The 56,517-nt window shown below is 54.5% G+C and carries 62 protein-coding genes (2 of these 62 running past the window's edge); 38 read left to right on the top strand and 24 right to left on the bottom strand.

Features of this window, described 5'->3' with window-relative positions; genetic code table 11:
- From AU11_RS09325 to AU11_RS09300, 6 genes are all read left to right on the top strand, one after another.
- Positions 1–207: the 3' portion of a hypothetical protein gene (locus AU11_RS09325; RefSeq protein WP_043318922.1), read on the top strand. The gene continues 114 nt to the left of window position 1, outside the view; 207 of the gene's 321 nt are visible here — the last part of the coding sequence; its start codon lies beyond the left edge, outside the window; the stop codon is at positions 205–207.
- A 37-nt stretch (positions 208–244) separates the two neighbouring features.
- Positions 245–1,120, top strand: a complete 876-nt coding sequence (locus AU11_RS09320) for a DUF692 domain-containing protein (protein WP_369797808.1) — start codon at positions 245–247, stop codon at positions 1,118–1,120.
- A complete protein-coding gene (locus AU11_RS09315; RefSeq protein WP_081848041.1) occupies positions 1,110–1,943 on the top strand; it encodes a DUF2063 domain-containing protein in 834 nt (277 codons plus the stop codon). Before AU11_RS09320 ends, AU11_RS09315 begins: the two co-directional genes overlap by 11 nt.
- Before the next feature lie 161 nt (positions 1,944–2,104).
- Complete coding sequence (locus AU11_RS09310; protein ID WP_231491787.1) at positions 2,105–3,055, top strand: VacJ family lipoprotein; 951 nt, start codon at positions 2,105–2,107, stop codon at positions 3,053–3,055.
- Entirely contained in the window at positions 3,039–4,298 is a 1,260-nt protein-coding gene (locus tag AU11_RS09305; protein ID WP_051687131.1) for a PP2C family protein-serine/threonine phosphatase, read from the top strand. The genes AU11_RS09310 and AU11_RS09305 overlap by 17 nt, the downstream gene beginning before the upstream one ends.
- 287 nt (positions 4,299–4,585) lie before the next feature.
- Positions 4,586–5,239 (top strand): STAS domain-containing protein, encoded by a 654-nt coding sequence (locus tag AU11_RS09300; RefSeq protein ID WP_231491786.1) that lies wholly within the window; start codon positions 4,586–4,588, stop codon positions 5,237–5,239.
- On the opposite strand, the gene AU11_RS09295 is transcribed toward AU11_RS09300, so the two are convergent.
- From AU11_RS09295 to AU11_RS09275, 5 genes are all read right to left on the bottom strand, one after another.
- Positions 5,233–5,706 carry a TerB family tellurite resistance protein gene (locus tag AU11_RS09295; RefSeq protein WP_231491784.1) on the bottom strand — a complete coding sequence of 158 codons (474 nt, stop codon included), beginning with the start codon at positions 5,704–5,706 and terminating at the stop codon, positions 5,233–5,235. The genes AU11_RS09300 and AU11_RS09295 overlap by 7 nt on opposite strands.
- A 21-nt stretch (positions 5,707–5,727) precedes the next feature.
- Positions 5,728–6,672, bottom strand: coding sequence for a transaldolase (gene tal / locus AU11_RS09290; protein WP_043318919.1), 945 nt, complete (start codon positions 6,670–6,672; stop codon positions 5,728–5,730).
- Positions 6,673–6,800: 128 nt separating this feature from the next.
- Positions 6,801–7,859: a tRNA dihydrouridine(20/20a) synthase DusA gene (dusA, locus tag AU11_RS09285; RefSeq protein ID WP_081848039.1), complete on the bottom strand. Its 1,059-nt coding sequence runs from the start codon at positions 7,857–7,859 to the stop codon at positions 6,801–6,803.
- A gap of 87 nt (positions 7,860–7,946) precedes the next feature.
- Positions 7,947–9,155, bottom strand: a complete 1,209-nt coding sequence (locus tag AU11_RS09280) for a glycerol-3-phosphate dehydrogenase/oxidase (RefSeq protein ID WP_043318915.1) — start codon at positions 9,153–9,155, stop codon at positions 7,947–7,949.
- Entirely contained in the window at positions 9,139–9,831 is a 693-nt protein-coding gene (locus AU11_RS09275; RefSeq protein ID WP_043318914.1) for a glycerophosphodiester phosphodiesterase family protein, read from the bottom strand. The genes AU11_RS09280 and AU11_RS09275 overlap by 17 nt, the downstream gene beginning before the upstream one ends.
- A 251-nt stretch (positions 9,832–10,082) precedes the next feature.
- Between AU11_RS09275 and motA the strand changes: the two genes are divergently transcribed.
- The 13 genes from motA (at position 10,083) to AU11_RS09210 (ending at position 25,424) form a co-directional block, all read left to right on the top strand.
- Complete coding sequence (gene motA, locus AU11_RS09270) at positions 10,083–10,946, top strand: flagellar motor stator protein MotA (protein WP_043318911.1); 864 nt, start codon at positions 10,083–10,085, stop codon at positions 10,944–10,946.
- Entirely contained in the window at positions 10,943–11,815 is an 873-nt protein-coding gene (gene motB / locus AU11_RS09265) for a flagellar motor protein MotB (RefSeq protein WP_081848038.1), read from the top strand. Before motA ends, motB begins: the two co-directional genes overlap by 4 nt.
- The gene (gene cheA / locus AU11_RS09260; protein WP_081848037.1) at positions 11,815–13,968 is read left to right on the top strand and encodes a chemotaxis protein CheA; all 2,154 of its coding nucleotides are present in this window, start codon (positions 11,815–11,817) and stop codon (positions 13,966–13,968) included. The genes motB and cheA overlap by 1 nt, the downstream gene beginning before the upstream one ends.
- Complete coding sequence (locus AU11_RS09255; protein WP_043318909.1) at positions 13,965–14,462, top strand: chemotaxis protein CheW; 498 nt, start codon at positions 13,965–13,967, stop codon at positions 14,460–14,462. The genes cheA and AU11_RS09255 overlap by 4 nt, the downstream gene beginning before the upstream one ends.
- Before the next feature lie 6 nt (positions 14,463–14,468).
- Positions 14,469–16,136 carry a PAS domain-containing methyl-accepting chemotaxis protein gene (locus tag AU11_RS09250; protein WP_051687130.1) on the top strand — a complete coding sequence of 556 codons (1,668 nt, stop codon included), beginning with the start codon at positions 14,469–14,471 and terminating at the stop codon, positions 16,134–16,136.
- Positions 16,137–16,141: 5 nt separating this feature from the next.
- Complete coding sequence (locus tag AU11_RS09245) at positions 16,142–16,978, top strand: CheR family methyltransferase (RefSeq protein WP_043320314.1); 837 nt, start codon at positions 16,142–16,144, stop codon at positions 16,976–16,978.
- 197 nt (positions 16,979–17,175) lie between these two features.
- The gene (locus tag AU11_RS09240; protein ID WP_043318906.1) at positions 17,176–18,231 is read left to right on the top strand and encodes a chemotaxis response regulator protein-glutamate methylesterase; all 1,056 of its coding nucleotides are present in this window, start codon (positions 17,176–17,178) and stop codon (positions 18,229–18,231) included.
- Between the two features lie 54 nt (positions 18,232–18,285).
- Positions 18,286–20,049: a methyl-accepting chemotaxis protein gene (locus AU11_RS09235; RefSeq protein WP_043318904.1), complete on the top strand. Its 1,764-nt coding sequence runs from the start codon at positions 18,286–18,288 to the stop codon at positions 20,047–20,049.
- A gap of 48 nt (positions 20,050–20,097) precedes the next feature.
- Positions 20,098–20,484 carry a chemotaxis response regulator CheY gene (gene cheY, locus AU11_RS09230; protein ID WP_231758144.1) on the top strand — a complete coding sequence of 129 codons (387 nt, stop codon included), beginning with the start codon at positions 20,098–20,100 and terminating at the stop codon, positions 20,482–20,484.
- Positions 20,485–20,524: 40 nt separating this feature from the next.
- Positions 20,525–21,217 (top strand): protein phosphatase CheZ, encoded by a 693-nt coding sequence (gene cheZ / locus AU11_RS09225; RefSeq protein ID WP_043320312.1) that lies wholly within the window; start codon positions 20,525–20,527, stop codon positions 21,215–21,217.
- Positions 21,218–21,345: 128 nt separating this feature from the next.
- Positions 21,346–22,482: a flagellar biosynthesis protein FlhB gene (flhB, locus tag AU11_RS09220; RefSeq protein ID WP_043318900.1), complete on the top strand. Its 1,137-nt coding sequence runs from the start codon at positions 21,346–21,348 to the stop codon at positions 22,480–22,482.
- Positions 22,479–24,572: a flagellar biosynthesis protein FlhA gene (gene flhA, locus AU11_RS09215; RefSeq protein WP_051687128.1), complete on the top strand. Its 2,094-nt coding sequence runs from the start codon at positions 22,479–22,481 to the stop codon at positions 24,570–24,572. The genes flhB and flhA overlap by 4 nt, the downstream gene beginning before the upstream one ends.
- A 153-nt stretch (positions 24,573–24,725) precedes the next feature.
- Positions 24,726–25,424: an RNA polymerase sigma factor FliA gene (locus tag AU11_RS09210; protein ID WP_043318898.1), complete on the top strand. Its 699-nt coding sequence runs from the start codon at positions 24,726–24,728 to the stop codon at positions 25,422–25,424.
- A gap of 109 nt (positions 25,425–25,533) precedes the next feature.
- On the opposite strand, the gene AU11_RS09205 is transcribed toward AU11_RS09210, so the two are convergent.
- The 5 genes from AU11_RS09205 to flgA form a co-directional block, all read right to left on the bottom strand.
- Positions 25,534–25,920, bottom strand: a complete 387-nt coding sequence (locus AU11_RS09205; RefSeq protein WP_043318896.1) for an energy transducer TonB — start codon at positions 25,918–25,920, stop codon at positions 25,534–25,536.
- 205 nt (positions 25,921–26,125) lie between these two features.
- Positions 26,126–27,370 carry an EAL and HDOD domain-containing protein gene (locus tag AU11_RS09200; RefSeq protein ID WP_051687127.1) on the bottom strand — a complete coding sequence of 415 codons (1,245 nt, stop codon included), beginning with the start codon at positions 27,368–27,370 and terminating at the stop codon, positions 26,126–26,128.
- Between the two features lie 87 nt (positions 27,371–27,457).
- On the bottom strand, positions 27,458–27,907 hold the full coding sequence (locus AU11_RS09195) for a flagella synthesis protein FlgN (RefSeq protein WP_043318894.1): 450 nt from the start codon (positions 27,905–27,907) through the stop codon (positions 27,458–27,460).
- Positions 27,904–28,188 carry a flagellar biosynthesis anti-sigma factor FlgM gene (flgM, locus tag AU11_RS09190; RefSeq protein ID WP_043318892.1) on the bottom strand — a complete coding sequence of 95 codons (285 nt, stop codon included), beginning with the start codon at positions 28,186–28,188 and terminating at the stop codon, positions 27,904–27,906. The genes AU11_RS09195 and flgM overlap by 4 nt, the downstream gene beginning before the upstream one ends.
- 131 nt (positions 28,189–28,319) lie before the next feature.
- The gene (gene flgA, locus AU11_RS18675) at positions 28,320–28,997 is read right to left on the bottom strand and encodes a flagellar basal body P-ring formation chaperone FlgA (protein ID WP_369797830.1); all 678 of its coding nucleotides are present in this window, start codon (positions 28,995–28,997) and stop codon (positions 28,320–28,322) included.
- A 198-nt stretch (positions 28,998–29,195) separates the two neighbouring features.
- Between flgA and flgB the strand changes: the two genes are divergently transcribed.
- The 11 genes from flgB to flgL all read left to right on the top strand — a co-directional run bounded on the left by flgB (position 29,196) and on the right by flgL (position 38,722).
- On the top strand, positions 29,196–29,624 hold the full coding sequence (gene flgB, locus AU11_RS09180; protein ID WP_043318890.1) for a flagellar basal body rod protein FlgB: 429 nt from the start codon (positions 29,196–29,198) through the stop codon (positions 29,622–29,624).
- A 65-nt stretch (positions 29,625–29,689) separates the two neighbouring features.
- Positions 29,690–30,091 (top strand): flagellar basal body rod protein FlgC, encoded by a 402-nt coding sequence (flgC, locus tag AU11_RS09175; RefSeq protein ID WP_369797807.1) that lies wholly within the window; start codon positions 29,690–29,692, stop codon positions 30,089–30,091.
- A complete protein-coding gene (flgD, locus tag AU11_RS09170; RefSeq protein WP_043318887.1) occupies positions 30,091–30,765 on the top strand; it encodes a flagellar hook assembly protein FlgD in 675 nt (224 codons plus the stop codon). The genes flgC and flgD overlap by 1 nt, the downstream gene beginning before the upstream one ends.
- 43 nt (positions 30,766–30,808) lie before the next feature.
- On the top strand, positions 30,809–31,999 hold the full coding sequence (gene flgE, locus AU11_RS09165; protein ID WP_043318885.1) for a flagellar hook protein FlgE: 1,191 nt from the start codon (positions 30,809–30,811) through the stop codon (positions 31,997–31,999).
- 27 nt (positions 32,000–32,026) lie between these two features.
- Positions 32,027–32,782 carry a flagellar basal body rod protein FlgF gene (locus AU11_RS09160; protein ID WP_043318884.1) on the top strand — a complete coding sequence of 252 codons (756 nt, stop codon included), beginning with the start codon at positions 32,027–32,029 and terminating at the stop codon, positions 32,780–32,782.
- 25 nt (positions 32,783–32,807) lie between these two features.
- The gene (gene flgG, locus AU11_RS09155) at positions 32,808–33,590 is read left to right on the top strand and encodes a flagellar basal-body rod protein FlgG (RefSeq protein WP_043318882.1); all 783 of its coding nucleotides are present in this window, start codon (positions 32,808–32,810) and stop codon (positions 33,588–33,590) included.
- A 104-nt stretch (positions 33,591–33,694) separates the two neighbouring features.
- Positions 33,695–34,264, top strand: a complete 570-nt coding sequence (locus AU11_RS09150; RefSeq protein ID WP_231491782.1) for a flagellar basal body L-ring protein FlgH — start codon at positions 33,695–33,697, stop codon at positions 34,262–34,264.
- 31 nt (positions 34,265–34,295) lie between these two features.
- Positions 34,296–35,411 (top strand): flagellar basal body P-ring protein FlgI, encoded by a 1,116-nt coding sequence (locus tag AU11_RS09145; protein ID WP_043318879.1) that lies wholly within the window; start codon positions 34,296–34,298, stop codon positions 35,409–35,411.
- Positions 35,411–35,791, top strand: coding sequence for a rod-binding protein (locus tag AU11_RS09140; protein ID WP_051687125.1), 381 nt, complete (start codon positions 35,411–35,413; stop codon positions 35,789–35,791). The genes AU11_RS09145 and AU11_RS09140 overlap by 1 nt, the downstream gene beginning before the upstream one ends.
- A gap of 71 nt (positions 35,792–35,862) precedes the next feature.
- Entirely contained in the window at positions 35,863–37,482 is a 1,620-nt protein-coding gene (flgK, locus tag AU11_RS09135; protein WP_043318878.1) for a flagellar hook-associated protein FlgK, read from the top strand.
- 43 nt (positions 37,483–37,525) lie between these two features.
- Positions 37,526–38,722 carry a flagellar hook-associated protein FlgL gene (gene flgL / locus AU11_RS09130; RefSeq protein WP_043318877.1) on the top strand — a complete coding sequence of 399 codons (1,197 nt, stop codon included), beginning with the start codon at positions 37,526–37,528 and terminating at the stop codon, positions 38,720–38,722.
- 58 nt (positions 38,723–38,780) lie between these two features.
- Here flgL and fliR read toward each other — a convergent pair whose 3' ends face one another.
- From fliR to fliF, 13 genes are all read right to left on the bottom strand, one after another.
- Positions 38,781–39,563, bottom strand: a complete 783-nt coding sequence (gene fliR / locus AU11_RS09125) for a flagellar biosynthetic protein FliR (protein ID WP_043318876.1) — start codon at positions 39,561–39,563, stop codon at positions 38,781–38,783.
- A gap of 13 nt (positions 39,564–39,576) precedes the next feature.
- Positions 39,577–39,828 (bottom strand): flagellar biosynthesis protein FliQ, encoded by a 252-nt coding sequence (gene fliQ / locus AU11_RS09120; RefSeq protein WP_369797829.1) that lies wholly within the window; start codon positions 39,826–39,828, stop codon positions 39,577–39,579.
- A 14-nt stretch (positions 39,829–39,842) separates the two neighbouring features.
- Positions 39,843–40,619 (bottom strand): flagellar type III secretion system pore protein FliP, encoded by a 777-nt coding sequence (fliP, locus tag AU11_RS09115; RefSeq protein ID WP_369797806.1) that lies wholly within the window; start codon positions 40,617–40,619, stop codon positions 39,843–39,845.
- Entirely contained in the window at positions 40,616–41,005 is a 390-nt protein-coding gene (gene fliO, locus AU11_RS09110; RefSeq protein ID WP_051687124.1) for a flagellar biosynthetic protein FliO, read from the bottom strand. Before fliO ends, fliP begins: the two co-directional genes overlap by 4 nt.
- Positions 41,006–41,010: 5 nt before the next feature.
- The gene (gene fliN / locus AU11_RS09105; RefSeq protein ID WP_043318873.1) at positions 41,011–41,478 is read right to left on the bottom strand and encodes a flagellar motor switch protein FliN; all 468 of its coding nucleotides are present in this window, start codon (positions 41,476–41,478) and stop codon (positions 41,011–41,013) included.
- Complete coding sequence (gene fliM, locus AU11_RS09100) at positions 41,475–42,524, bottom strand: flagellar motor switch protein FliM (RefSeq protein ID WP_043318872.1); 1,050 nt, start codon at positions 42,522–42,524, stop codon at positions 41,475–41,477. Before fliM ends, fliN begins: the two co-directional genes overlap by 4 nt.
- Before the next feature lie 11 nt (positions 42,525–42,535).
- Positions 42,536–43,021, bottom strand: coding sequence for a flagellar basal body-associated protein FliL (gene fliL, locus AU11_RS09095; RefSeq protein WP_043318870.1), 486 nt, complete (start codon positions 43,019–43,021; stop codon positions 42,536–42,538).
- 227 nt (positions 43,022–43,248) lie between these two features.
- Positions 43,249–44,253 (bottom strand): flagellar hook-length control protein FliK, encoded by a 1,005-nt coding sequence (locus AU11_RS18080; RefSeq protein ID WP_197023812.1) that lies wholly within the window; start codon positions 44,251–44,253, stop codon positions 43,249–43,251.
- Between the two features lie 235 nt (positions 44,254–44,488).
- Positions 44,489–44,953: a flagellar export protein FliJ gene (fliJ, locus tag AU11_RS09085; protein WP_043318868.1), complete on the bottom strand. Its 465-nt coding sequence runs from the start codon at positions 44,951–44,953 to the stop codon at positions 44,489–44,491.
- Positions 44,950–46,344 carry a flagellar protein export ATPase FliI gene (gene fliI / locus AU11_RS09080; RefSeq protein ID WP_043318866.1) on the bottom strand — a complete coding sequence of 465 codons (1,395 nt, stop codon included), beginning with the start codon at positions 46,342–46,344 and terminating at the stop codon, positions 44,950–44,952. Before fliI ends, fliJ begins: the two co-directional genes overlap by 4 nt.
- On the bottom strand, positions 46,341–47,012 hold the full coding sequence (locus AU11_RS09075) for a flagellar assembly protein FliH (protein WP_043318863.1): 672 nt from the start codon (positions 47,010–47,012) through the stop codon (positions 46,341–46,343). The genes fliI and AU11_RS09075 overlap by 4 nt, the downstream gene beginning before the upstream one ends.
- Complete coding sequence (gene fliG / locus AU11_RS09070; RefSeq protein WP_051687122.1) at positions 47,005–48,039, bottom strand: flagellar motor switch protein FliG; 1,035 nt, start codon at positions 48,037–48,039, stop codon at positions 47,005–47,007. Before fliG ends, AU11_RS09075 begins: the two co-directional genes overlap by 8 nt.
- Positions 48,032–49,759 (bottom strand): flagellar basal-body MS-ring/collar protein FliF, encoded by a 1,728-nt coding sequence (gene fliF / locus AU11_RS09065; protein ID WP_043318861.1) that lies wholly within the window; start codon positions 49,757–49,759, stop codon positions 48,032–48,034. Before fliF ends, fliG begins: the two co-directional genes overlap by 8 nt.
- A gap of 236 nt (positions 49,760–49,995) precedes the next feature.
- Here fliF and fliE point away from each other — a divergent pair, with 236 nt between their 5' ends.
- Positions 49,996–50,346: a flagellar hook-basal body complex protein FliE gene (gene fliE, locus AU11_RS09060; RefSeq protein ID WP_043318859.1), complete on the top strand. Its 351-nt coding sequence runs from the start codon at positions 49,996–49,998 to the stop codon at positions 50,344–50,346.
- Positions 50,347–50,426: 80 nt separating this feature from the next.
- Here the strand turns inward: fliE and AU11_RS09055 are convergent, their stop codons facing one another.
- The gene (locus tag AU11_RS09055) at positions 50,427–51,557 is read right to left on the bottom strand and encodes a FliC/FljB family flagellin (RefSeq protein WP_043318858.1); all 1,131 of its coding nucleotides are present in this window, start codon (positions 51,555–51,557) and stop codon (positions 50,427–50,429) included.
- A gap of 258 nt (positions 51,558–51,815) precedes the next feature.
- Here AU11_RS09055 and fliD point away from each other — a divergent pair, with 258 nt between their 5' ends.
- From fliD to flhC, 7 genes are all read left to right on the top strand, one after another.
- Positions 51,816–53,171, top strand: a complete 1,356-nt coding sequence (gene fliD, locus AU11_RS09050; RefSeq protein WP_043318856.1) for a flagellar filament capping protein FliD — start codon at positions 51,816–51,818, stop codon at positions 53,169–53,171.
- A gap of 21 nt (positions 53,172–53,192) precedes the next feature.
- Complete coding sequence (gene fliS, locus AU11_RS09045) at positions 53,193–53,612, top strand: flagellar export chaperone FliS (RefSeq protein ID WP_043318855.1); 420 nt, start codon at positions 53,193–53,195, stop codon at positions 53,610–53,612.
- Complete coding sequence (locus tag AU11_RS09040; RefSeq protein ID WP_043318853.1) at positions 53,602–53,988, top strand: flagellar protein FliT; 387 nt, start codon at positions 53,602–53,604, stop codon at positions 53,986–53,988. Before fliS ends, AU11_RS09040 begins: the two co-directional genes overlap by 11 nt.
- The gene (locus AU11_RS09035; RefSeq protein WP_043318851.1) at positions 53,985–54,884 is read left to right on the top strand and encodes a flagellar hook-length control protein FliK; all 900 of its coding nucleotides are present in this window, start codon (positions 53,985–53,987) and stop codon (positions 54,882–54,884) included. The genes AU11_RS09040 and AU11_RS09035 overlap by 4 nt, the downstream gene beginning before the upstream one ends.
- Complete coding sequence (locus AU11_RS09030; protein WP_051687121.1) at positions 54,881–55,168, top strand: hypothetical protein; 288 nt, start codon at positions 54,881–54,883, stop codon at positions 55,166–55,168. Before AU11_RS09035 ends, AU11_RS09030 begins: the two co-directional genes overlap by 4 nt.
- A gap of 510 nt (positions 55,169–55,678) precedes the next feature.
- A complete protein-coding gene (gene flhD / locus AU11_RS09025) occupies positions 55,679–55,981 on the top strand; it encodes a flagellar transcriptional regulator FlhD (protein ID WP_043318849.1) in 303 nt (100 codons plus the stop codon).
- 10 nt (positions 55,982–55,991) lie between these two features.
- Positions 55,992–56,517, top strand: the 5' portion of a protein-coding gene (flhC, locus tag AU11_RS09020) for a flagellar transcriptional regulator FlhC (protein WP_043320298.1). The gene runs 41 nt beyond the window's last position; only the first 526 of its 567 coding nucleotides appear in the window; its start codon is at positions 55,992–55,994; the stop codon falls past the right edge of the window.

The following is a 56,517-nucleotide window of genomic DNA, read 5'->3' as shown; positions in this document are numbered from 1 at the left end:
GGTTACAACCTGAAGATGGCCCAGGACAAGCCACAGGAAGGTAAGTGTGGAGAAGGCAAATGTGGTGAAGGCAAAAAGAAAGAAGGTAAGTGCGGCGAAGGCAAGTGTGGGGAAGGCAAAAAGAAAGAAGGTAAATGTGGCGAAGGCAAGTGTGGTGAAGGTAAAAAGAAAGAGGGCAAATGTGGTGAAGGTAAATGCGGCGGCTGATTAGCCCCGCGCATTTCCCACTAAGATCATGAGTGACATGCAACGGCAATACCCGGTCCAGGGCGCAGGTCTTGGGCTGCGGCGCTCGATGATGGGTGAGACACTGGATCCGGCCGCGGTGGACTTTCTCGAAGTGGCACCGGAAAACTGGATCGGTGTCGGTGGCCGCTACGGCCGCTGGTTTCGGGAAGTCACCGAGCGGTTTCCGTTCGTTACCCATGGTCTTTCCTTATCCATCGGCGCACCCGCGCCGCTGGATGAGGCCCTGGTGCGTTCCATCAGGGAATTCATTCACACACACAATATTCGCTGTTACAGCGAACACCTGAGTTACTGTTCCGATCACGGACACCTGTATGATTTATTGCCGATTCCTTTTACCGAGGAGGCGGTCCACTACGTGGCGGAGCGTATTCGCCGTGTACAGGACATACTGGAACAGCGCATTGCCATGGAAAATGTTTCCTATTACGCGGCCCCAGGTCAGGAAATGAGTGAGCTGGCATTTATTAATGCTGTGCTGCAAGAGGCGGACTGCGACCTGTTGCTTGATGTAAACAATATCTATGTCAACGCCATCAACCACCACTACGATGCGGAAGCTTTTCTGTACGGGCTACCCGCAGAGCGGATTCGGTACGTGCATGTAGCGGGCCACTATGACGAGGCAGACGATCTCAAGGTGGATACCCATGGCGCTCCGGTGATTGACCCGGTGTGGGATCTGTTGCAGAAGGCCTATGCCGCCTTCGGCCCCATGCCTACACTGCTGGAGCGGGATTTCAATATTCCACCGTTGCCGGAGCTTTACCGGGAGGTGGACCGGGTGCGCCAGTATCAGGCTACCGCACCTGCAGCAATGAAAGGTCGCGGTGTGTCGGGGAATTCACCGGAGTTGCTCAATGCGCGATGATGCCGCTGACGAAAAACCGGAACAGGCGCGGACGGCCGGCTTTCAGCTGATGCAGAAGTATTTTGCCGCACACCTGCGTGCACCGGAGCAGGTGGCGGCGCCAGCGGAGATCGAAGATCGCCGCATGGCTATTTATCGCGACCTGATTTACAACAATATCGAATCGTTTATTGCCGGCGGCTTTCCCGTGCTGCGAAGCATCATCGCCGATGGCCACTGGCATGCCATGGTGCGGGATTTTGTTCAGCACCACTGCTCCCACAGCCCGTATTTTTTACAGATCAGTGAAGAGTTTCTGCATTATCTCCAGAATGAGCGCGCGCAGAATCCACGCAGTGCGCAGGATCCACCGTTCATGCTGGAGCTGGCCCATTACGAGTGGGTAGAGCTGGCGCTGGATGTGAGCCCGGAAGAGTTCCCAGACGGCTTGGGCGGTTTTGAATCGGTGGAGACTGCGCTGGAAAGGGCTCCAGTGGTCTCTCCCCTGGCGTGGAGCCTCAGCTATCAATACCCGGTACACGAGATTGGCCCGGCATATCAGCCTGCTGAACCTGCCGCGGAAATCACCTGTCTTGTGGTCTACCGCAATCGCCAAGACGATGTGTGCTTTATGGAAGCCAATCCAGCAACGCTGCACCTGTTGCAGCTGATGGAGCAGGCGCAAGAAACAAACCGGGTCTGCGCCCAGGATTTGATTCTGCAGCTGGCGCAGGATATGCAGCACCCTGAACCCCGGCAGTTACTGGGTTTTGGCGCAGAGCTTCTGCAGAAAATGTATCAGTTGGATATTATCGCCGGATTCCAGTCCATCGACCCCCATTGATTTTTCCGCGAGCGAACCCATAAAGAGTGTTTCCTCTCTCAATGCCATTGGCGAAAACTGCCAGCTGCTATGCTGGCAATACGGCCAGTGTTAATATCGTGCAAACGTACACAAAAGATTCTGGTTTGAAGAAACGTCACTTTTTTGCGAGGAGCAGGGACTTGCTTGAGCGCACCACACTCAATACCTTGGTATTGGCGACATTCCTTTCGGCTCCCCTGGCTCTGGCGCAGGATGCATCGGATCCATTCGCCGAAATCCCCAATGAGACGCCAGCGGCTTCCACTGCTCCACAAGCTCCGGCTCCGGTGGCTGACACAGATGCCGATCCTTTTGCTGAGTCTGGAGCAGACACCAGCGATAGCACCGGAGAAGGTGCCGCCGAAGATGGTGTTGGCTCGGCACTGGAAGATGAGTACGGCTTTGATCCGGCGGATGAATTCGCCAGTGCCGAAGAGCCGGAGCAGCGCGACCCCTGGGAGGGCTTCAACCGCGCCATGTTCCGCTTCAACGACACTGCGGATCGCTGGTTTCTCAAGCCTGCCGCCACCAGCTACCGCCAGATTACGCCGATCTTTATGCAGACCGGTATTTCCAACTTCTTTTCCAATGTACACGAATTGAACAATGTTCTGAATGATGTGTTGCAGTGGAAGTGGAAGCAGGCGGGCAATGACACCGGACGCTTCCTTATCAATACCACCGTGGGTATTGCCGGGCTGTTTGACGTAGCGCAGCACATGGGCCTCGAGCCCAACGATGGTGAAGATTTTGGCCAGACCCTGGCGGTGTGGGGCCTGCCTTCCGGACCCTATGTGGTGGTCCCTATGCTTGGGCCGTCCACCATTCGTGATTTCCCGGGCGAAGTGGTCATGTGGTACACCAACCCCTTGACCTACTATGTGGATCCCAACTCGCTGGAATACACCATTAAGATGGTGGACGTGATTCAGTCCCGCGCCAGCCTGCTTCAGGCTGAGTCACTGTTACAGGGAGACCGCGACCGCTACGTACTCATGCGCGATGCATACCTGCAGCGCCGGGAGTTCCTGATCAACGATGGCGAACAGGAAGACGACTTCGGCGGCGATCTGGATGAATACGATTTCTGACACGGAGAATGTCTCCAGCGCACACGACGATCCCGGCGCCAGCCAGGTCGTCGGTGGGCGTCACAGCCTGCTCCTGATTGAATCCGATCAACCCTGCCGGGAGCAGGTTCAAAAAGCTCTGATAAAGCTCGGCTACACCGTTACCTTGGTGGATAACGGTGTGGAGGCCATCGGCTGTTTTGACCCGGCCCGGCACGATCTGGTGGTAACCGACCTGCACCTGCCGGATATGGGGGGGTTGGAGGTGCTGCGCAAGGTGAAAGGGTTGTGCCCGGAAACGCCCGTGGTGGTGCTCGCTTCCAACAGTGAAGTCAGCGATGTGGTACAGGCCCTGCGCCTGGGTGCCAGTGACTACCTGCTCAAGCCCGTGGCTGATGAAGATGTGATTACTCACGCCATTACCCGGGTGACCGAAGCACAGGATCTGGCGCGGGAAAATCGTGCTTACCGGGAGCAACTGGAAGAGCGTAACCGGGAACTGCACGAGCACATTGAGCTGCTGCAGCGCGATCACGAGGCGGGGCGCCAGTTGCAACAACACCTGCTGCCGCGTAGCCCGTACTATTACCCGGCGGGTATTGAAGCGGCTTATCGCCTGCAACCATCTCTCTACCTGAGTGGCGACTTTATCGATTACGGCCTGTTTGGCGAACGCTTTGTGGGCTTTTATCTGGTGGATGTCTCCGGTCACGGTGTTTCCTCCGCATTGGTGACGGCGCTGATCAAGCACAGCATCATGCACTTGCTGCGGGAACGCCCGCTGTTCAGCCAGTTGAATACGATTGACCAGGATCTCATCGATATTCTGGAAATGATCAACGCGGAATTGATTGGTACCAGTCTCGATAAACACGCCAGTATGTTTGTGGGGGTGGTGGACAGTCGTGCACGCCAGCTGCACTACGCGGTGGCCGGTCAGGTGCCCATGCCAGCGCTGGTGACCAGCGATGGCGCCCACTGGCTGACGGGCAAGGGGCGGCCACTGGGGCTGTTTCATCGCGGCGGCTGGGAAGTGCGCCACTGCGCGCTTCCTTCCAGCTGGCGGCTGGTTACCTGCTCAGACGGCGTTCTCGAATTGCTGGATGGCGATCTGCTGCAAAAAGAAGAGCAGCTGCTGCAGATGATCGACCGCAGCCGTGGCGACCTGGATAGCCTGTGTGCCGCACTCAAGGTGGATACCGCCGAGTCCTTCCCCGACGACATTACCATTCTCACACTGCGGCAAGATCTGGCGGCAGACTGACACTCTCTCCTGGCGATAAAGTGGCCAGCCGGTCACCAGTAGGCCCGAAAATTGCTGCATACTGTCCGCAAGACCCACCGGTACCACAGTGGTCTTGTCAGCGCTGTCGGGCAGGAGTAAGCTCCGCCCACTTTAGGGCAATCGTTCCATCGGGTGCACCACTAAGGCACGCGATCAGGGCCGATATGCAAAGGTATGCACAAGGAAGCGTGCTGCGGTCACAAGCCGCAATTTAACCATCTCGCATCCGCGCTCGGGAACAGGGCAGGGTGTGACTGAGGTCAACTATGCAGTCCGGGCAGATAATGGTTGGTGACCACCAGGGCATCTATGTTGTCAAACTGGTGGGTGATGTACGCCTCAACCTGTGTACATCTTTCGATAGCTTTATCGACAAGATGTTTTCGCAGAGCGACTTTCGCAGTGTGGTGTTCGATATGCACGACACCGATGGTGTAGACAGCACGACCCTGGGTCTTATGGCCAAAATCGCCTTCCGCAGTGAAGAGAGTGATGGTGGCAAACCGCTGGTGCTGTGCGACGACCGCGGTCTTCTGCACCTGCTGGACTCCATGGGGTTCGATGATCTGATGGATTTCTCCAGCGAGTCCGATGCCTACCAGGCTGAGCCTACCCCCTTGAAATGCGATACCCCCGATGAGCAGAGTGCCCGTGAAATGGTGCTGGAAGCGCACCGGGTGCTTATGAGCATGAACAAAGAGAACGCAGATACTTTCCGCGACCTGGTTCATGCTCTTGAAAGTGAGCAGGGTGGTGGAACGACTGAAACCTCCAACCGTGTGTCAGAGAGTGAAACTGAAGCCGTTGATCGCGGTTGTAAAGCGCACGCCGGTAATCATCACTCACACGGCCGCACCTCTCATGGTCACACCTCGGGCGGCCACTCCCGTCACAGCCACAAATCCCTGGTCAATCACTGACCGCCATCGGGTCTATGCAAATCCCGCGCTTCCGCACGAGCGCGGGTGAACAGACCGTGAGGTAGATAAATCAGTTCGGCCACCCGCCGTATCAGATGCTCTTCAAACGCGTCGATTTCCCCATCCGCAAATGCCACCTGCCACATCTGCTTTACCAGCAGGTACTTGTCCCGCTCACTGAAATGGTCGTTCACCGTCTGAGTGAACTCGTACAGGGAGGTGGCCTCATTGCGCTCGCTGAGCGCGCGCTCCACCATCGCCTGTGCGGTGTCTTCGTCCAGCTGATAATGGCTTTTCAGCAGTTGCAGCAGAGTGCTGCGTTCGCGGTCGTCGACCTTCTGGTCTGCGGTGGCAATCTCCGCCATCAGCGCGGCACTGATCATACGTACGTCTTTTTCCGGGTGCACTTCCACGCTCTCACCGCGGCCGATCTGATCAAACAGTTTGCGAATGTGTTGCAGCATCATCTAGCTCTTTTCCGGTGGGTATCAGCGTGCTTCCTGTAGCAATTGTTCCAGCTTCAGCTGGTCCGCGACAAAGTTACGGATGCCTTCTGCGAGCTTTTCTGTGGCCATCGCATCGGCATTCAGCTGGTAGCGGAACTCGGATTCGGTCAGCGGTACAGCGGGCTTGGGCTGTGGGGTGACGTCGCTGCCGAGACCTTCAGCCAGCTCACCTTCGTCATCCTGCAGTTCCTGCAGCAGCTGCGGGCTGATGGTCAGCTTGTCGCAGCCCGCCAGCGCCTCAATCTCGCCGGTATTACGGAAACTGGCGCCCATTACGATGGTGGGGTAGCCACGGGATTTGTAGTATTCGTAAATGCTGGCGACGGAGAGTACGCCGGGGTCATCTGCGGCGGTGTAGTCATCGCGTCCGGTACTGGCCTTGTACCAGTCGAGAATACGGCCCACAAATGGCGAGATCAGGGTCACCCCGGCCTCGGCGCAGGCCACGGCCTGGCACTGGCTGAACAACAGGGTCAGGTTACAGTGGATACCCTCACGCTCGAGCACCGATGCGGCGGCGATGCCTTCCCAGGTGGATGCGAGCTTGATCAGCACCCGATCGCGGGCCACGCCATCCTGCTCATACAGAGCAATCAGCTTGCGTGCATATTCCACACTGGCGCGGGTATCGAACGACAGGCGCGCGTCCACTTCAGTGGAAACCACACCGGGTACGATCTGCAGAATCTCCTTGCCGATGGAAACCGCCAGTTTCATGGACGCCATGGCAATGACATCATTCCCGCTCTGTTCCGCCCAGGCGAGGGCGCCTTTCAGGTGCTGCTGATATTGTGGGAGCTGCGCGGCCTTAAAGAGTAGGGAGGGGTTGGTTGTCGCATCCTGTGGATGGTATCGGCGGATCGCTTCAATATCACCGGTATCCGCAACCACCAGGCTGCGTTGTTTGAGTTGTTCCAGTTTGTTCATTTCCCCACGTCCTTATCGTTCAAAATAATTATCTGGTGGATGTGCCTTCGGCTTATCCACCCTACAAAATACGAGCCACCCGTAGGGTGGATAAGCCGCAGGCGCATCCACCAATCCCTCGGGCCAGGCTACGCCGCGTCGGTCACCATGGCCAGCGCCTGTTCCAGTACTTCCGGCCCGGCCCCTGCGGTATGTGCGCGCTCACTCAGATGTCGGCGGAAGCGGCGCGCACCGGGAACACCCTGGAATAATCCCATCATGTGCCGGGTAATATGTTTGAGGCTCTGTCCCCTGGACATCTCGCGTTCAATATAGGGCAGCATCTGATGTACCACTTGCGCAGGTGTCGGCCCGGCTTCGCCGTCAAACAGCGCGGCGTCCACATCCGCCAGCACCGCTGGCGTCTGGTAGGCGGCGCGACCGAGCATAACACCATCGAGTTGCTGTAAATGTGTCTGACACTCCTCGATCGAGTTGATGCCGCCGTTCAGCACAATTTCCAGCTCCGGGTAGTCCCGCTTCAGCTGATACACCATCTCATACTTGAGCGGCGGTACTTCCCGGTTTTCTTTCGGGCTTAACCCATTCAGCCAGGCCTTGCGTGCATGCACGATAAACGTGGTGATGCCGGCCCTCGCCTGGGCCTCCACAAAACGTGTGAGCCCCGGGTAATCTTCCATATCGTCGATTCCGATGCGGTGTTTCACCGTCACCGGAATGGAAGCCGCACTGCGCATGGCCCCAAGACATTCTGCGACCAGGTCCGGTTCCGCCATCAGGCAGGCGCCAAAGCGGCCCTTTTTGACCCGATCGCTGGGGCAGCCGCAATTCAGGTTTACTTCACTGTACCCCCACTGTTCGGCAATTTCGGTGCAGCGTGCCAGATCCTCTGGATCGCTGCCGCCCAGCTGCAGCGCCACCGGCTGCTCTTCTACATTGAAATCCAGGTGACTGCGCTTGTCGCCAAATAGAATCGCGCCGGTGGTCACCATCTCGGTATAGAGCAGTGCCCGTTTGCTGAACAGGCGCCAGAAGTAGCGACAATGTCTGTCACTCCAGTCCATCAACGGTGCGGTACAAAAGCGGTGCGATACTGGTGTGGCACTACCGGAGGTGGGGCGGGTGCTAGGATCGGGCTTCCCGGCAGGCGTGGAAACCGGAGTGTTGGCAGGTGCGGCGTCGGACATAAACAGCAGATCAGGCGGAAAAACTGCCCGCAGTATAACAGGGGCGGACCCAACCCTGCGCGTCGAGCGCAAGGTTAAGCCGATGACTTACAGATTGCGCTCTTTCGCACCTTCCTGATTGCTCTCTGTCGAGGTTGCGGTTTCCTGTGGCCAGGGGCGGCGGGCTTCCAGTTGTGGCCTGAGCTTTTTTACCACACTGCGCGCGGTGGCCCGGTAGCTGGTGAGTTTGCCACCGGCGACCGCCACGATACGTGGTAACTTATCGTTGTCGCAGCAGATCATGGTCTCGCGGCTGCGCGAGAACGGATTGTTGTTGGCGTGGGGCAACACCCGCAACCCGGCAAAGCTGTCACTCAGTTCGCTCAATTGCAGGGGGCGCGTCTCCGGGAAGTACTGCTTAAGAGTGCGCAGCAGATAGGCTTTTTCTTCCAGGGTGGGCGCCACTTCGGAGGGGTCGCCGTGGTAGCTGCGCTCGGTGGTTCCCACCAGAGTCTCTCCCTGCCAGGGCATGACAAATACCGCCCGTCCATCTTCCGCTTCCACATAGAAGATCTTGTTGGCCAGTTTTAACGGCACCTGGATATGAGTACCGGCAACCAGTTCTAGCGGTGGCAGCTTCGCGCCGGGGGAGCATTTGCTGTTGGTGTCGTCGATCCAGGGGCCGGTACAGTTCACCAGTGCCCGGCAGTGGAGGGTATTCAATTGCCCCTGATGAAAATAGTCTGCGCGCACAAAGCGTTCGGTTACCTCTGCGCCTACCAGGCTACCCGGGCAGATCAGTTCTGCTCCACCGCGCACCGCGGTGCGGATGACTTCCTGGGTAAGGGCGGCGTCGTCGGTTTGTGCGTCAAAGTAGCGGTAGACGGCAATCAGGTCATCATTGTTCAGGCCGCACAGGGCTTCATAATCGTGAATATCGATTTTGCGAAAGCGAGACTGTGAGGAAAACAGCCCCGCCAGCAGTGCGTACAGGCTGAGTCCCAGACGAATTTTCCAGGGGGCGCGGCGGCTGTGGCGGTACACCGGAATCAGGAATGGCACCATATGGACCAGATCCGGTTTGTGGGAGAGCAGCCAGCGCCGCTCTTTGAGGCATTCCCGCACCAGAGAAAGCTGTCCGCTTTCCAGATAGCGCAATCCGCCATGAATCAGCTTAGAGGAGCGCGACGAGGTGCCGTAAGCAACCGCCTCCTGTTCCAGAATCGCAACCCGGTAGCCCGCTGCAGTCAGTGCCTCGGCTACCCCGGCGCCCTGGATACCCGCGCCAACAACAAGAACATCATATTCCGTAGACATTGCTTGCCTCTCGCGAGCGCATTAACAGTGGCAGATTGCCGGTAAGTATGTGGTGGGCACCCCTATGACGCCAGTGCACGGCGCCCTGAGTGGTGTTGATCTCGTGAACCACCCACTGCCAGGGCCCGGGCGGCAGCTCCTGGCAGTCTACGGTTGCCTGATCAATCAACAGGTAGTCCGGGGCCAGCGTTACTACATCTGCAGAAAGGCAGCGCGCCACATTCGGTACCCGCAGCGCTACCAGATCGAACCCCATATTCCGGGCCAGGCGCAGGCTGCGCAGGTCGGAAGTAAGCAGCACAAAGTTGTCCGTGGAGCCCGGGATTTCCTCCAGCAGGCGTTGAATGGCGACTTCCGCCGGGGTCAGCGCCAGGGTTTCCGGGCTCAACTCCACAAACCATTCAAGATGGCGATGACGACCGGCCCAGTCCACCAGCTGCTGGAAATTACTCAGTGGCAGTGTCCGCAGGTCCTTGTCTTTCAGTCTGCGTAGTGGCGCAGAAATCGCCGCCTGCGGAATCTCAAGGCCATCCCCCGCACAGCACCATGGTGTCTGATCTTTACTGAACTGTACTTCCGTGGCAATTGCGCAGGCGCCAAGACCATGCGCCGCCTCAAAGGCCGCCAGGGTGTTTTCCGGGTGGTGAATTTTGTCGCCTAAATGCGCGATCAGCATGATTGGGTGCTTCCGGGGGTAGGGTTATTTGAATGATTCCTTTCGAGCATCCTGTAGGGGCGGCAACAGCGTCTGTGTGCCGAGAAAAGGATTCTTACCTAATGAAAATAGTTCGTGCACAGCGCCTTGCAACATGCGGGCGGCAACTATGGCGTCCGTAACCTGAGAAGAGATTTTCCTCCCGGTCACTCAAGGATGGCGGACAAATGCCGATAGGCTTCTCATAAGGTTTGAGAGGCAGGGGAATTGAGGTGCTGATATTCATAGGATTCATCGTCGTTATTGTCTCGGTATTCGGCGGTTTTGCGATGTCTGGTGGGCACCTGGGTCCTTTGTTCCAGCCGATGGAGTTTTTGATTATCGGTGGTGCGGCACTGGGCTCTTTCATCGCTTCAAATAATGGGAAGGCGATTCGTAGCACGGTGCGTAGCCTTTCGCGCCTGAAACGCTCGGCCAAATATGACAAGTCGATTTATATGGACCTGATGGCATTGCAGTACAGGCTGCTGTGGAAGATGCGGCGAGACGGCGCTATAGGCATCGAGAAGGACATTGAAGCGCCAGAAGACAGCGAAATATTCAGTGAGTTTCCCCGCGTTACCAGGGATCCCATGATCATGAGTTTCACAACGGACTACTTACGGTTGATGGTGAGTGGGAGCATGGATCCACTGGAACTGGATGAGCTCATGACCCACGAAATCGAGGCGTTCGAACATGAGGCCCGAGTGCCGGCTGATGCTCTTCTCAAGGTGGGGGATGCACTACCGGCCTTCGGTATCGTGGCGGCCGTTCTGGGAGTGGTTAAAGCGCTGGCGTCAGCCGATGCCGCAGCAGGTGAGATTGGCCTCATGGTTGCGCATGCGTTGGTTGGAACCTTTGTGGGCATCCTTCTGGCCTACGGATTCGTCAATCCCCTGGCCAGTCGTATTGAGCGGCAGGTCCAGGAGGCGGTGAAAGTACTCCAGTGTGTGCGGGTAACTCTGCTCGCAAATCTGAACGGATATGCCCCGCAGCTGGCTGTGGAATTTGGCCGAAAAACACTGGATACCAGTGATCGCCCAACATTTGGTGAGCTGGAAGACCATGTTCGTCCATCGCTCTCTACCGCATGAGTAGTCTGGCAAAAGGTGAGCGCCGCATTGTTGTCCGGCGGCCACGCAAGGCTCATCACAGTCATCACGGTGGCGCCTGGAAAATCGCTCTGGCCGATCTGATGACTGCACTGATGGCGCTATTTCTGGTGATGTGGATTGTGTCCAACGCATCGCCGCAAGAGCTACAGGGGCTGGCTGAGTATTTCCGCACGCCACTTGCGGTGGCTCTGAGCAACGGCGATCGAAAAAGCGCGAGCACAAGCGTTATCCCTGGTGGCGGTACAGATCCCGCGCACGTAAACGGTGAGCGCGCGCGGGTGGACCTGCGCAGTCAACGCTTGCCGGAAGACGTGCGCCGTACATTGATGGATCTGCGTTTCCGCATTGAAAGCGTTATTCAACGGGATTCAGAGCTGTGGGAGCTGCGCGATCAGGTGCGATTCGAAATGACACCGGAGGGGCTTCGTATCCAGATGATTGATACGGAGCAGCGCTCCATGTTCCAGATTGGCAGCGATCAGCTGGAGCCGCATATGCGCAAGTTGATTCGAGCAATTGCTCCATTGCTGAATGAATTACCAAATGCCGTGAGTATCAGTGGGCATACCGATAGCCTCAGTTATGCCGCAGGTGATACTGGGTACAGCAATTGGGAGCTATCCGCGGACCGAGCCAACGCCAGTCGCCGTGAACTGGTTGCCGGAGGACTGAATAGTAACAAGATGTTGCGGGTTATCGGCATGGGGGACAGAAATCCCATTCCTGGTAGTCATCCGGGGGACGCCGTCAATCGACGGATCAGCCTGCTCGTTTTGAGCGCGGAAGCAGCATTGCGCATTCGCGCGGGTGGAAGGGCCGAACCGCTGCACGCCCTGCAGGAGCGATGATGGATATTACTGATTTTTACGATACGTTTTTTGAAGAAGCGGGCGAACTGCTCGCAGAGATGGAGCAGCATTTACTTGATCTGGATCTGGGCTCTCCAGACCCAGAGCAGCTGAACGCGATATTTCGAGCGGCACACTCCATCAAGGGCGGGGCCGGCACTTTCGGCTTTGAAGCCCTGCAGCGCACTACTCATCTGCTCGAAAATCTTCTTGACCATGCGCGCTGTGGGCAGCTCACCTTGCGCCGCGATCTCATCGACGTATTTCTGGAAACCAAAGATATGTTAAATGACCAGCTGGATGCCTATCGGCAGAATGTCGAACCAGACCCCGAGGCTCTGGAATACATCTGTCAGGTGTTGCGGCAGCTTGCGTTGGAAGAAATTGGTGAAGATGTTGACGGTAATGGAAGTACTTCGAACACAAATACAATCTCTGAAGTGCATGCCAAAGAGCCACCCAGAGTGGATGATAAAGTCGAACCACAAGAGGCGACGGCTTCCAGGCGGTATCAGATTACTCTGCTAAAGGTCGCGGAGAAAGATCGACGTTTACTGATCGAAGAGCTTGCGCACCTGGGGCGGGTGGAGAGCGAGTCTGGAGATGAATACCGCTATGAAGTAGCACTTGCGTCTTCGCTCAGCAGTGACGATATCGAAGCGGTGCTGTGTTTTATAACCGAGCCAGATCAACTTGAAATAACCTCCTTGACTGCGACTGCACCTGAAATAAAGAGCCAACCGTCTGCATTGGACTCGCGTGGTCAGGCGTTGGCAAAGACAGACGAGAAAAAATCAGAGGGCTCTGTATCACCGTCGGTAGTAACCCGCAAGTCGGAACCCAAGACGAAGAGCAGCGGCGAGAGTGCATCAATACGGGTGCCAGTGGCGAAAGTGGATCAGATTATCAATCTGGTCGGTGAGCTGGTTATTACCCAGTCGATGCTCGATCAAGTGGTAGACGACTCCGGAAGTGCACGCGATGGAAAACTGAGCAGTGGACTCAGTCTGTTGTCCCGCACCGCACGGGATCTGCAGGAAGCGGTGATGTCGGTACGAATGGTACCGATGGACTATGTGTTCAGCCGCTTTCCACGTCTGGTACGCGATCTGGCGGGAAAATTGGGTAAAGACATTGAGTTGATCACCGAGGGAAAATCCACCGAACTGGATAAAGGGCTGACCGAGCGTATTATCGATCCACTCACGCATCTGGTGCGAAACAGTCTGGACCATGGCATTGAGTTGCCCGAGGTGCGACAAGCCGCTGGTAAATCACGCACCGGAAATCTTCTGCTCTCAGCGCAACATCAGGGCGGCAATATTCTGATTGAAGTCAGTGACGATGGTGCCGGCCTGAATCGCGAAAAGATTCTTGCCAAAGCGGCTGCCAATGGAATTGCCGTTACTGAAAATATGAGCGATGAAGACGTCTGGCAGCTGATTTTTGCTCCGGGATTTTCCACAGCTGCAGAAGTGAGTGATGTTTCCGGGCGCGGGGTCGGTATGGATGTGGTAAAGCGCAATATCGAGGCTATGGGCGGCCATGTGGAGATCGAGTCGCGACCCGGCAACGGTACCACCACCCGTATCGTATTACCGCTGACACTGGCGATCCTTGACGGAATGTCTGTACGTGTAGCCCGTGAGACATTCGTTCTACCAGTGAGCGGTGTGGTCGAGTCATTGCAACCACGTAGCGAAGATCTGTATCCCATGGCAGGCGAAGACCTTCTACTGAAAGTGCGCGATGACTATTTGCCGCTACTTTCTGTGCATGCGGCACTGGATGTTGTCGGTGCTGAAACCGATCCTACAAAGGCAATTGCTGTGATAGTGCACGGCCAGGGACGCCGCTATGCACTACTGGTGGACGAGTTGATTGGACAGCAGCAAGTGGTTGTAAAGAATCTGGAAACCAACTATCGCAAGGTGCCTGGTGTATCTGCGGCGACCATTCTGGGAGATGGCAGTGTTTCGCTCATCCTGGACATCGCAGACCTGCATCGCCTACATCAGAGTAAAAAATCCGAGGGGGCGTTCCAGCCTGCAGGCCGGTGCTCTAGCGAGTCCCGGAAAACGACTTCCAACCGATCCGCCACCGTTAAGCCGGCCCGGCGGACAGTATCTAGTGTAGAGGGAGAAAACGCATGAGTTTTGTTGGCGCAGCCGAGAAGGCATCCGCAGCACTGGCCAGAGATCGGGAATTTCTGGTGTTTTCCTTGGGTGAGGAGGAATACGCTATCGATATCCTGAAAGTGCAGGAGATTCGCGGTTATGACAATGTTACCCGTATTGCCAATGCGCCGGACTTCATCAAAGGTGTTTCGAATTTGCGCGGCGTTATCGTACCGATTGTTGACCTGCGCATAAAATTCCGTCTTTCAGATGCAGTATACGACGATCAGACCGTAGTGATTGTGGTGAATATCGCCGGTCGTGTAGTGGGAATTGTGGTAGACCGGGTATCCGATGTCATGACTTTGAGTGATGAACAGATCAAACCTGCTCCAGAATTTGGCGTAAGTCTACCACTGGACTACATCAGTGGGCTGGGTAACCTGGAGAATCGAATGTTGGTTTTGGTAGATATCGAAAAGCTGCTGACCAGTCGCGAAATGGCGCTGGTCGCCGAAGCCGGAGAGTAACCATCCATGAAAACCAATCAACCGGTAACCAACCGGGAATACCTCCTGCGCGACCAAGACTTCCTCATCTCTCGAACCGACCTCAGTGGCCGCATAGTATACGCCAACTCCGCGTTTGTGGAGGTGAGCGGTTATGCGCAGCATGAATTACTGGGGGCCAATCACAATATTGTCCGCCATCCGGATATGCCGCCGCAGGCTTTCGCCAACCTTTGGCAGACCATCCGCAAAGGCGAAGTCTGGATTGGGCTAGTGAAAAACCGCCGAAAAGATGGAGGTTTTTACTGGGTGCGTGCCCATGTTGTACCGGTTTCGGATGCGGGCCGGATCAATGGATATGTCTCTATACGCCTGAAAGCCGGGCGGCGGGATATTGAGCGGACGGAACAACTGTATCGATGTCTACGGGAGGGCCGCAGCGGGAATGTAACGTTACAGCGTGGTGAAATGATACACCGCGGCCCCAAAGGCTGGTGGCAACGCGCTGCTCGCGCCTCGCTCAAGCTTCGCCTGGGTACCCTGGCAGCGCTGTCTGGCTTGTCACTTATGCTTGGATCGGCGTCCGTCTACTCTTCTCACGGAATGATCCCTGCGGTTGTTATTACTCTCGGCGGTTGTGCGTTACTTGCCGGGCTCACTGTTTCCGTCGCACGCAGCATTTTGCGTCCGTTACGGGATATGCAGAAATTCCTACTTCAGATTGCCGCGGGAAACCTGGGGATACCAGCGCCTACTGAAGCGGAAGGCGAAATGGCACCTCTCGCCAATGCCCTTACAATCATGCATCGCAGTCTTCACGATATTGTAAGTGAAGTAAGCGCGAGCGTTGCAGTGTCAGTACCGAGTACACGTAAGATTGCGGATGGTAACGACGACTTGGCATCGCGTACTGATCAGCAGGCCGCATCGCTGCAGCAGACCGCTTCCAGCATGGAGGAGATCACCATAACCGTCGGTCAGAATGCCGACAATGCGCAGCAAGCATTCGGCCTTGCGGAAGATGCGTCCCGCGACGTGAAAGTGAGTGGTGAAACCATGGGCCAGATTGTTAAAACCATGGAGGGAATCACTCAGAGCTCTAAGCAGATGGCAGCGATCATCGAGACGATTGATGGCATTGCTTTCCAGACTAATATCCTCGCGCTCAACGCTTCCGTGGAAGCTGCGCGAGCAGGTGAACACGGTCGAGGTTTCGCCGTGGTAGCACAGGAAGTACGAAATCTCGCGGGGCGTTCGGCCGACGCAGCGAAACAAATTCGCGTTTTGATTGACGGTTCAAATCGCGAGGTTAATGCCGGCGCCGAGTTGGTGCGTCAGGCAGGTACCTCTATTGCCGGGGTGGTCGAATCGGTTACTCGTGTGAGTAATATCATGCGAGAAATCTCCACAGCGTCCGCCGAGCAGAGTACCGGTATCGGCCACATTAACCTCGCTGTTGCACAGATGGATGAAGTCACCAAGCAGAATGCAGACAGAGTACGAGCGATCGCCGAATCATCGGCCGCGTTGCAGGGGCGTATGGCGCGTCTCTCACAGGCAGTGGGCGTTTTTTCTTTGGAAAAGACCGTACCGGAGAATTCTGCTAAGGGGATAGCATCGCCAAAATCCATTAACAATCCTTCTGATGAGGCTGCCGTAGATGCATCTACAGAAATCCGCCTGAGCGCAGGTTGATTGCAGTGAAGCAGCGAGTGGTAGCGCCTATCAATCAGCGTGAACTTGAGTTCACCGATCGAGATTTCGAGCGAATTCGTGTACTGATCGCGGAGCGGGCCGGTATTGTCCTGGCTGAACATAAGCGGGATATGGTGTATAGCCGACTTGGCCGTTGTGTACGAAATCGTGGCCATCGATGTTTCAGTGCGTATTTAGATTGGCTGAATGGTAGGTCGGGAGCGGAGGCCTGGCAGGAATTTGTCAACGCATTGACCACTAATCTCACTGCTTTTTTTCGTGAACCCCACCATTTCGATTTGCTGGCGTCGCATATCAGAGATCGGAGGGATCCAGTTCGAGTCTGGAGTGCCGGGGCTTCCACAGGAGAGGAGCCGTATTCTATCGCAATTGCACTTGAAGAGGCTCTGCCTACCCTGACGAGGCGCGAAATCTTCGCGTCGGATATCGACAGCGAAGCATTGACCAGGGCGCGCAATGGAATTTATCCACTGGATCAGGTGCGCCGCCAGGTGCCTGAGAATCAGCTACGGCGCGGTTTTCTCAAAGGCTGTGGTCGGCGCAGCGGATACGTTCGCGTACGACCGGAGTTGGCGCGTCAGGTTCACTTCGAGCCTGTGAACCTTGTTGGTCAACATTGGCCTGTCCAGGGTCGGTTTGACGCGATCTTCTGCCGCAACGTAATGATCTACTTTGACCGAGAGACCCACGCACGACTGCTTGAGCGTTTCGCTCGACTGTTGAAGAGTGATGGTTTGCTATTTGTTGGTCATTCGGAGAACTTCACCAACATTACCCAGAGGTTCCGCCTGCGCGGCCAGACTGTCTATACACTGGCCTGATCATTCCGGGGGCTTCCTATCGCCCGTCCAGCGGCGTGAGAAAAACCTCGTTGCCCTCCCTAAAGCCCGGCGATTAGCGGCCGATGAATACTTCAGGTTCAGCGAATACCCGATTCTAACACTTGGGGGCCCTGTCAGTTTGCAAGGTCAGATTGAAAGACAGCGCCGTAGCGTGAGCGAGAGAGCAGACGTTATCCATGGAAAAAATCAAAGTGCTCTGTGTCGATGACTCGGCACTTATTCGCGGACTTATGCGCGAAATTATCGATGGCCAGTCAGATATGGAAGTAGTAGCGGTCGCTCCTGACCCTCTGGTTGCACGTGATCTGATCAAGCGACTGAATCCCGATGTTCTGACTCTGGATGTGGAAATGCCGCGAATGGACGGACTGGACTTCCTGGAGCGGTTGATGCGCCTGCGTCCAATGCCCGTCGTTATGGTTTCGTCGCTCACCCGGTCTGGGTCGGAAATCACCCTACGTGCTCTGGAGCTCGGTGCGGTCGACTTTGTCGCCAAGCCGCAACTGGGTATACGAACGGGTTTACTGGAGTACGGCCATCGGATAGCAGAAAAGATCCGTGCGGCTGCCCGAGCGCGACCAGCACGCCATATGGTACGAAATAAAGAACCCCCTTCCGCGTTGGAGCCGGTAATGGTTTCGAGCGAAAAGCTGATGATTATCGGCGCTTCCACTGGTGGGCCCGAAGCGATTCGGCGCGTGCTCGAGCCTCTTCCTGCTAACTGCCCGGCAATCCTCGTTGCCCAGCATATGCCCAGTGGATTTACCCGTTCGTTTGCGGAGCGATTGAATCGGCTCTGCAGGATACAGGTGAAAGAGGCCGAGCACGGCGAGCGTATTCTACCTGGCCATGCGTATATCGCTCCAGGCGACCAGCATCTGAAGCTGGCGCGTAGTGGAGCCAACTATCTGGTCGAGTTGGATACCGGGCCAGCGGTTAACCGGCATCGTCCATCGGTCGATGTTCTGTTTCAGTCTGTTGCTGAACTGGCTGGTCGCAATGCCATCGGAGCACTGCTTACCGGTATGGGGCGAGATGGTGCCGCCGGTTTGCTGGCCATGCGGCAGTCTGGTGCGGCGACGCTTGCTCAGGATGAAACCTCGTCTCTGGTATTTGGCATGCCGAGAGAGGCAATTGCCATTGGGGCTGCAAAGGACATAGTGACTTTGGATCGCGTCGCCGAGCACATGCTCACATTGGCAGCCGCGTCTGGACGCGCCCAGCGCGTATAACAAATGCAAATAGAAATTTAGTTCCAGGATTACCGACGAGGAGAAACGCCGGCCATGATGAAACTGATCAGAAACCTCAATATCAACACGGTAGTGGCCGGAGTGCTGTTGTGTTGCACGCTGTTGATGGGCGCCCTGGTTGCCCTGCGTATGGCGACGAATCAGGTGGGTGACGATTCTATTCGTACGCTGCACCGGGTCAATGTGCAGGTAATGCACGATGTATTTCGAGCATATTCCACCCTCAATAAAAGCATGATTGAAATGAATCTTGCTGCCGGAGAGCTGGAGAACGGGCGCAACCTCAGCGCAAAAACGTATCTTAAAAGTGTCAATGAGACATTACAGCAGACACACAGGGAGTTTGATCGGCTATCCGAAATAGAGATGACGGAACAAGAAGCCGCGGAGTTTGAAGAACTATCGCTGGTATTTACCGATATGCTGGGAGAGCTGGATGCGGAATATCAGCTTCTAGTACAGGATAAGCCAGACCTTGAAAGTTACAACGAACGCAAAGAGGAAATCAGTGTTTTCAGTGATGACCTCAATGTGGCTTTGCTGTCACTTCTTGATCAGGCAGGGGTTCAGAGCGAAGGCATCATGGAGGGGTATAGAGATACCACTAGTCACTACGGAACCATCGGTATCATTGTCATAGCGTTTATCGCCATCATTCTCGCCCTGATCTATCTACTGCTGCGTAATATCGTAGTGCGCCCTCTGGGTGAAGCAATGGAAAATCTGCAGAGTATTGCGCAAGCAGATCTTTCGCGCCCGATCAGCGACCATGGTGGAAATGAGATTGGTCAGCTGTTCAGTGCCATGCGCGATGTGCAGCTGAGCCTCAGCCGAATTGTCACTCAGGTGCGCAACGGAAGTACGTCTATCTATAGCGGTTCGTCAGAAATTGCACGAGGCAATATCGATCTGTCTGCGCGCACGGAACAGCAGGCTGCATCACTGGAAGAAACCGCGACCAGCATGGAAGAGTTGACCGCTACCGTGAAGCAGAATGCAGACAATGCCCGTCAGGCCAGTGGACTTGCCAATGATGCTTCTGGAACGGCCATTCGTGGTGGGGAGGTTATGCAGCAGGTTTCCAGCAAAATGCAGGGGATTACCGAGAGTTCCCGTAAAGTTGCGGAAATTACCGGAATGATCGATTCAATCGCTTTCCAGACGAATATTCTGGCATTGAATGCCTCAGTCGAAGCTGCGCGTGCCGGTGAACAGGGCCGCGGATTTGCGGTGGTTGCCGGAGAGGTACGGAACCTTGCGGGCAATAGCGCCGACGCCGCACGTCAGATCAAGTCCCTGATTGAAAATTCGGTGCAGGAAGTAGAGCAGGGCGCGTCTCTGGTAACCCAGGCCGGTGACACCATGAAAGAAGTGGTGGATGCGGTGAAGCGCGTGACCGACATTATGGATGAAATTTCTGCCGCATCTCAGGAGCAGAGCAGCGGAATCGAACAGGTCAGTCGCGCTGTGAGTCAAATGGATGAATCTACCCAGCAGAATGCAACATTGGTGGAGAAGGCGTCTGCTGCCGCGGCCTCTCTGGAGGCGCAAGCACAGCGCTTGGAGGAAGCCGTCGCCATTTTCCGTCTCACCAGTGAATCTGAGGACGAGGGTGGTTACTCCTCCAGCAGCATTGATCCCGAAACACCCTTGGCGAAGAACAACGCTGGAAATCGTACAGCGCAAGTAGAAAAGGCCGATAGCCAGGAGTCCGCGGACGCGAAGAAGGTTTCGGCACCGGAAAAGGATGCTCGTGAACTGATCAAATCTACCGATGAGGAGTGGGAAGAGTTTTGACCCTAAACCTGCGAGTGTGGAGAAGCGTTAACACAGAGAGTACAGATCATGGATAAAAATATGAAGATACTGGTGGTGGACGATTTCCCCACCATGCGACGGATAATTCGGAGCCTGCTCAAGGAGCTTGGCTTTAATAACGTGGATGAAGCAGAAGACGGCCAGGAAGGGCTGGCCAAAGTGAATGGTGGTGGCTTTGAATTCGTAGTCTCCGACTGGAATATGCCGAATCTAAACGGTCTGGATATGCTCAAGGATATTCGAGCGAACGAGGCGACCAAATCCTTGCCCGTCCTGATGGTTACCGCCGAGGCAAAAAAGGAGAATATTGTGGCCGCGGCACAGGCTGGCGCCAACGGATATATTGTTAAACCTTTCACGGCGGCGACATTGGAAGAGAAGTTAACTAAAATCTTTGAGAAGCTGGGAAAATGAGCGCGCTGATGCCCGCTTCTTCCGGAAAGGAGAAGTGACCGTGAGTAGTGAGTTAAAAGCTGTCAGCTTCGATAATACCCAAAGTGACGAACTGGTGGTGCGAATTGGCCAGTTGACGAGAATGCTGCGCGACAGCATGCGGGAACTGGGCCTTGATAAAGAGGTAGAGAAAGCAGCCAAAGCCATTCCAGATGCCCGTGCCCGGCTCGATTACGTGGCTTCCATGACTGAGCAAGCCGCAGAGCGCGCGCTGAATTGTGTTGATCGCGCACAACCTCTGCAGATTGAGATTGAGTCCCGCGCCCAGGCATTGGATAAGCAGTGGCAGTCCTGGTTTGAGAATCCAAAGGAGCTTGATGAGGCGCGTGAGTTGGTAAAGGAAACCCGTGGCTACCTCTCTGCCGTACCCACCATGGCCCGCGAGACCAACAAGGAATTGTTGGAAATCATGATGGCGCAGGACTTTCAGGATCTGACTGGTCAGGTTATCAAGAAGATGATGGAAGTCATCCAGGAGGTCGAGCGCCAGCTATTGCAGGTCCTCCTGGAAAGTGTACCGGAGGGTGAGGAGCGGGAGGCGTTTCGGCGCCGGCTGGAAGATGGATCAGCAGCGGACAATCAGCGCCGCGAGGAGTCCTCTCTGGTCAACGGGCCTCAGATCAACGTTGAGGCTGAAGACGTGGTCAGCAGCCAGGACCAGGTGGATGATCTGCTGGAAGAGCTGGGATTCTGATCACTTGTGCGAATGGCGAGTAACGGGTGCTCTGCTGAAATAGCACCCTGTTACCCCGCTTTTTCGCCCTTTAGCGATACCCGCTTTGGTCGACAATGGCCGGCACCCGATAACCACCGGATGCCCAAATGGCTGACGATAGCCAGGACCAGGACAAAACAGAAGCCGCCACACCCCGGCGCCTTGAAAAGGCCCGTGAGGACGGCCAGGTAGCACGCTCCCGAGAACTCGCCACGGTCATGCTCTTATGCACTGGTCTCGGAGGTCTGTGGGCGTTGGGTCCGACCCTGTTCGCACAGCTCGGGCTTATGATGGAGCAGTCTTTTCTGTTTGATCGGCAGCGGGCCTTTGACCCCGCTGTCATGGTAACCACCAGCGCCAATCTTACTGCTCACAGTCTACTGGCACTGATCCCACTGTTCATACTCGTCGCTGTGGTTGCATTGCTTGCACCTAACTTGCTGGGCGGCTTTCTTATTTCCGCCAAATCCCTCAAACCCCAGTTCTCTAAACTCAATCCGATCAAGGGGCTCAAGCGGCAATTCTCCTCCCAAGCTCTGGCTGAACTGGGTAAGGCTATTGCCAAATCTGTACTTGTAGGTACGGTGCTCGCGCTGTTTTTATATAGCCGGCGCGGCGAGTTTCTGGCCCTGATGGATCTCGGAACCGAACGAGCCATGGCATCTGCGCTGCGACTCGCAGCGGAGGCCTGTGGATTGATGGCATTTTCCCTCATTCTCGTGGTGGCAATCGACGCTCCGTATCAGTTGTGGAGTCATGCCAAGAAATTACGGATGAGCAAAGAGGAAGTGCGCCGCGAATTCAAGGAAAGTGAGGGCGACCCTCAACTCAAGGCACGGATACGTCAACAACAGCAATCGATGTCGCGTAACCGAATGATGGCCCAGGTTCCTGATGCAGACGTAATCATTACCAATCCTACACGATACGCAGTTGCCCTGCGCTATGACGAGAGCCGCATGAGTGCACCGCGAGTAATTGCGAAAGGCGTGGAGGCGGTTGCCGCGCGTATTCGGACATTGGCGGACGAACACGATATTCCTCGTCTTGAAGCCCCACCGCTGGCTCGATCCCTGTACCGTCATGTCGATCTGGATCAGGAAATTCCTGCACCTCTGTATACCGCCGTAGCCGAAGTGCTCGCCTGGGCTATGCAGCTGCGTCGCGCAAATGAGCAGGGGGAAACCCCACCTGTAACACCGGAACAGCTCCCGTTACCTGAAGAGTTGGAGGTAGACCCGTGAAACCCTTGAATTCCTATTTCAGCAGTACTGGATTCTCGCTGCCCGCCGGGCGGGTGCTCGCTGGTCCGGTGCTGATTCTGCTAATCATGTCCATGCTGATCCTGCCGTTGCCGCCGTTTGCGCTGGATATGTTTTTTACCTTCAATATTGCCCTTTCTCTGATGGTGCTACTGGTGAGCATGTTTACCTTGCGCGCACTGGATTTTGCCGCTTTCCCGGCGGTACTGCTTTTCACCACCTTATTGCGCCTGGCACTCAATGTCGCCTCCACCCGAGTTGTATTGATGGAGGGGCACACCGGGGGGGCTGCCGCGGGCAAGGTGATTGAGGCTTTCGGCCAGTTTTTGGTTGGAGGTAACTTTGCAGTGGGGCTGGTGGTGTTTCTGATCCTGGTGGTGATCAATTTTATGGTGATCACCAAAGGCGCTGGGCGCATTGCTGAAGTAGGGGCGCGTTTTATGCTTGACGCCATGCCCGGAAAACAGATGGCTATTGATGCAGATCTTAACGCGGGGCTGATCGGTGAAGAGGAAGCCCGTACCCGTCGTACAGAAGTCGCTCAGGAAGCAGATTTTTACGGCTCCATGGACGGCGCGAGCAAATTTGTGCGTGGAGATGCTGTCGCGGGGCTGGTAATCATGGCAGTGAATGTCATCGGCGGTCTGATGATTGGCACCATGCAGCATGATCTGTCTTTCGGCGATGCTGCGCGTACTTACACGTTGCTAACGATCGGTGACGGTCTTGTAGCTCAGATCCCTGCGCTGGTGATCTCCACAGCGGCTGGTGTAACTGTTTCCCGGGTCAATACCGACCAGGACGTTGGTCAGCAGATGATCGAGCAGCTGCTTACCAACCCGCGTGTGCTGTATCTCGCCGCAGGCGTTATGGGGCTGCTGGGTTTGGTTCCCGGTATGCCGAATTTTGTATTCTTGCTTTTTACTGCTGCCTTGGCTGGGATCGCCTGGTGGATGGGGCGGCGACGGGAAGAGCAGTTGGTGCAGGAGCAGATTGATGCGGAACCCGCCGTTGCAGCGGAAACACCTGAGGCCAGTTGGGATGATGTGGAGCTTATCGATACCCTGGGTCTGGAGGTGGGACATCGCCTGATTTCCCTTGTAGATCAACGTCAGCAAGGAGAGCTACTTGGGCGCATTAAAAGTGTGCGTAAGAAATTTGCTAAAGAAGTCGGGTTTTTACCACCTGTTGTCCATATACGGGATGACCTTGAGTTATCACCAAACACCTATGTGATTAACCTTAAAGGCGCGGAAGTTGGCAGAGGTGAAGCACATCCAGGGAAGTGGCTTGCAATCAATCCCGGGCAGGTAAGCGGCGAGCTTCAGGGCATCGCAACAGAGGAGCCCGCGTTTGGTTTGCCTGCGGTGTGGATAGATCAGGGGCAGCGTGAACAGGCTCAGGTGTATGGGTATACGGTGGTGGATGCGAGTACTGTTGTGGCTACACATTTCAACCATTTACTACATCGTCACTGCGCGGAAATGCTCGGCCGTCAGGAAGTTCAGCAGCTTCTGGATAAACTTTCCGGTGATTGTAAAAGTTTGGTTGAGGAAGTCGTTCCTAAAACGGTCACCCTGACAACCTTACAGCGAATTCTGCAAAATCTGCTGGATGAGGATGTTCCCATCCGTGATATGCGCAGTATTCTTGATGTTCTGGCCGGCCAGGGGGAGCAGAGTTTTGATGTGCCCGAGCTGACCGCGCGGGTGCGCCTTGCTTTGGGAAGAGTGCTTGCACATCAGTGGTTCCCCGGCAGTGCTGAACTCCGGGTGATGGGCCTGGAAAGTCAGTTGGAGCAGGTGATTTCTCAGGCGCTGGAAAGTGGTGGCGCACTGGAGCCAGGACTTGCGGATACCCTGATGTCTCAAGCTGCGGCTGCCATGGAGCGACAAGAAACCGCCGGTGATCCACCCGTGCTGGTTGTGCGTCACAACCTGCGCCCACTACTCGCGCATTTTCTCAGGCGTCGCCTGCGTCAGTTGGCGGTGCTTTCCCAGGCTGAGATTCCCGATGACCGTATGGTTAAAATCACGAATATGATCGGTGATCGCAGCGGGGCTAATGTCTAACGCTTAAGGTTTGAAAAGGCGTCTTCAACGGGGTTTATTCTGCGCATACAAATTTCCTCGTCAGCCAATAATGGAATTGGCTCCGGCAGATCCACCCACACAAAGCTGCAGAGCCATGTTTACTAAACCTGGAAAGATGGCTGGGGAACTGCAATGTATACAGCACAGGGTACGATTAACCGGGATGCGCTGCTGGAAGAACATCTTCCAGCAGTACGGCGCCAGGCATTATCACTCCAAGTAAAACTGCCTGCAGGCATAGACCTTGATGATTTGATACAGGCCGGTATGGTTGGACTGCTTGATGCGTTACAGAGGTTTGATCCGAACGCTGGCGCCAGTTTTTCCACCTTTGCCAACCAACGCGTCCGTGGTGCTATGATCGATGAATTACGTACCCGCGACTGGTTGCCACGCAGCGTACGCCGCAATGCGCGAATGTTGGATCAGCAGCTTCAGAAGCTCGAGCAGCGTCTCGGGCGCGCAGCTGACGAGCGGGAAATTTCGGCAGCAATGGGTATGTCCGTTGACGAGTATCACCAATTGCTGCAGGACACCAATTGTGGGCACCTTTTGCCATTTGAAGAGGTGGTAGCCGAGCGCGGTGAGCCTGAGGCTGGCGCGGGTTCGCCAGCGACGCCCTTTGCGGCCTTACTGGAAGGCGAACGTAAACGCGACCTCCTCAATGCGATTGAGCAACTTCCTGAGCGCGAAAAGTTATTGATGGCGTTGTATTACCAGGAAGATCTGAACCTTAAAGAAATTGGTGCGGTTCTTGGGGTAACGGAATCCCGGGTATGTCAGTTGCACAGTCAGGCAATCAAACGCCTACGTGCACGGCTGGTGGAGTGAGAAGTTGGACTTGATCGGAGGTTCCCTAGGGAGAGTTTACTTGGGAAAGCTCGCCTAAATATAAAAAAGACGGCGGGCGTGCCGCCGTCACAACAAGCGCAATTGTTCATCAACTGCCAAGAGAGAAACGAATAGGCACTGTAAAACTGAACGAATCTACACCAAGATGGGAGGGGATTTGAGGGTAGGGATTGGCGCGCTCCACACTGCGCAGAGCCTCACGGTTCAGGCTGGAGTAACTGGACTCTTCGACTACCTGAATATCCTGCACTTCACCGCTTTTATTCACAACGATTTTCAGAACAACTTCCCCTTCCCACCCGCGCTGCTGAGCACGCGATGGATAACGAAGATTCTTCATTGTGTGGCGGTTGAGTGCGTCTGAGTAGCTCTCGACATCACCTTGTTGTTTGGCACCGATCAGGCGAGGTGCAGCATCGACAGACAGACTGGCTGCCAGTAGTGGTAGAGCCAGTGCAAAATGTAAAGCTTTCATGACTGTATCCCGGTAAGTTGCGTTTCAATACTGACTGTGGATTTCCGATACAGGCGGACGCATGCCCCCCGTTATTAGTTGTATCGGCCGTCCTCAAAAAAGCTTTAGGAAATAGAAAAGCCCGGCAAAGGCGCAGCTTCGCCGGGCTGTTCGTCACACACCTGTGAGAGTGTACTCGATAAGTTTGGTGATCTTGCCGAGAAGACTAGGTGTCTCCATTCAACGCCTGCTGGGCCTGTCTGGCCCAGGATACGCTGTGTCGATATGCAGTTTCGTAAATCGGCGTAGTTCCGATCAGCGATAGCTCTGCGAATCGACCCTGCTCATAGAGTTCAACTTCATTCAGGACTGCCCCCAAATGTCCATTGCGATAGAGTAGTGCGTCCTTCACTCCTTGGCTTAGGGGTACCTGTTGCATAAGCTCTTCCATGGAAATATCCATCACTGCGTCTAGAAGTGATAGCAGACCCACAATAAAATTGTCGCTGGCGTTTCCACTTCCACTGACTTCGGCAAGGACTTCGCACATGCGCCCGCGAATAAGCATTTTACGGGTCAGTTCTTCGGGTTTTCCCTGTTCTCCTTCAATCAGGAATAGGCTTGCCCAGCGCTGGATCTCTTTCATACCCAGTAGCCCGATAGCATGGGAAATGGAAGTTACTTCCCTGTGTAGGCTGACTGCTGCGGAGTTGACCAGTTTTAGAATTCGATAGGTAAGCTTGGGGTCTTGAAGTGCGATTTCTTCGAGCCGTAAAGGGGATGCTGCAGGGTTTTGCAGCTCGTTCAGGAGTTCCAGTAATAGTGCTTTATTGCCGCTGATTTTCTTGCCTTTTACCGGCGACGGCTCACTGAGGAAATCACCCTGATAGTAGGTAAATCCTAGCTTTACACAGGTAGTGAAGTGTTCCCTGGTTTGCAGGTTGTCTGCGAGTGTTTCCACACCGTGCATGCGAAGCTTGGTTATTGCAGCACGCAGTTGCATATCGGTCATCTGGCTTGGATCCAGTTTCACGATATGTACAACGTCCAGCAACGCGTCCAGCTCGCTATCTTCAGGATCGTAGCTGGACAGGGCAATCCGGTAGCCACGCTTGGCCATTTCTCTCAGTCGCTCTACGCGTTCGGATGTCAGAAGCACGTCTTCGGCTACTTCCAGGATGTAATGTTGCTGGGAGAGCGTTGGCAAGCCGGGTGCAAAGATGACGTCGTCCGTCACTTTAAGAAAGCCGGGGACACTTTTGGTTTGACCCCGCTGATACACCTGATTGTAATTGCCCATGATAATTGGATTACTGGCCTCAATTTGCCTGAGCGTGGCACCTGAGCGTGCCGTTTCGCCCTGCAACAGTAGTTCAAAAGCGGCGACATCATGGTTACGGGTAAATATTGGCCGGCAGGCCAATAAGACATCCAGAGTGTCGTCACTGATTGCTTGTGCAAGTGATGTCACGTTGTGGACTCCTGAGTATTGTTGTGGGGGGCAGAGGCAGGTAGAGCACCAAATAGAGCACTAGCGTGTGAGTTGGCTGTGATTCCGTCACGCGCGGGAGTCTATTTTGCCATTCGGTACGCGGGCGCGGCCGTCAGGACCGTAGAGGCCTTTTCCTTTGGCTTCCTGCAATGCGTTCAATAATCGTTGGTTACTCTCGGCGCGGATGTTGATCACCGTGCCATTGGCCCGGTTAAGTCGTTCCGCTTCACCAGCGAGAGCGATAAGGTCCTGCCAGAGTGGGAGACAACCGGCTTCACGCGCGGCCTGTTCATCCCCTTGGCGGTCATTTGTGTACCCCAGGCGTTGAAGAGCCGTACGTCGCTGTTGCTCGAGATCGTTAAGCTGGTGCAGGCTTTCCTGCTTGCGTCTGGCAATATCTGTCAGTCGCCCGCCATCTACTGTACCCGCGCTGAGCTCTGTTCGCTCGTCATACAGGAGCTGGGTTAGATGTTCGACTCTCTGCCGGTGCTGCTGGAGAAACTGATGCAGACTCATGGTTCATCCAACCCTTCGTCTTCCCGAAGGCTGGCTATAAGGCCCTCGGCAATGCGGTCGGCGCGGATTTCAAATTTGCCAGATGCAATAGCTTCTCGGAGCTCATCGACCTGTAGCGAGTCCAGGTCGTGGCTGCTGTCTACAGCAGGCTGGTGTAACTGGCTAACGTTATTCTGTGTGCCAGGTGTGCTACTTGGCGTTGCAGGCTCCGCCACTGAGTTGCCCGATTTCTCGCGAAGCGTGCTGGCGGGCGTCAGGTGGGTAATATTCTGGATTTTCACGCGGCGGTCTCCGTTGTTCTTCCTACGCTATATCGGCGCTTTCTCGCCCATCTTGAATCTATTTGTGTGACATTTGTCACACTTCTGTCCGGTGCTCGCAGGGGTGCTTTATCGTATATGCCGTGGGGAGGCTACTGCATCGTAGTCTGGTGAATACTGACCAGACCGGGACCAGTCACGAACCCCGAGACGACCTTTCGGCTGGATAGGCGGACTCGCACTTTGTCGCCCTCGGCGCCATCATCCATTGCATGCCCTTCTCGTGCGATATGAAAACCTCGACCTGAGGCGATTAGGGTGACCGGTTGCCGACGGTTGACTAGCGGGCGTGTTTTCAATTGGTGTCGCTGGATAGCGTAGCCAGAGGGCAGAAACCGACTGGCGATCTGGCCCACGATCTCGGAGCGCTTGCGCAGTGTTCCCTTCGGGAGAGCGCTGAGCTCTCCTTCTACGCGCTTAAGTAGCGGCGCGCTCAATTCGGTGCCCGCTGGAACATTTTCGCTAGGTACCCAGTAGTGCCCAAATGCCCGAATGGACGCTTGCAGGTAGCGTGTGTGAGGTGCGTTTGCGCACCGTATACCTACCGTTACCCGTCCCCATCGAACCTCGTGATTTGCCGGTAGGAACGCGCTCGGAGTCTGGCAATGATTCCAGCGAGCCGCGCTTTGCTGCACTTGTATTTCTACACGCTCACCCAGGTGTTTACTTTGTCTGCTAAGAAAATTCTGGGCGATCCGTTGTAGTTTTTGCTCCTTGTATGCTCCTTCTACTTGATCGGTAGCGGAGAGCAGTACAAGCAGCGGTAGCATAAATTTGAAAAAGCGATACATGACAGAGGCTGCCTTGCGTGGCGTTTCGAGGCGGACTGTGAATTGATGGATATCATAATAAGGATCAACGGTTTCGAAGAGGAGAAATAAGGGGAAAAGCAGTGCCTATTTCCTGCATTGTGTTTGTGTGGCTGTCTGTAGTCTTCACCGTGAAAAAATAAAACCGGGAGAACCTGCATGATTGATCGGCTTTCCGCAGCACTCAACTTTGACAGTGAAGCACTGGGTCTGCGCAATCGACGTCAACAGGTATTGGCAAACAATATTGCCAATGCGGATACTCCGAACTTCAAGGCACGGGATTTCGATTTTTCCCGCGCATTGGCAATGGCGACTTCAGGATCCGCGAGGACAGGGGGTAGCGGCTCAACCAGTGGTCTGAAACTTTCAACGACGTCATCGCAACATATTACTGCGCGCAGTGGAATCAGCAGCGGGCCGAGCCTGTTGTACCGGGTCCCGGATCAGCCCAGCCTTGATGGAAATACCGTCAGTATGGACCAGGAGCGTAGTCGGTTTACCGATAATGCCGTGCGTTTCCAGGCCGCACTCACCCTGTTAAATAGTCGTATCCGTGGACTCAAGTCGGCAATGCAGCCGGAGTAATAAAGGCGAGATGATTAGGTCAGTCGCGCCCACAAAAAATGAAAACCGAGGAGTGCAGAGTGTCAATGTTTTCCATATTTGAAATTTCCGGTTCCGCCATGGCGGCTCAAGGGCAGCGAATGAATGTCACTGCCAGTAACCTCGCCAACGCCGATAGTGTGGCTGGGCCAAATGGGGAGGCCTACCGTGCAAAGCACCTGATCTTTGCTGCGCGCCAGCAGGAAGGCGGTGGTGTTGGCGGAGTACGTGTGCGCGGATTGGTAGAGGATTCGGCACCTTTACGCCAGGAGTATCGGCCGGACCACCCGCTCGCCGATGATGCGGGCTATGTCAGTGTCCCGAATGTAGAGCCTGTCAATGAAATGGTAGACATGATCGCCGCCTCTCGTTCTTATCAGGCCAATGTCGAAGTGATGAATACCAGTAAGCAGTTGATGCTGAAAACCCTCACTCTGGGAGAAAGCTGATGTCTGTAGCCAATGTTATCGATAGCAGCGTGCGTAGTGCGTTGAACACAACTGCGGGTTCCAGTAGCGGAAGCGCCGATCTCCAGGATAGCTTCATGACACTGCTGGTAGCGCAGCTGCAGAACCAGGATCCGATGAATCCTATGGAAAACGCAGAGATGACTTCGCAACTGGCACAAATCAATACGGTAAGTGGAATCGAAAGCCTCAATGAAACCCTGGCGGGAATTAACGGCCAGCTAGATACGAGCCAGATGCTGCAGGCTGCCGAAATGATCGGTAAAGGTGTGCTGGTGGAAGGGGACCGGGTATTAGTGGGTGAGGAGGGCGCGACCACGCCCTTCGGTATTGAGTTGCCGCGGGCGGCGGACGAAGTACTTATCACCATTCGCAACGCGGCCGGTGAAGTGGTTCGAAGTTTTGAGCCATTTTCACTGGATGCCGGCGTGGAGTCGTTCACATGGGATGGCATGACCAATGAGGGCACCGTCGCACCAGAGGGATCCTATCGTGTATCCGTCAGTGCGACAGCTGATGGCGACACTCTGGCTGCCAGTGCATTGAACTACGCCCTGGTGAGTGGGGTAAACCTCGATGAGCAAGGCGCACCGAAGCTGGATCTCGGAGGTATCTCTGATCCCGTGAGCCTCGACGATATCCGCCAGATTCTCTGATTTCTCTCCAGTCAACAATTCACAGCATAACAGGTACTGTTTTATGGGTTTTTCACAGGCGCTGAGCGGGCTTAACTCCGCAGCAATCAATCTCGACGTTGTCGGTAATAATATTGCCAACTCCCAGACCGTAGGCTTCAAAGGCTCTAGTGTCCAGTTTGCCGACGTATATACCGGTGCGTTAGCTGGCCAGGGTAACCGTGTTGCTTCTGTGCTGCAGGATTTTTCCAATGGCACTCTGGAAGCTACCGGGCGAAGCCTGGATCTCGGTATCAACGGCAACGGTTTTTTCCGTTTTACCCAGGCAGGTGAAGTGGTCTACTCAAGAAACGGGCAGCTCACACTTACCGCAGACGGATACTTGCAAAACGCGCAGGGCGCCCGGCTTACCGGATTTCCCGCAGGTGTGGGTACCGGCGGTCAGCCAGTGGAACTGCGTGTTCCCGCCGATGCCATGAATGCGACACCCACCACGGGTGTGGATATCTCGATGAATCTCGATGCAACAGTGGATATCGTTGACCGTACGGCACTCCCATTTGATACCACAGACAGTGATACCTATTCATATGCCAACACTGGCACAGTGTACGACTCGCTCGGTATCCAGCACACCATGACCACTTATTTCACCAAGACCGCGGACAATGTATGGGAGGTTCGTGTGGCGGTGGATGGTAACGCAGATACCGTTAATACAGGTCAGCTGGTATTTGATAACAATGGCAGCCTGAATGAGCCGGGTAGTAGTTTCCCTACCTACAGTTTTACCCCGGGCGGCGGCGCCGATGTGTTGGATTTTGAGCTTCGGTTTGATGGTTCCACACAATTTGGAAATGACTTCGCCCTCAATTCCCTCGATCAGAATGGCTATGCAGCGGGCGCGTTGGTGGGAATTACATTTGATGATGATGGCACTCTGCGGGGCAATTACGCCAACGAAAAGAGTCAGGTTCTTGGTGTCATTACCCTGGCAAATTTCCGTAATCCGGAAGGTCTTTCCCCCAATGGCGATAACGTATGGGTGGAAACAGGAAGTTCCGGGCAACCGCTATTGGGCTTAGCGGGCGTTGGTCAGTTCGGCACCCTCGAATCGGGCGCCGTGGAAACCTCCAACGTCGACCTTACCCGTGAATTGGTGGACTTGATCGTTGCTCAGCGCAACTACCAGGCGAATACCCAGACCATCAAAGTGCAGGACGAAGTGCTACAGGCAGCGGTAAATCTACGCTAGTCGTGTTGAATCACAGGAATTAAATCTATGGATCGCCTTCTGTACACCGCCATGAGTGGCGCTCGCCAGAGCATGGAGCAGCAATCGGTCGTCAGCAATAACCTGGCCAATGCCACGACTTCCGGTTTTCGCGCGCAGCTTTACGCACTGCGTGCGGTACCGGTTCAGGGGGAGGCGCTGTTGGCTACGCGAACGTCAGTGGTGGCATCCACACCCGGGGCGGATTTCAGCGCTGGCCCGGTGAATGCCACCGGACGCGAACTGGACATCGCGCTGCAGGGCGACGCCTGGCTCGCGGTCCAGAGTAGCGATGGCAGTGAGGCCTATACCCGCCGCGGTGACCTTCAGATAGATGCCACAGGCATGCTTTCTTCGGCCGGTCACCCGGTAATCGGTGAAAACGGCCCGGTGATTGTTCCATTGGGAGCGAGCCTCACCGTGGGTACAGACGGCACCATCAGTGCTATCGGTGCGGGGGAAGATCCTGAAGCGCTTGTACCGGTAGCTCGCCTGAAAATGGTGAATCCAGGTGAAGAATCCCTGCAGCGCGGTACCGATGGGCTTTTCCGAGTTACACCGGATGCGGCGGGTAACGTGATTCCTCTTGCACAGGACGAACAGGCGCGTTTGATTTCCGGCTCTCTGGAGGGTAGCAACGTCAGCCCGGTGGAATCCATGGTGGCAATGATCGACAACGCGCGCCGCTACGATATGCAGCTCAAGGTAATCGAGAGTGCCGATGAAAACGGCCGCAAGGCAGACAGCCTCCTGTCATTGGACTAGTACCAAAATTTAGAGAGAGTGCAAAATGATTAAATCCCTGTGGACCGCCAAAACAGGTCTGGAATCCCAGCAGGTAAAAATGGACGTCATTGCCAACAACCTGGCAAACGTCAGCACCAATGGTTTCAAAAAATCCCGGGCGGTATTTGAGGACCTCCTGTACCAGAATATGCGTCAGCCCGGTGCGCGCAATGATATCCAGAATACTCTGCCTTCTGGAATGCAGGTGGGAACCGGCGTACGTCCGGTCGCCACCGAGCGGCTGCATTCTCAGGGAGGCCTGGAGAATACCGGCAACTCCCGTGACCTCGCCATTAACGGCGCTGGCTTTTTTCAGGTGCGTATGCCTGACGGTAGTACAGCATTTTCCCGGGACGGCAGCTTTCAGCTGGATCAGAACGGGCAGATGGTTACCGCAAGTGGTTACCCGCTGGAGCCCGCAGTAATTATTCCCGAGAACGCATTATCAGTCACTGTGGGAAGAGATGGACTTGTTTCGATCACTGAGCCCGGTTCCACGCAGAGTATCGAGGTAGGGCAATTAACTTTGTCGACGTTCGTCAACCCAGCCGGTCTGCAAGCCATTGGTGAAAACCTGTTTCTGGAAACCAGCGCGTCCGGAATGCGCAGTGAAAGCATTCCCGGCGTAAACGGTGCCGGTAGTCTCTACCAGTCATTTGTGGAGACTTCCAATGTCAACGTAGTGGAAGAAATGGTCAATATGATCCAGACTCAACGCGCCTATGAAATCAATAGCAAAGCTGTACAAACCTCTGACGAAATGCTCTCCCGTCTGGCTCAGTTGTAATGCTTATGCTACGCCTTACTTTCTTTTCAGTGCTCACCATATTTTTTCTTGTTTCGGGCTGTGCACAGATACCGCAGTCTTCATTGGCCGGTGAGCCTGAGTGGGTGGAAATTCCTCTGCCGCCGACACCGAGGGCTAATGGATCCGTCTATCAATCGGAGTCTGGCTATCGTCCTCTGTTTGAGGACTATCGTCCGCGTATGAGCGGCGACCTACTTACCGTTGTATTCAACGAACAGGTCAGCGCATCGAAGAATTCCGAGGTGAATGCAGACCGTGAAGGCGAATCCATCTTTACGGCGGATACTGCTCCCCTGGGGCTGGAAAAGCTGGCCGAGTATGGACTGGATATTAGCGGCAGCTCAAATTTCGAAGGTGGCGGTGGAGCCGAAGCCCGCAATACGTTTTCCGGTACGCTGACGGTGACGGTGCTTGAAGTCTTACCCAACCGAAATCTGCGCGTTCGCGGCGAGAAGCAGATCCGCATCAATCAGGGCACCGAGTTTATCCGTTTTTCCGGTATCGTCGACCCTCGTGAAATCAGCGGCGAAAACTCGGTGCTGTCGACCCAGGTAGCCGATGCGCGTATTGAGTATGTTGGCGATGGGTATATCAACGAAGCCCAGACCATGGGTTGGCTGCAGCGACTTTTATTGAATATCGCTCCTTATTAATCATCCTTTCCCATTTAACAGCGAAAAAGCCATGCGTAAATTATTGCCATTGCCCATTCTCCTGTTGGTTGTTGTGGGCTTGAGTACAGCTCTGAGCTCTCTGGCAGCCGCCACGCCGATTCGAGAACTGGCAGATTTTTCCGGTGTACGCGATAACCAACTGGTGGGGTATGGACTGGTGGTCGGTCTGGATGGTAGCGGGGACCAGACCATGCAGACTCCGTTTACCACTCAGAGTCTCAGTAATATGTTTTCGCAGCTGGGGATCACGATTCCTGCCGGGACCAATATGCAACTGCGCAATGTCGCCGGCGTAATGGTGACCGCTAGTCTGCCGCCCTTTTCGCGACCAGGTCAGCGACTGGACGTGGTTGTGTCGTCGGTAGGTAATGCCCGCAGTCTGCGGGGCGGCACATTGCTGATGACGCCTCTCAAGGGGCTGGATGGTAATACCTACGCCGTGGCCCAGGGAAATCTCGTCGTTGGTGGCGCTGGTGCTGAGGCGGGAGGGTCCAGTGTGCAGGTCAACCAGCAGGCCGGGGGGCGCATTGCCGGAGGTGCTTTAGTGGAGCGGGAAGTTCCTGTGGCGCTCGGAGCCGGTGGGTATCTCGACTTGCACTTGCGTGATGCGGATTTTACGACAGCGGAGCGTGTGGTTCAGGCAATCAACCGCACGTTTGGCAGTCAGATCGCGGGCGCGGTAGATGCCGGATTGGTACGTATACACAGCCCCGATACTGACAATGAGAGAGTGCGCTTTATCGCCCGGGTTCAGCAAATCAATGTGACGCCGCAGGCTCCACCCGCGCGGGTGGTTCTCAATGCCCGCAGTGGCGCGGTAGTACTGAACGGCCAGGTTACGCTTGGCCCGGCAGCCGTAGCACACGGTAATCTGTCGGTAGTGATCGATACTGCGTTTGGCGTAAGTCAACCATCACCATTTGGTGACGGGCGCTCGGTGGTTGTTCCGGACAGTGATATTTCCGTCAGAGAACAGGTGGGTGCTCTCAAGTTTGTCGAAGGCGCCGATCTGATGGAGGTAGTTGATGCGCTCAATGCACTCGGTGCGACACCCACGGATCTAATGACCATTCTGGAAGCGCTCAAAGCAGCAGGTGCGTTGCGTGCAGAACTGGAGGTAATCTGATGTCCCCGACGGATACGCGGGCCGGTTTGGCCCTGGATGTGCAGGGGCTTAATCGCCTGAAACTGAATAGCGATGTGCCGCGCGGAGATAAAAATGCCTCATTGCAGGCAGCGGCCGAGCAGTTTGAGGCATTGTTCCTGCATCAGATGATGAAAAGTATGCGCGAGGCAACACCTCGCTCGGGCCTGATGAACAGCTCAGCGACTCGCTTTTACGAATCCATGTTTGACCAGCAGCTCTCTTCACACCTATCCGGCCGCGGGTTGGGGCTTGCCGAGCAGCTGGTCAGCCAGCTGTCCCGGGCGGCCGAATCTGAAGCTGCGCCTGCTACGCGTCCGCAGGCATCCGATCTCCAGGCTGATGAAGCCGTTAGTAAATAATTGATCCCCGGGCTCAAGGCTTCGCACCCTACCGCCGATAAACGGATCAACGGTGACACGGAATTACAACGATGAGTATCTTTTCAATTGGCTTAAGCGGACTGAATGCGGCACAGAATGCGCTGAACACTACCAGTAATAACATCAGTAACGTGTATACCCCGGGTTACAATCGCGAGCTGACTCTGCTGTCAGAACGTAATGGCGCAGGAGGGGTTACAGTTGAAGATATTCAGCGACAATTTGATAGTTTTGTTGCCGGCCAGTTGAATCGCGCGAACAGTGAAACCAGTGCTCTGAGCAGTTACGTGACACAGGTATCACAGATAGACAACCTGCTGGCAGACCAGCAGGCGGGCCTTGCGCCCCTGATGCAGGATTTCTTTTCCTCATTTGAAGATCTGGTCAGTGCGCCTTCTGACCCGGCTGCGCGTCAGGGGGTGATTGGCGCGGCCGATACAATGAGTGCGCAATTCCGTGCCTTTGATGAATACCTTAACGATATGCAGGACGGCGTCAACACGCAGATTCGCGACGAAATCACCCAGATCAATAACACCGCTGCCCAAGTTGCCAACCTGAATCGTGAGATCGCCCTGGCCAGAGCCAAGCACGGTGAAGCGCCGAACAGTCTCCTCAATCAGCGGGACCAGTTGGTAGCGGACTTGAGTACACGTCTGGACGTTGAACTGACCGTGCAGGAAAGTGGTACCTACAACCTTTCTATTGGTAATGGGCAGCCCATTGTTGCCGGCAGTAGCAGCTTTGAGTTACAGGCAGTGGCCAGTGATGCAGATCCAGCCCGTTCGGTGGTTGGCTATCGGGATTCTGCCGGCAATCTGATTGAAATGAAGAGTGATAGCATCAGTGGCGGTACTCTAGGTGGTCTGTTGAGCTTCCGTAGTGAAGCATTGGACAAGACCCAGAGTCAGCTTGGTCAGTTGGCGGTCAGCCTGGCAAGTGCGCTGAATGAGCAGCACCGAGCAGGCTTTGATCTCGAAGGCAATCCAGGCGAGAACATGTTTACCGTGGCTGAGCCCCGTATTCTGAGTAATGACAGTAATAACGGTACTGCCGCGTTCAGTGCCGCGTTCGGTGATCTCAGTCAGTTGGCGGCGACCGATTACCAATTGAAAGTGAGCGATGCTGCCACGGGTGAATTTCAGGTCACCCGTCTGGATAGTGGTGAGCGCTTCACCATCACACTGGATGGCAATGGCCAACTGGAAGTGGGTGGTGTAGTGCTACAGGTGGACGACGCTACCGCACTGGCAGATGGTGATAGCTTTCAGCTGCAACCGGTACGCGGTGCGGCCGGAAGTATGGAAAATTTGGTTCGGGATACTGCGGCTATCGCCGCGGGCGCCGGTGGAGGAACTGGCGACAACGAGAATGCGCTGGCCCTACAGCAGTTGCAGCAGCAGAGCCTGGTAGGTGGCAGTGCTACATTTAATGGCGCTTACGCGATCATGGTCAGCGATGTGGGCAGTCACACCAATATCGCACAGGTGAATCTGGATGCGCGCCAAGGGCTGAGTGAACAACTTTATGCATTACAGCAATCCGAGTCCGGTGTAAATCTTGATGAGGAAGCGGCAAACCTGATTCGCTATCAGCAGTTTTATCAGGCGAATGCCAAAGTCATCCAGACAGCCTCTACTGTGTTGGACGAAATTCTCGGTCTTCGCTAACTCGCAGTCCGGCGTGAAACGAGTAAATAGAGAGAAATAAATCATGCGTATCAGCACCCTTACCATTTACGAGCAAAGCATGAGTTCACTGAATCGTCAGCAGGGTAGTCTGATGCAGGTGAGTCAACAGATCGCATCTGGCCGTCGCGTGGTCAATCCTTCCGACGACCCTCAGGCTGCGTCTCAAGCCGTACAGGTTTCGCAGGCTCTGGCCATCACCAATCAGTATACCGATGCCAGGATAAGTGCACGGAATGCGTTGGCGCAGGAAGAAAGTGTGTTGAACAGTGTTAGTGATGCCATTGGCAGCGCCCGAACACTGATTCTGCAGGCTGCCAGCGATACTCTGAGCGATGCAGACCGTGCTTCGGTGGCCAGTGAATTGCGCGGTATCTATGAAACTGTGATTGGCCAGGCTAATGCCACTGATGGTAATGGACGCTATCTTTTTGGTGGTTACCAGGACAGCAGTGAACCGTTCGTGCGCGACGCGAATGGCAATGTCAGTTATGTTGGTGATAACAATAGCCGCGCAGTGAGAATTGACGCTTCGAGGCTGATGCCGGTAGCCGACAGTGGAGAAGATATTTTCCGCAGCGTTCACAGCGGAGCCGGCTATGTGATGGAGGCCGCAGATACCAACCAGGGCAGCGTCGTTTTCAAGGGACCACAAATAGTGGATGAAAGTGATCCCGCTTATGGTAGTGCCTTTGACATATCCTTTTCAGTGTCTGGTGGTGTAACCAGCTATTCGATCAATGGCGGTACGGCGCAGGCTTACGAGCCGGGCCAGGCAATACGATTCGGTGGGCTCTCTGTTACTCTTGATGGAATTCCAGCGGATGGTGACAGCCTGCACATGGATCGCGCGGAAAATATGAACACCGACCTGTTCCGGACTTTTGAAAAAGCACTCGCCGTGCTTGAGCAACCCTCCGTTACCGATAGGGAAATTGCGGCGCGAAAGAATACTCTTAGTAGCGTGCTGCGAGAATTCGATAATAGCCTGGATAACGTATTGACTACGCGCGCATCGGTCGGCGCGCGCATGAATGAACTGGATGTTGTTGATTCGGTCGCTGGAAATCGCAGTCTGAATTACGAAGAAAAACTCTCAGGCTTGGTGGATCTGGACTATGTTTCCGCGATTGCGGAGTACAGTCTGCGCCAGATTGGTTTGCAGGCGGCGCAGCAGGCGTTTATCGATATCAAGGGTATGAGTCTGTTCGACCGCATGTAACGGTAGTACTCTACTGTTCAGGACTTGGCGCTGAGGGCGGTAAACTGGCCTTCTGCACTCAGGAAGAAAATGTTGCGAGTAACTGCACAACCGTAGTTAGACCATTTTCAAACAGTAGCTGCAGAAAGCGCCCCAAGTCGGTCATCAACACCAGTAGCAATACCAAGCCCAGAGTGAGGGATACGGGAAACCCGATCGAGAATACCGTGAGCTGTGGTGCGGATCGATTGAGAATCCCGAGAGACAGATTGACGATCAACAAGGCGGCTACCATGGGTAACGCCAGCATTAGTCCAGAGGAAAAAATTGTACCGCCATAACGAGCGAGCATTTCGAAGCCCGCGGGGTTAAGCCCGCTGTATCCGATTGGAAGTGTCCGAAAACTTACCGCCAGTGTATCTATTACGATCAGATGACCATCCACCGCCAAAAAAACCATCATGGCGATCAGGTGCAGAAAACGTGACAGCACCATGGTATTGACTCCGTCTGGGGTAACAAAGGTGGCAAATGCGAGCCCCATCTGAAGACCAATAAAATCTCCCGCCGCTTGAACCACAGCAAACATTACTCGTAAAACCAGCCCGATGGCCGCCCCGATCAACGTCTGTTCAATCATGATTCCGAGCCCAGCCCAGGACCATACTGGTACCGAGGGTAGTGTGGGAAGGGTGGGTGAAATAGCGAAAGTGATAAGTACTGCGAGGCCAATTTTGACCCGCGCGGGGGCGCTCTGATGACCTAGTAGCGGCGCCGTCATAAAGAAACCTGACAGACGCACAAACGGCCAGAGAAATGCGATCAACCAGGCATGTAATTGCGCGTAAGTAATATCAATCACGAATATGCCGAATTCAGGAGACCAGCAGGGGGATATTCTGGAACAGTGTGCGTGTGTAATCGACAATCAATGCCAGAAGCGCCGGACCGGTAATCACGAGAACAGCAAATACTGCGAGAATTTTCGGAATAAACGAGAGTGTCATTTCATTGATCTGGGTCGCGGCCTGAAACAGGCTGACCAGCAATCCTACTAATAGCGCGGTGATCAGCATGGGTGCGCCGAGGGACAGGGCTACCAGCATTGCCTGATAGGCGAGGTTCATTACGGTTTCTGCAGTCATGGGAAAAAGCTCTGTGCGAGAGATCCGATCAATAGTTGCCAGCCATCGACTAGAACAAAAAGCATCAATTTGAACGGCAGGGAAATAGTGGCGGGAGGGACCATCATCATACCCAACGCCATAAGCACGCTGGCCACAACAAGATCGATAATCAGAAAGGGAATGAAAATCGTAAAGCCGATCTGAAATGCCGTTTTCAGCTCACTAGTGACAAATGCTGGTAGCAATACACGCAGTGGCACTGCTTCCGGCCCCTGCAGCGGACCCACATCGGCCAGGCGGGCAAACAATGCGATATCCGGCTCGCGGGTCTGTGCCAGCATGAACTGTTTCATCGGCTCGCTGCCACGATGCAGAAATTCCTCAAATTGGATCTCGTCTCGTGTGAGTGGCTGCCATGCCTCCTTGTACACTTTGTCTAATACTGGCGACATGACAAAAAAGGTCAGGAACAGAGTGATCCCTAGGATCACCTGATTGGGGGGCGCAGCCTGTGTGCCCATTGCCGTACGCAGAAGTCCCAACACAATAATGATACGGGTGAAGCAGGTCATCATCAGAAGAATTGCGGGCAGAAACGCCAGGCTGGTGAGTAGCAATAGGGTCTGAAGTTTGATCGACCACTGCTGGCCACCTCCCGCGGTTGGCTGACTGATAAGACCGGTGATATCCGCACCTTGTGCCAAGCTGCCGGAAGACCAAACGCCAATAAATAGGAGTAGCAGCGTTTTTGTCCGCGGAAAACCTTCTTGAATCGCATTGGCTATTTTCACGAGCCTTGTCCTCGGCCACGCAGGTTTTTTGTTAAAGCGTGCGCGAAGCGCTCAGCAAAACTATCGGGACTTTTTTTCGGGGTATTAACCTGAGGTGATGAGGGTGTAGCCTCGAGTGTATGCAAGCAGCTGACCTGCCCACCGCCAACGCCAAGCACCAGCCACTGGTTTTCGACCCGCAGAACTACGACCTTTTCCCGTGTACCCAGTGCCTTAGTGGCTACAATATCCATCTGAGGTCCATTGTGGGTACTGGCAAGTCCAGGTGCGAGGCGACGAGTCAGCCAGGCACACAACAGAATAAAGGCAATAAGCGCAATCAGAACTCCGGCTACCTTGCCCAGCACAGCCAGTCCAATGACCGATTCGCTGCTTGCAGAATTCACTCCGTTCACCGGTTCAGCTTGTGAATACGTTCTTGGGGAGTAACAATTTCAGTAATCCGAATACCGTACTTCTCTTCAATAACGACCACTTCGCCCTGTGCAACCAGATAGCCATTGATCAGGATATCCATGGGTTCACCAGCGAGTCCGTCCAGCTCAATTACAGAGCCCTGGGCCAGTTCGAGTAGTTGTTTGATAGTGATACGGGTGCGCCCCAGCTCGACACTCAGTTTCACCGGAATGTCCATCACCATCTCGAGATCTCGCGCAGCACCTCCCGCACTGTTATTTTCCAGTGGCTTGAATACCTGATCAGCAGCACTACGCGCGCCGCTTTCAGAATTCTCCTGCTCCGATAGCGCTTCTGACCACGCATCTTCAGCGCCGTCTGTCAGTTGCTCTGCCATCGCTGCCGCCCAGTTATCGGGTTCCTGTGCTGTGTTTTTTGGTTCCGCTTGATCACTGTCGCTCATGCTTCGGATTCCTCACGTTGCGGGGCCAAGCCCGCGTTAAAATTACTGATCAGGGATGTTGGCCGTGATGGGCTGCGTTCGATGACTTTATTCACGCGCAGGGCACTCAGGCCATTGCGGCTGCCGTACTCGCATTCCAATACCGGTACGCCGTCCACCCGCGCAGTTACACTGGTTGGTAGGTCGATGGGCAATATGTCGCCCGGTTGTAGTGCCAGTACTTTTCCGATACGACTGGGAATGTTTGCGAACTCGGCGACCAGCTCGACCTCAGACTGTCGGATTTCCCCTGCCATACGCCGATTCCAGGTCTGATCTCCCGGGTCGCGCCCGTCAACTACCGGGTTGGCTAGAAGATCGCGCAAAGGCTCTATCATGGAATAGGGCATACAAATCTGAAATCGCTCCGAAAGATTCCCCACTTCCAGATGAAAATTGGTGTTGACGATGATTTCGTTCGGCGAGTTGGTAATATTGGCGAAACGTGCCTGAAGTTCCGAGCGCAGATAACTTATCTGCAACGGATAAACCGACCGCCATGAATCCTGGTAGGCATTGATTGCAAGGTCGAGCACTCGCTGGATTACACGTTGCTCTGTATTGGTAAATTCCCTACCTTCGGAGCGGGTAACAAAACGACCGTCCCCGCCGAATAGACTGTCCACTACCATAAAGACCATTGCTGGGGGGAACACCATAAGGCCGGTGCCCCGCAGTGGCTTCATTGCAATCAGGTTGAGGTTGGTGGGCACCGGAAGGTTGCGTGCAAAATCCTTAAAACTCTGGTAGCGCACTGACTCAACGGTAATGTCCGCAGAGCGGCGAATCAGATTGAACAGACTCACGCGAAAATTCCGTGCAAACCGCTCATTAATAACATCGATACTGTGAAGCCGCTCGCGGATAACACGTTGCTGGGATGCCGGGTCGTATGGGCGCATCTGCGGGCCGTCGGCGCTGCTGATAGTGCTATCACCGCTATCGCCATCACCACCATGCAGCAACGCATCAATTTCTTCCTGGGAAAGGAGATCATCCTGGGACATATGAATACTGCCTATTGCACGATGAACTCGGTAAAAAGAACATCATCGATGAGTAGTGCCGGTTGCTTTTTACTCATTGGTTCTGAGAGGGTGTTGAGGATTCCTTGCACCAGGTTTTGCTTACCTTCCAGCGTCGCGAGCCCCGCCGGTGACTGAGACGAATGCAAGATCAGTAGCCGGCTACGTACCTGAGGCATGTGCTCCAGAAGGAAATCTCGGGTTTCGTTGTTTCCAACCTGCAATGAAAGCCCAACGTAGAGGAGACGATTGGCCATCTGATCACCCTGAAGGTTCACGGTAAAGGGGTCTATTCGTACAAAAATCGGATTGTCTGAGCGATTGGGAGACTCTTCCTGAACTACGGCTGTAGACGTCGCGTGGCCTTCATCGCGTAGTAACAGGTAGAGGTTGAGCCCTACCAAGATGCTAATCAGTAAAACCCCAATCGTAGCCAGCCAGACCAGGCCGCGAGGTTGTCCAGAAGTGTCTTCAGTCATACTGATGTGCCTTATTAAACATAGCCCTGCTGGGTGAATGAGAAGCAACGTGTGGAAAACAGCACGCTCCCATTCTTGATATTTTGTTTATGGGATGCGGGGAGTATGCCGTCGTGGCACGCCATTGAAGGAAAGAAAAGGCCCAGGAATTGGGCCCATCTCAAGGTTTTGGCGTTACCAAAGTAGGTGGCACGGAAATCAGGTGGGAAGTCAGGGTTCTTGGTTGCTCAGGCGTAAAGGTCGATTCCACTCGCACGGGAGCCGAGAGCTGTGTGCACCACAGTCTGTTTTTCGTCATTGGATTTGTCGGCAGAACTGAATTCGTTGGGTATAGCGCTACTTTCACCCAGATCGCGGCCAGAATGCTGCTGTTGGGGCGTCTGCTGTTGTTGCTGGCCCACGGATGTCTCACCCAGGGCAATCCCTTGCTGCGCGAGTGTTTCCCGCAACTGCGGTATTGCCTGTTCCACGGCACTACGCACCGCAGCATTTGCTGTGAGGAACTGTGCTCGCACCCCCTGGTCATCCAGGTTCAGGCTGACAGTAAGGGAGCCCAGTTCACGTGGGTGAAGATGCAGATCTACCTGTTTGTCTCCCCGGTGTGCCATGGTCAGCAGATGTTGGCTGAATTCCTGGCCCCATACCTCTGATCCCAAAGGTGTTGTCAAAGCCAGCCCGGAGCCCGCAGCAGATCGAGCAATGGGCCCTGCAGAACCGGTAAATGCGGAAGTTACGATTGGTGAAGGGTTAGGTTGATGTGTAAGCGATTGAGAATTATGTCCGTCGCCCGTAAAGATTCGAGTAGTAAACGTTTCCGGTAGTGAGGGCTTTCCGGTGACTGATTCCTGCAATGAATTCAGTTCCCCGTTGGCCGCTGGTTCGAGATTTGTACCCTGGGGCAGGGCACGCGTGTGGTAGGCAATATCCGGAGTACCAAGACCCCGTACATTGTCCGGCGATGTTTCGGGCGTTGAAGGCAATGCAGTCTGCTGCTGGCCGTTGCCCATAGGTGGTGTTGAAGCCAGGATCGCTTGGGGTTTGTGCGTGTCTGTGGCCGCCGTATTTGACGGCACAAGGTTGGAGATGGTGGTCAGTGCCGAGGGCGCCAGGAGATCGGGATCATCCTGCACTAACTCCTCAAGCTCCGTTTTCGGCAGCTGTTCGTTATCTTGCGCGGAAGTATGCCCGGCCAGTAGCGCGCGCAAGTTATCATGGCTCGATATCCCTTCCACAGCCGTTTCTATAACAGGCAGTTGGCCGGGTAGCATTGTGGATCGCGACGGGCTACCTGTTGCAGCCTGAATGGCGGATTTCAGGTTTTGTGCAAATGGCTTCTCACTCTTCGGAACTTCGCCAGTGCTGTTTCCGGGCGCGCCATGTGCCGGCCTGCTGCTTGTCGACTTGATGGGTGCCTTGGCAAGTAGTGCATTCATATCCATGAGCGGTAATTCCGAAGCGGTTATTTCGTTAAAATGGGTTCTTGGCATCGCCGCTTGCGCGGCGGGCGATCAAATTCTGAGTGATCTCATCGGTCTGTCGACGCTCACGGCGGGCATCCTGTTGTTGCTCCAGCTGCACGCGCCGGGTTTTCAGTGTGCTGAAAGATGTGAGCCTGCTTTGATGGTGGCGCCAGTGCTCGCTACTGGATTCGACCCTGTCCTGCTGTTGAATTTGCAGGCTTCTCGCCTGGGTAATGGCGTCATCGAGGGAGCCGATAAAGCGGTTATAGTCTGCAAGGGTCGACGCATTGATTCCCATAGCCATGGCCTGCTGAAGCCGTTCACAGTATTCACTGCGATATCGCTGTAGCGCCTCCAGTTGCCCGGTGGTTTGTTCGTGCGCATTGCGCTCTTCAGCCAGCACCCGCCCCGCGCTATCTCGCGCTTTGCGGCTTTGGTCGATCAGGATTTCGAGTGGCTCTGAGGACGTCATTTTCTACCTCCTGGCTGAGATGTTGCCTGCAGCAGCCCATTCAGCGCAGCAGTCGAGGATGTAATATCGGCGCGTTCATTCATTCGTTGTTGCAAAAACTGTTCAATGTATGGGTACCGCTGTACCGCCTGATCCAACTCGGGATCGTGCCCTGGGCTGTAAGCGCCAACGCTGATCAGGTCGCGATTCCGCTGATAGCGGGAGAACAATTGCTTGAGTCGCTGGGCCGCACGTTCATGGTTGTCGTCAACGATGGCGCTCATAGCGCGACTGACGGATGCTTCTATGTCGATAGCCGGGTAATGCCCGGATTCAGCGAGACTTCGAGAAAGCACGATATGGCCGTCCAGAATTGCGCGGGCCGCATCTGCAATCGGATCCTGCTGGTCGTCCCCCTCAGCCAGAACCGTGTAGAAGGCTGTGATAGAGCCACCGTTCTCACCATTGCCTGCGCGCTCAACAAGGACTGGCAGCTGCGCAAATACTGAAGGCGGATAGCCTTTTGTAGCTGGTGGCTCCCCGATGGCGAGGGCGATTTCCCGTTGTGCCATGGCGTAGCGGGTGAGGGAGTCCATAATCAGTAGTACACTTTTTCCTTCGTCACGAAAGTGCTCCGCTATGCGTGTGGCATAGGCGGCGCCTTGTAATCTCTGGAGTGCAGATGTATCTGCGGGGGCAGCCACTACCGCCGCGCGGCGTCTTCCCTCGTCACCAAGAATATTGTCAATAAAATCCTTAACTTCTCGACCACGCTCACCAATCAGGCCCACAACAATTACATCTGCGCTGGTATAACGTGCCATCATCCCCAGCAGTACCGACTTGCCGACACCGGAGCCGGCAAAAAGACCAAGGCGCTGCCCGCGGCCGACACTCAGTAGACCGTTGATAGTCCGAACACCAACATCAATCTGTTCATGAATCGGTGTGCGGTTGAGTGGATTGAATGGTGTTGCTGAGAGTCCGGCACTCTCAGAAAAATCAAATTCCGGGCCGCTATCTAAGGGGCGGCCGCTACCATCTACCACTCGTCCGAGCAGCTGCTCGCCAAGAGGGAAGAGGCGGGCTCCAGTGCCACCCAGTGGGAAAACTCTCGCACCGGGTGTGAGTCCACTGATCTCTTCCAGTGGCATCAGGAAAAGCCGTTCGCCGTTGAAGCCAACCACCTGGGCTTCTGCATAAGCGGGCTGCGATGCACCAGATGGATCGAGCTCTATCGAACAGCCGCTTCCCAGAGGTATCTTCAGTCCGACCACTTCCAGAACCAGGCCCGTCGCGCGTACAACCTTTCCGCTGCTCCTGTAGCGTGGCGCCAGTTCTATGCATTGTGCTGTGGCGTTGAGGCTCCGCTGCCAGCGAAGAGTATGAGTGGATGAGGTAGGCGCGCTCACGGAGTTGTTCCAGAGTTCTGGCTTTGGCCCTGCGGAAGCAGCTGACTGCGCTTCAAAACTTCTTGCCAGCGGGTCTCACGGGTCGCATCTAGCTCGCCGCTTGAAGTTGTGACACGGCAGCCACCACGCGTTAGTCGTGGGTCCTGTTCCAGTCGCCAGCCCGCGCTGATCAATTCGTTGCCGAGGTCCGTCTGCACAAGAGGTAGGTCTTCCGGGTGTAACCAAAGGCGGGCCTGATCGCTGGTAACCGGCTCCTCACGTAACAGGGTACGTACCAGCCCACAGACCTGTTGTGGGTCGGCCTTCAATGCTTCGTCTGCGAGATGGCGCCCAACGAGCAGAGCGAGTTTCGAAATTTCTTCGGCGATTTCGCCATCAATAGAAGTCAGTGCATGGCTGAAATTTCGAGCGAGTTCCTCCAATGGAGCGAGAAGAATTTTGCGCTGCTGATCGGTCTCTGCAATGCCTTCTGCGCGGCCCTCACTGAGCCCCAACGCATAGCCGTCTGAATAGCCGGCTTCATAGCCCTGCTGATGGCCTTCCTCTCGGGCGCTAGTGCGCAACCCATCCAATTCTTTGGCCAAGGATTTTTGCATGCAGTCGCGTCGTTCGCGCTCTCCACTCAGGTCTTCCGGCTGCCATCGGCGCCATGTGACAGCCTCAGACATAAACCTCTTCTCCACCGCTTAATACAATCTCCCCATTATCTGCGAGACGGCGCACGATCTGCAGTATGGCTTTACGCTCGCGCTCCACCTGCGACATGCGCAGAGGGCCGCTGGCCTCAAGTTCTTCGCGAAGCAATGTGCCAGCGCGGCTCGACATATTGTGCAGGAACTTATCAAGAAGGCCTGGCTTACTGCCTTTGAGAGCAGTTACCAGCTGCTTGGTTTCCACTTCCTTCAAGACCAGCTGAATCGCGCGGTTGTCCAGATCGATAAGGTTTTCAAACAGGAACATTTCGTCGATGATCTTCTGGGCCAGATCTTCATTGTGTTCCCGTACACGTTCAATGACATTTTCTTCTGCGCTTGAATTCATCAGATTCAGAATCTCCGCGGCGGTGCGGGCACCGCCCATTTTCGCGCGCTTGAGATTCTGACCATCGAGCATACTGGTCAGTACTTCCGTGAGCTCTTGTAGTGCCGCGGGCTGTACGCCACTAAAGGTCGCGATGCGAAGTACCACATCCTCTCGCAGTTTGTCCTCAAAATATTCCAGTACTGAGGCGGCCTGGCGTCGCTCCAGGTGTACCAGAATAGTGGCAATAATCTGTGGATGTTCATCGCGGATCATTTCGGCAACACTATTCGCCTCCATGATGTTCAATGCGTCGATGCCAGAGTCTGCGTTGGTAATATCGAAAATATCCTCTAACAGACTGGAAGCGCGTTCGTTACCGAGCGCTTTGGTAAGCACCGCTCGGATACGCTCACTGGAGTAGAGATTCAATGCTCCGAATTCTTCAGATTCCGTATTGAAATCCTGAAGTACAGAGCGCATCTCATCATGGGAGACAGAGCGAAGGGAGGCCATTTCCTGGCTTATATCCTGCACTTCTCGTGCGCTCAAATGCTTGAATACTTCTGCCGCACAGTCTTCATCCAGCGCCAACAGCAAAATCGCGCTGCGGCGCATATTGGTCATGGACTTTTCTTTCTGAATGGCATTTTGTAGGTGAATGTTACTAGTCATCCCGGTGTATCCAACTGCGTACAATCATTGCGACCATTGCGGGGTCATCTTTCGCCATACTCTGCAGGTCCATCAGGCTCTGCTCGTAAATGGAGGAGCGCCGTTTGCGGCGGGGTATGGGTTCGGGGATCTCTTCGTCTTCTTCAAATGTAACCCCTTCAGTCTGCGCCTGCGCCGGTTGAGTGACATTGCTCTTTGCAGGCACCGTATTGTTTTGCGGTGCTGGAATGGCGACGGGGGGCTTACTGAGTTGCAGATGCCGGTTCACCAAAGGTCGTACCAGCCAGCGGAAAACGAACAGAAGCGTCAGTCCAGCCAACAGGTACCGTGCCATGGTGAGAATCAGCTGCCGCCAGAAGGGGTCTTCATGCCACGGGCGCTCGGGCAGCACCTGTTGATCGGCAACGGTGAATGGAAGGTTTACCACTTCCAGCCCATCCCCCCGGGCCTCGGAATAGCCCATTGCCTGACGAATAAGCTGTTCGATATGTTGTAAGTCATCCGGACTTAGTGGCTGTTGATCAACGGAACCGTCTTCAGCTACCAATTCCTGATAGTTCACAACTACCGCGGCGCTCAGGCGTTCGACCCGCCCTCGTTGCCGCTGAATATGAGTGATGTCACGGTCAAGCTCATAGTTGACCAGGCTCTCCTCGCGAATGTGGCGTTGCACCTCAGATTGCTCGGTCCCTTCAGCTTGAGTTTCGTCGTTGGCCACGATTGGCGATGGGGCAGAGCCCGGGGGAGTATTTGTCAGGGCACCCGGAATGCCACCCATATCCAGCGGATTTCCATCAACATCGGAGTTGTGCTGCTTGCTGCGTACCGCCGCGGGGAGTCCGTCTTGATTGGGCGCATAGCGCTCGCTGGTTTCTTCGCGGCGGTCAAAATCTACTTGGGCGGTGACCTGGGCACGAACATTCTGGCTGCCTAGAAGTGGTTCAAGTATGCGTTCGATACGCTGCTGATAGCTTGCTTCGAGAGTATGAACATACTCGAGCTGGGTACCGTCAAGACTGGCTTCATCGGTTCCTGGGCGCGACAACAGGCGCCCATTCTGGTCCACCAGAGTGATGTTTTCTGCATTCAGGTCCGGCACACTGCTGGACACCAGGTGTACGATGGCGCTGGCCTGACCTTCGCCCAGCACGCGCCCCGGTGCCAGGGTCAAAATCACCGATGCCTTCGCCGGTTCACGCTCGCGAATGAACACTGACGGTTTAGCCATGGAAATATGCACGCGTGCACGAACTACCGGGCCCAGTGATTCAATGGAGCTCGCTAACTCACCCTGTAGACTGCGCTGGAAGTTGACCCGTTCGGCAAACTGGCTGATACCGAATGCCTGGCGGTCCATGATTTCAAAGCCTGCATTTCCTCCGCTGGGGAGTCCTTGTTCTGCCAGTTGCAGACGAAGCCGGTACACCTGGTCCTCCGGAACCATGAGTGTGCGTCCACCTGCACTGAATTCGTATGGTATCGAGCGGCTCTCCAGTTCGCTGATAATCCGGCCACCATCCTCCTCGCTAATATTGCTGAACAGGACCCGATACTGCGGAGCCTGCGACCACATGAGGATTGCGACCACCAGAGCAAACGCAGCAGAGCCGCCGACTAAAAGCATCAGCAGGGGATTTGCCAGTAGCCGCGATGGCAACTGGTTTAGCGTCTGTGCCGCCGTCCCTGCGCTGTGAGTTGAGGCATTTTGGGTGCTACTCATAGGGGCAGTGCGCCGCGGTGAGAAGAGGATCTGGTGAGCGTGAAGCAAGGCATTACTGCAAATTCTTCCTATTGTTTGAAGTCCGCCTGATGGGCGGGCCGGAACAGTGACATGATTATCAATAGCTCCGAAACGAACAATCGAAAGAAAAGGCCGGTTTTTTAACGCCATTTACCTGCTTGGATGCATACAGGGCGCTGTTACCTTTGCATTGCGAAATTTCAAGAGGCGTAGTCATGACCATACAAACCGCTAACCCGGAAATGTTGGGTTTGCTGAATCAGATGCGAGGACTGGCGAGTGAGGCTTCAGGGGCGCGTACCACCTTTGATCTTCCGATGGTGGGTACCGATCTGTCGTCGAGTAGTAGTTTTGGCACTGTATTGAAAGACAGTCTGGAGCGGATAAATACGCTGCAGACCGAAAGTGCAGCGAAAGCGCGGGCCTTTCAGTCTGGTGACCCGGGTGTAGCCTTGCATGAGGTAATGATTGCCGGGCAGAAGGCCAGCATTGGGTTTGAACTTGGTGTGCAGGTGCGCAACCGCTTACTGACCGCGTATAAAGACATTATGAATATGCAGGTGTAACAGCCTGCTTTTTTATTTAGACATAAAAAAGGCCCCTGAATAGGGGCCGAGAGGATGGGCCACTGGCCCGGGGTTGGTGCTTAGCCCAGCAGTGACAGAACACTCTGCGGCAGCTGATTTGCCTGCGACAAGACGGAAGTACCGGCCTGTTGCAGAATCTGCGCGCGGGTCATGTTGGAAACTTCATCTGCGTAGTCTGCGTCTTCGATACGGGAGCGCGCGGCGGACAGGTTGGTCTCGGTAGTACTCAGGTTGTTGATCGCAGATTCAAAGCGGTTCTGGATGGCACCCAGGTCGGAGCGCAGTGCGTCTACGTCGCTAAGGGCGGTGTCCAGAGCTGCCAACGGATTGGCGGTTGAGGTCAGCCCGGCTTCTGCATCGGTATCGTAAGCGTCTTTCGCAGTTGCCACTGCAGCAGCATCAGCGAAGTCAGTGATCTGACCAAATGTGGCGGACGTCGCATCAGTATCAATATCCGCTGCAGCGATTTTCGCCAGGGTGCCATCTGTATCTTCAATCGCGTACTGAGTAGTGCCGCCGGCGTCAGTATATGAGCGAAGCTTGAGTTCGGAAGCGTCGGTAGCTGCGAAGTTGGTGACATCAATACCGGAAAGGTCGATAGCCGCGGTGACTTCATTGCCATTAGCATCGGTACCGGACAGTTCCGTAATTTCGTCAGACAGTCCCGAAACAGTGAAGTTTTCCATTCCGAGAGTCTGTGCGTTGATTTCCTTGAGATCGATACTGATGGATTCGCCATCATTGGCGCCAACTTGAATGGTAAAGCTGCGGTCCTCGGAAAGAACCTTCACGCCGTTGAAGTTGGTCTCGGAGGATATACGATCAATTTCGGAAAGACGCTGATTGATTTCGTCTTGAATGGAGTCCAGGTCGCTCTGGGAGTTGGTATCGTTTTGCGCCTGTACCGTCAGTTCACGAATGCGCTGCAGGTTGTCGTTTACCTGGTTCAAAGCACCTTCGGCTGTCTGAGCAACAGAGATGCCGTCGTTGGCATTCCGCTGAGCCTGAGACAGGCCGGTGATCTGCGCACTCATACGGTTGGCGATGGCCTGACCGGCTGCATCGTCGGCGGCGCTGTTGATGCGCAGACCGGAGGACAAGCGCTCCATAGAGGTCTGCAGGGCGCTTTGAGATTTGCTCAGGTTCTGCTGGCCAATCATGGCCGTGATATTGGTGTTGATCACTGACATTGTTGTGTCCCTCTGTGTGTCACCGTTTTAAATTGAGACAACGGCGCTGGCCGTTACCCCATTTTTCGGCCACCTCTGCCGGGACTTTAATTTTTCCGGAAAATTTCTGATTTTCTGTCGGGTACGCTGCGGGTAAACAGAGAGAAGAGGAAACACTAAAGTCTGCTGCAATTCTGCCGATGTGGATTTTATTGGCGATTCTTATGCCGCCGGTAGCCCTAAAGAGGCGCTGAATCTTTTGTATATAAGGAGGGCGTAATGGCCACCATTTCATCCTTGGGGATTGGTTCGGGGCTGGATCTGAGCGGTCTTCTGGATCAGCTGGAATCCGCTGAGCGCCAGAAGTTAACCCCTATCTTGCAGCAACAAAAAAGCTACGAGACCAAAATATCCGCTTTTGGACTTCTGGAAAGCGCACTGGAGAAAGTAAAGGATGCTGCTGTCGCCCTCAGTGAACCGGGGAGCTTCGCCGGCGTAAAAACCAGCCTGAGTGGAGAGGGATTGACCATCAGCGCTAATGAGGATACCCCGGTTGGTACCTACGAGGTTGATGTTGTCCAACGGGCGAGAAGCTACAGTATCGCTAGCACCGGCGTCGTAGATCAGGGTGCTGACCTGGGTGCCGGTAGTATTGATTTTACGCTGGGAAATGGTGAACAGTTTAGCGTTTCCGTAAGTGAAGCGGATAGCTCACTGGAAGATATTCGGGATGCGATTAACGATGCGGATGCAGGGGTAATTGCATCCATTGTTAACGATGGCAGTGGCCAGCCTTATCGACTGGTGTTGACCTCCGCCCAAACCGGTACCGAGGCGGCCATTGACTCGGTTTCCTTCTCTGCCGGTGGCTTTGGCGATGCACTTACCCTGGATGCCGCTACCGAAGTTGCGGCCCAGAATGCGCAGTTAGATATCAACGGTATCGCCATTCAGTCTCAGAGTAATCGGGTGGAGGGAGCGATCCAGGGCGTTACCCTGAATCTGGAAGAGACTGGTACCACCACCTTGGAAATTACCAGGGATACTGCCGGTATCCAAAAGAAACTGTCTAATTTTGTCGATGCCTACAATAGCCTGCAGGGGTCCTTATCTGACCTCACTTCATTTGATGGCGCAACAGGTGTTGGCGGTATCTTGCAAGGTAACGCCACAGTACGGGGTGTTGAATCCCAATTGCGGGAGCTGGTGGGGGGATCCCTTGCGGATGATACATTTTCTTCACTGGCCGATTTGGGGATAACACTGGAGGTCGATGGAACGCTAACACTCGACGATGAAAAGGTCACGGATCTCGTTGCCAATCAGCTTGGGGCGCTGTCGAATCTATTCGCTGGGGAATCCGAAGAATCTGAAGGTTTTGCTGATCGGGTAGCGGAGGCTCTCGGCGCTATGATGGATGAGGGAGGCTTGATAGAAAATGCGACTAGCGGTCTTGAGACGAGTGTCGAGGCAATGGGGCAGCGTTATGACCGCATGGAGCAGCAGATTGAAAGTACCATCGAACGTTATCGAACACAATTTAGTCAGCTAGACAGTCTGATCGCGCAAATGAATTCGACGAGTTCATATCTCACGCAGCAGTTTGATGCACTCGCCGCGCAGCTGAAACAATAAGAATATTGAGGAGTTGAGAGATTGTACGCAAAAAGAGTGAATAACCGGGCGCAAGGCGCTGCCAGTTATGCGCGGGTAGGGCTGGAAAGTGACGTACTATCAGCTAGCCCACATCGTTTGATTGTACTGCTGTTTCAAGGCGCAGATACTGCAATTGGCACAGCGATGGTTCATCTGAGAGATGGGAATGTGGCGGAAAAAGGCCGTGCCATCTCGAAAGCGATCGACATTGTGAACAAGGGTCTTCTGGCGGCGCTGGATTTTGAACGTGGTGGTGAACTCGCACAACATCTGGCATCTCTGTACGAATATATTGCGGAAAAACTTCTAACGGCAAACCTGAGAAATAGCGAAGAGGACCTCAACGAGGCGCGCCGATTACTCGGCGAAATTGCCTCCGCCTGGAATGATATAGATCCGGGGACGGCTAATGGAAAATAAGTCCAAAACAAGAGAGTCCTCGTTATCGTCCCCAACGGCAATCCTCGCAGGCTATACAGAGTTACTCGCGCGATCTTCCCGCATGCTCGCCTTCGTACACGCGCGTGACTGGTTCAGGCTGGTAGAAGAGCAAACCAATTACGCTATTGAAGTGGAAACTCTTGCGAATGCGGAAGCTCGGTTGCAACTAAGCGATCGGGAGCGCAAGCGAAAAATGGAACTGCTTGAACAGATCCTGGAACAGGATCTTGAAATACGTCAGCGACTTGAGCAGCGCCAGACTGAACTCCAGGAGTTGATTGGTACCAATACCCGAAAGCGTGACCTGTCCAGAGCCTACGGCACAGTAATACCACTAAATTCCGCGCCCCAATGAGTGGTATCAATACGTTGCTGGACACCCTTCTACACCAGGTGCTCGGCAAGCGCGTTGAAACGGCACCTCGTGATCGCGCGTTGAAACCAGTCAAACCGATCGACGCCACGCGGAGTGTTCATGCAGTGCGTAGTGATGCTCGTCTGAACCAGCATGCTGCGCCACCCTATGCACAGGGTGTGTCGTCCAAATCCGGGGAAATTCGTTTGGGGGCAGTTAGTACTCACTACCCAGTTGATAAGGTATATCTGAGTCGAGCTGCGCAATACATTTCCACTATCCTCGAACGGCAAGTGGTAAGCGCTAGCGTTTCACCTAGCGGGGCAATTGCTATCGGTGGGTCGGAGGCAAGCGAAGTTGCATCACTGTTGAAAGCAAGTGTTGTGTTCAGCGGCCTATTTTACGAATCCCACCTGGTTGCCTGGTATCGAGGTATTCGGGACAAAACGTTACTTCAGCGGGAGCCTCAAATGGCTCTTTGGCTGAGTGAGAGCAAAACCGATAGCGGCCTGGGTAAAGATCTACAGCGGTTAATTGGTAAGCAATTGGACCTACTGGCGACGCGCTCACTCATTTGGCACGGAGAGCTATGGCCTGGTGTGTTCGTGGAAATCCGGTTGAACCCGCCATTTGATGAGCAACCTGAAGTTCCCTATCGGCAACCCAGAACGGTCGAGCAGTGTGCTACCTGGCATCTGGAGGTCGCCCTACAAATGGAGTCCCTCGGACCCGTAACCCTGGTTTTAAAGGTGTCCGGCTCATTGCTGGAGCTGGAAGTGAGAGCTGCGACCCAAATAGCGGCTGATCGGATTATGGCCGCTGTTGATGTTCTGAAAGGCAAGCTCGAGATTGCTAGATTTCATAAGGTGATCATAAATGTCGTGGTTTTCAAATGAGCGATTTGTATGGAAAAGGACCTGCTAACGGTGCTTTGTCAAAGGGGCTGGACACACGAACCGGTACCGATGGTAGTCAGATTATCAGCGAGGTCATCGCTGCGGCAGTTAAAGAAAACCTGTTCACCCATCAAGCACCAGAGCTCTTTGCGTTGCTTGCTCAGTTGGACTGGGGAGAGAAAATCCCGGATGAGGTATTCCAGACCGTAGTGGAATTGGTGGCATGGATATTGGAAGTAGATACTCAATTCCGAGAAGATCGCCCGAAGTCCCCTGGCGGTTGAGAATGAAAGTCAATTAAGTCTCTTTTTCGTAAATTTCCTACAAAAGTAGTATGCAGAAGGATTACAGATGTGGTAATTTTTCTCATAAGTTGAACGAGCGCACAGTTAAAATGTGACTCAGCTAACGGTTTGGGCTTTAATTTTACTTCGCCGATTAGTTCGCTAATGGCGGTGTGATCTTAAAACCGAAGCTCCTGGGGTTTGTGGAGCGTCGTCAAACATCCATTAACGGTTGGACGTTGAGGCGAAGTGGTGGCAATTTGAGTGGGGGCATTTGTGTCAGTTTGCAGGGAAGTTATTGCCTTGCTCTGCACGTGTTCAGGCTCATACCAGGGAAGGTCAATAGGATGCATGCATCCTGTTGAAAGGATGGCTGAGCGGTACCGAAAGGTAGGGGCCGCTCAAAAATAGAAAGGAGTCAAATGCGAGAAGCCCTTCGACTTTGGATGCATTAAGTGCTTGCCAGAAATTCTGGTTGCCAATAAAAAAGATTGAAGGAGTACGATAGCCATGCAGGATAGTGCAATCAACGAAATTCAAGAGATCAATCTTAGTTACCTGCTTCTCGCTCAGCGCTTACTTAAGGAAGATTTTGCAACCGCGCGTTTCCGTCTCAAGGTGGATGAAACGCTGGCTACAAAAATCGTTTCGCTGACTGCCAAACAGCTCACCCGGCTCGCACGTTCGAACCAGTTTTTATTCAGACTTAATCTGGAAAATCCGATCCAGCTTGAGCAGCTTACTAGCAACAAGCGCGCGGAAAACCTGAGCCATATACATACGGCACTTTTGATGTCTTCTAACGTCAATTGAGTTGTATGTCATGACAGAAAAAAGCCTGCTCAATGAAATGCAGCAAGTTCAGCTTGCGATTGAGTTGATTGAACTGAATGCCCGTTTACAGGTGTTAGAGTCAGAAACCGATCTTAGCCGGGGGCGCCTGATCCGGCTGTATAAAGAAGTGCGAGGAATGTCCCCGCCCAAGGGGATGTTGCCTTTCTCGACCGATTGGTTTACCACCTGGATGCCGAATATTCACTCCTCGCTCTTCTACGGAATCTATTTACGCTTGACGGAGGAGCAGGGGTGCGAGCGCATGGAGGGCTTCATCAAAGCATATCGCCTGTATCTGGAGCTGGCAGACGATGAAAATGATGAGCCGGTGCTCGGCCTGACCAGAGCCTGGACGTTGATTCGCTTCTTTGAAAGCGGACTGTTTGAGCTGTCATCCTGTACGAGTTGTAGCGGCAAGTTTGTGAACCACGCGCATACACCGAGTCATAATTTTATCTGTGGGATTTGTCAGCCGCCTTCACGGGCGGGCAAGACGCGAAAGAAATGCGCCGCAC

Source organism: Microbulbifer sp. HZ11 (assembly GCF_000708675.1).
In the GTDB taxonomy this organism is placed as follows: Bacteria; Pseudomonadota; Gammaproteobacteria; order Pseudomonadales; family Cellvibrionaceae; genus Microbulbifer.
Note: the sequence above shows the minus strand (reverse complement) of the source record. Positions and strands in the feature narration are given on the sequence as shown.

What these genes read in the sequence shown, in the direction of transcription:
- flhD (WP_043318849.1), top strand. Translation starts at nt 55,679, where the DNA reads ATGCAGGATAGTGCAATCAACGAAATTCAAGAGATCAATCTTAGTTAC.
- AU11_RS09240 (WP_043318906.1), top strand. Translation starts at nt 17,176, where the DNA reads ATGGAAAAAATCAAAGTGCTCTGTGTCGATGACTCGGCACTTATTCGC.
- fliF (WP_043318861.1), bottom strand. Translation starts at nt 49,759, where the DNA reads ATGAGTAGCACCCAAAATGCCTCAACTCACAGCGCAGGGACGGCGGCA.
- cheY (WP_231758144.1), top strand. Translation starts at nt 20,098, where the DNA reads ATGGATAAAAATATGAAGATACTGGTGGTGGACGATTTCCCCACCATG.
- flhB (WP_043318900.1), top strand. Translation starts at nt 21,346, where the DNA reads ATGGCTGACGATAGCCAGGACCAGGACAAAACAGAAGCCGCCACACCC.
- fliL (WP_043318870.1), bottom strand. Translation starts at nt 43,021, where the DNA reads ATGACTGAAGACACTTCTGGACAACCTCGCGGCCTGGTCTGGCTGGCT.
- AU11_RS09235 (WP_043318904.1), top strand. Translation starts at nt 18,286, where the DNA reads ATGATGAAACTGATCAGAAACCTCAATATCAACACGGTAGTGGCCGGA.
- fliQ (WP_369797829.1), bottom strand. Translation starts at nt 39,828, where the DNA reads ATGAACCTCGCCTATCAGGCAATGCTGGTAGCCCTGTCCCTCGGCGCA.
- cheA (WP_081848037.1), top strand. Translation starts at nt 11,815, where the DNA reads ATGGATATTACTGATTTTTACGATACGTTTTTTGAAGAAGCGGGCGAA.
- fliM (WP_043318872.1), bottom strand. Translation starts at nt 42,524, where the DNA reads ATGTCCCAGGATGATCTCCTTTCCCAGGAAGAAATTGATGCGTTGCTG.
- AU11_RS09315 (WP_081848041.1), top strand. Translation starts at nt 1,110, where the DNA reads ATGCGCGATGATGCCGCTGACGAAAAACCGGAACAGGCGCGGACGGCC.
- tal (WP_043318919.1), bottom strand. Translation starts at nt 6,672, where the DNA reads ATGAACAAACTGGAACAACTCAAACAACGCAGCCTGGTGGTTGCGGAT.
- flgC (WP_369797807.1), top strand. Translation starts at nt 29,690, where the DNA reads ATGTTTTCCATATTTGAAATTTCCGGTTCCGCCATGGCGGCTCAAGGG.
- fliD (WP_043318856.1), top strand. Translation starts at nt 51,816, where the DNA reads ATGGCCACCATTTCATCCTTGGGGATTGGTTCGGGGCTGGATCTGAGC.
- flgL (WP_043318877.1), top strand. Translation starts at nt 37,526, where the DNA reads ATGCGTATCAGCACCCTTACCATTTACGAGCAAAGCATGAGTTCACTG.
- fliJ (WP_043318868.1), bottom strand. Translation starts at nt 44,953, where the DNA reads ATGACGTCCTCAGAGCCACTCGAAATCCTGATCGACCAAAGCCGCAAA.
- flgK (WP_043318878.1), top strand. Translation starts at nt 35,863, where the DNA reads ATGAGTATCTTTTCAATTGGCTTAAGCGGACTGAATGCGGCACAGAAT.
- fliG (WP_051687122.1), bottom strand. Translation starts at nt 48,039, where the DNA reads ATGACTAGTAACATTCACCTACAAAATGCCATTCAGAAAGAAAAGTCC.
- flgD (WP_043318887.1), top strand. Translation starts at nt 30,091, where the DNA reads ATGTCTGTAGCCAATGTTATCGATAGCAGCGTGCGTAGTGCGTTGAAC.
- AU11_RS09075 (WP_043318863.1), bottom strand. Translation starts at nt 47,012, where the DNA reads ATGTCTGAGGCTGTCACATGGCGCCGATGGCAGCCGGAAGACCTGAGT.
- AU11_RS09280 (WP_043318915.1), bottom strand. Translation starts at nt 9,155, where the DNA reads ATGTCTACGGAATATGATGTTCTTGTTGTTGGCGCGGGTATCCAGGGC.
- dusA (WP_081848039.1), bottom strand. Translation starts at nt 7,859, where the DNA reads ATGTCCGACGCCGCACCTGCCAACACTCCGGTTTCCACGCCTGCCGGG.
- AU11_RS09195 (WP_043318894.1), bottom strand. Translation starts at nt 27,907, where the DNA reads ATGAGTCTGCATCAGTTTCTCCAGCAGCACCGGCAGAGAGTCGAACAT.
- AU11_RS09275 (WP_043318914.1), bottom strand. Translation starts at nt 9,831, where the DNA reads ATGCTGATCGCGCATTTAGGCGACAAAATTCACCACCCGGAAAACACC.
- flgG (WP_043318882.1), top strand. Translation starts at nt 32,808, where the DNA reads ATGATTAAATCCCTGTGGACCGCCAAAACAGGTCTGGAATCCCAGCAG.
- flgA (WP_369797830.1), bottom strand. Translation starts at nt 28,997, where the DNA reads ATGCTACCGCTGCTTGTACTGCTCTCCGCTACCGATCAAGTAGAAGGA.
- AU11_RS09145 (WP_043318879.1), top strand. Translation starts at nt 34,296, where the DNA reads ATGCGTAAATTATTGCCATTGCCCATTCTCCTGTTGGTTGTTGTGGGC.
- AU11_RS09210 (WP_043318898.1), top strand. Translation starts at nt 24,726, where the DNA reads ATGTATACAGCACAGGGTACGATTAACCGGGATGCGCTGCTGGAAGAA.
- AU11_RS09250 (WP_051687130.1), top strand. Translation starts at nt 14,469, where the DNA reads ATGAAAACCAATCAACCGGTAACCAACCGGGAATACCTCCTGCGCGAC.
- fliE (WP_043318859.1), top strand. Translation starts at nt 49,996, where the DNA reads ATGACCATACAAACCGCTAACCCGGAAATGTTGGGTTTGCTGAATCAG.
- AU11_RS09320 (WP_369797808.1), top strand. Translation starts at nt 245, where the DNA reads ATGCAACGGCAATACCCGGTCCAGGGCGCAGGTCTTGGGCTGCGGCGC.
- flgB (WP_043318890.1), top strand. Translation starts at nt 29,196, where the DNA reads ATGATTGATCGGCTTTCCGCAGCACTCAACTTTGACAGTGAAGCACTG.
- AU11_RS09305 (WP_051687131.1), top strand. Translation starts at nt 3,039, where the DNA reads ATGAATACGATTTCTGACACGGAGAATGTCTCCAGCGCACACGACGAT.
- AU11_RS09255 (WP_043318909.1), top strand. Translation starts at nt 13,965, where the DNA reads ATGAGTTTTGTTGGCGCAGCCGAGAAGGCATCCGCAGCACTGGCCAGA.
- AU11_RS09205 (WP_043318896.1), bottom strand. Translation starts at nt 25,920, where the DNA reads ATGAAAGCTTTACATTTTGCACTGGCTCTACCACTACTGGCAGCCAGT.
- AU11_RS09030 (WP_051687121.1), top strand. Translation starts at nt 54,881, where the DNA reads ATGAGCGATTTGTATGGAAAAGGACCTGCTAACGGTGCTTTGTCAAAG.
- AU11_RS09160 (WP_043318884.1), top strand. Translation starts at nt 32,027, where the DNA reads ATGGATCGCCTTCTGTACACCGCCATGAGTGGCGCTCGCCAGAGCATG.
- fliN (WP_043318873.1), bottom strand. Translation starts at nt 41,478, where the DNA reads ATGAGCGACAGTGATCAAGCGGAACCAAAAAACACAGCACAGGAACCC.
- motB (WP_081848038.1), top strand. Translation starts at nt 10,943, where the DNA reads ATGAGTAGTCTGGCAAAAGGTGAGCGCCGCATTGTTGTCCGGCGGCCA.
- AU11_RS09140 (WP_051687125.1), top strand. Translation starts at nt 35,411, where the DNA reads ATGTCCCCGACGGATACGCGGGCCGGTTTGGCCCTGGATGTGCAGGGG.
- flgE (WP_043318885.1), top strand. Translation starts at nt 30,809, where the DNA reads ATGGGTTTTTCACAGGCGCTGAGCGGGCTTAACTCCGCAGCAATCAAT.
- AU11_RS09300 (WP_231491786.1), top strand. Translation starts at nt 4,586, where the DNA reads ATGCAGTCCGGGCAGATAATGGTTGGTGACCACCAGGGCATCTATGTT.
- AU11_RS09055 (WP_043318858.1), bottom strand. Translation starts at nt 51,557, where the DNA reads ATGTCAGTGATCAACACCAATATCACGGCCATGATTGGCCAGCAGAAC.
- AU11_RS09295 (WP_231491784.1), bottom strand. Translation starts at nt 5,706, where the DNA reads ATGATGCTGCAACACATTCGCAAACTGTTTGATCAGATCGGCCGCGGT.
- AU11_RS09040 (WP_043318853.1), top strand. Translation starts at nt 53,602, where the DNA reads ATGGAAAATAAGTCCAAAACAAGAGAGTCCTCGTTATCGTCCCCAACG.
- AU11_RS09035 (WP_043318851.1), top strand. Translation starts at nt 53,985, where the DNA reads ATGAGTGGTATCAATACGTTGCTGGACACCCTTCTACACCAGGTGCTC.